The sequence below is a fragment of the Vagococcus sp. WN89Y genome, from assembly GCF_052220145.1.
In the GTDB taxonomy this organism is placed as follows: domain Bacteria; phylum Pseudomonadota; class Gammaproteobacteria; order Enterobacterales; family Enterobacteriaceae; genus Kosakonia.
This window is the reverse complement of sequence record NZ_JBQPOM010000063.1, coordinates 1-57,671: the sequence shown is the minus strand read 5'-3', so window position 1 is coordinate 57,671 and position 57,671 is coordinate 1. Positions and strand designations below refer to the sequence as shown.

The 57,671-nt window shown below is 53.0% G+C and carries 46 protein-coding genes and 1 tRNA gene (1 of these 47 running past the window's edge); 40 read left to right on the top strand and 7 right to left on the bottom strand.

From position 1 onward, the window contains the following. Together gudD and ACTU3N_RS17985 are read left to right on the top strand one after the other, a co-directional pair. A protein-coding gene (gudD, locus tag ACTU3N_RS17990) for a glucarate dehydratase (protein ID WP_443087496.1) crosses the window boundary here: on the top strand, positions 1 to 869 show its 3' portion. Its footprint begins 472 nt before the window's first position; 869 of the gene's 1,341 nt are visible here — the last part of the coding sequence; its start codon lies beyond the left edge, outside the window; the stop codon is at positions 867 to 869. A gap of 87 nt (positions 870 to 956) precedes the next feature. After that, positions 957 to 2,096 carry a glycerate kinase gene (locus tag ACTU3N_RS17985; protein WP_443087495.1) on the top strand — a complete coding sequence of 380 codons (1,140 nt, stop codon included), beginning with the start codon at positions 957 to 959 and terminating at the stop codon, positions 2,094 to 2,096. Positions 2,097 to 2,133: 37 nt separating this feature from the next. Here ACTU3N_RS17985 and barA read toward each other — a convergent pair whose 3' ends face one another. Further along, positions 2,134 to 4,902, bottom strand: coding sequence for a two-component sensor histidine kinase BarA (gene barA, locus ACTU3N_RS17980; RefSeq protein WP_443087494.1), 2,769 nt, complete (start codon positions 4,900 to 4,902; stop codon positions 2,134 to 2,136). Between the two features lie 56 nt (positions 4,903 to 4,958). Here barA and rlmD point away from each other — a divergent pair, with 56 nt between their 5' ends. From rlmD to ACTU3N_RS17935, 9 genes are all read left to right on the top strand, one after another. Further along, complete coding sequence (gene rlmD, locus ACTU3N_RS17975; RefSeq protein ID WP_443087493.1) at positions 4,959 to 6,263, top strand: 23S rRNA (uracil(1939)-C(5))-methyltransferase RlmD; 1,305 nt, start codon at positions 4,959 to 4,961, stop codon at positions 6,261 to 6,263. A gap of 48 nt (positions 6,264 to 6,311) precedes the next feature. Then, positions 6,312 to 8,549, top strand: a complete 2,238-nt coding sequence (relA, locus tag ACTU3N_RS17970; protein ID WP_443087492.1) for a GTP diphosphokinase — start codon at positions 6,312 to 6,314, stop codon at positions 8,547 to 8,549. A 77-nt stretch (positions 8,550 to 8,626) separates the two neighbouring features. Continuing rightward, positions 8,627 to 9,418, top strand: coding sequence for a nucleoside triphosphate pyrophosphohydrolase (gene mazG, locus ACTU3N_RS17965; protein ID WP_443087491.1), 792 nt, complete (start codon positions 8,627 to 8,629; stop codon positions 9,416 to 9,418). 352 nt (positions 9,419 to 9,770) lie between these two features. After that, the gene (gene pyrG / locus ACTU3N_RS17960; RefSeq protein WP_443087490.1) at positions 9,771 to 11,408 is read left to right on the top strand and encodes a glutamine hydrolyzing CTP synthase; all 1,638 of its coding nucleotides are present in this window, start codon (positions 9,771 to 9,773) and stop codon (positions 11,406 to 11,408) included. A gap of 186 nt (positions 11,409 to 11,594) precedes the next feature. Next, positions 11,595 to 12,893, top strand: a complete 1,299-nt coding sequence (gene eno, locus ACTU3N_RS17955; protein ID WP_443087489.1) for a phosphopyruvate hydratase — start codon at positions 11,595 to 11,597, stop codon at positions 12,891 to 12,893. A 123-nt stretch (positions 12,894 to 13,016) separates the two neighbouring features. After that, positions 13,017 to 13,697 (top strand): N-acetylmannosamine-6-phosphate 2-epimerase, encoded by a 681-nt coding sequence (locus tag ACTU3N_RS17950; protein ID WP_443087488.1) that lies wholly within the window; start codon positions 13,017 to 13,019, stop codon positions 13,695 to 13,697. Between the two features lie 219 nt (positions 13,698 to 13,916). Continuing rightward, on the top strand, positions 13,917 to 14,588 hold the full coding sequence (gene queE / locus ACTU3N_RS17945; RefSeq protein ID WP_443087487.1) for a 7-carboxy-7-deazaguanine synthase QueE: 672 nt from the start codon (positions 13,917 to 13,919) through the stop codon (positions 14,586 to 14,588). A gap of 190 nt (positions 14,589 to 14,778) precedes the next feature. Then, the gene (locus ACTU3N_RS17940) at positions 14,779 to 15,894 is read left to right on the top strand and encodes a hypothetical protein (protein WP_443087486.1); all 1,116 of its coding nucleotides are present in this window, start codon (positions 14,779 to 14,781) and stop codon (positions 15,892 to 15,894) included. A 252-nt stretch (positions 15,895 to 16,146) separates the two neighbouring features. Further along, complete coding sequence (locus ACTU3N_RS17935) at positions 16,147 to 16,932, top strand: SDR family NAD(P)-dependent oxidoreductase (protein WP_443087485.1); 786 nt, start codon at positions 16,147 to 16,149, stop codon at positions 16,930 to 16,932. Positions 16,933 to 16,960: 28 nt separating this feature from the next. On the opposite strand, the gene queD is transcribed toward ACTU3N_RS17935, so the two are convergent. Continuing rightward, on the bottom strand, positions 16,961 to 17,323 hold the full coding sequence (gene queD, locus ACTU3N_RS17930) for a 6-carboxytetrahydropterin synthase QueD (RefSeq protein ID WP_443087484.1): 363 nt from the start codon (positions 17,321 to 17,323) through the stop codon (positions 16,961 to 16,963). Positions 17,324 to 17,670: 347 nt separating this feature from the next. Between queD and cysJ the strand changes: the two genes are divergently transcribed. The 10 genes from cysJ to ACTU3N_RS17880 all read left to right on the top strand — a co-directional run bounded on the left by cysJ (position 17,671) and on the right by ACTU3N_RS17880 (position 30,296). Then, positions 17,671 to 19,464, top strand: coding sequence for an NADPH-dependent assimilatory sulfite reductase flavoprotein subunit (gene cysJ, locus ACTU3N_RS17925; protein ID WP_443087483.1), 1,794 nt, complete (start codon positions 17,671 to 17,673; stop codon positions 19,462 to 19,464). Further along, on the top strand, positions 19,464 to 21,176 hold the full coding sequence (cysI, locus tag ACTU3N_RS17920; protein WP_443087482.1) for an assimilatory sulfite reductase (NADPH) hemoprotein subunit: 1,713 nt from the start codon (positions 19,464 to 19,466) through the stop codon (positions 21,174 to 21,176). The genes cysJ and cysI overlap by 1 nt, the downstream gene beginning before the upstream one ends. A 53-nt stretch (positions 21,177 to 21,229) precedes the next feature. After that, positions 21,230 to 21,964 (top strand): phosphoadenosine phosphosulfate reductase, encoded by a 735-nt coding sequence (gene cysH, locus ACTU3N_RS17915; protein ID WP_443087481.1) that lies wholly within the window; start codon positions 21,230 to 21,232, stop codon positions 21,962 to 21,964. Between the two features lie 567 nt (positions 21,965 to 22,531). Further along, positions 22,532 to 23,263 (top strand): FadR/GntR family transcriptional regulator, encoded by a 732-nt coding sequence (locus ACTU3N_RS17910; protein ID WP_443087480.1) that lies wholly within the window; start codon positions 22,532 to 22,534, stop codon positions 23,261 to 23,263. Further along, positions 23,244 to 24,257, top strand: coding sequence for an ABC transporter ATP-binding protein (locus tag ACTU3N_RS17905; RefSeq protein ID WP_443087479.1), 1,014 nt, complete (start codon positions 23,244 to 23,246; stop codon positions 24,255 to 24,257). Before ACTU3N_RS17910 ends, ACTU3N_RS17905 begins: the two co-directional genes overlap by 20 nt. Further along, entirely contained in the window at positions 24,254 to 25,321 is a 1,068-nt protein-coding gene (locus ACTU3N_RS17900) for an ABC transporter ATP-binding protein (RefSeq protein ID WP_443087478.1), read from the top strand. The genes ACTU3N_RS17905 and ACTU3N_RS17900 overlap by 4 nt, the downstream gene beginning before the upstream one ends. Before the next feature lie 11 nt (positions 25,322 to 25,332). Next, complete coding sequence (locus tag ACTU3N_RS17895) at positions 25,333 to 26,847, top strand: ABC transporter substrate-binding protein (RefSeq protein ID WP_443087477.1); 1,515 nt, start codon at positions 25,333 to 25,335, stop codon at positions 26,845 to 26,847. Positions 26,848 to 26,865: 18 nt separating this feature from the next. Continuing rightward, on the top strand, positions 26,866 to 27,810 hold the full coding sequence (locus tag ACTU3N_RS17890) for an ABC transporter permease (RefSeq protein WP_443087476.1): 945 nt from the start codon (positions 26,866 to 26,868) through the stop codon (positions 27,808 to 27,810). Next, positions 27,810 to 28,685 carry an ABC transporter permease gene (locus ACTU3N_RS17885; protein ID WP_443087475.1) on the top strand — a complete coding sequence of 292 codons (876 nt, stop codon included), beginning with the start codon at positions 27,810 to 27,812 and terminating at the stop codon, positions 28,683 to 28,685. Before ACTU3N_RS17890 ends, ACTU3N_RS17885 begins: the two co-directional genes overlap by 1 nt. Before the next feature lie 9 nt (positions 28,686 to 28,694). Beyond that, entirely contained in the window at positions 28,695 to 30,296 is a 1,602-nt protein-coding gene (locus ACTU3N_RS17880; protein WP_443087474.1) for a gamma-glutamyltransferase family protein, read from the top strand. A 44-nt stretch (positions 30,297 to 30,340) separates the two neighbouring features. Here the strand turns inward: ACTU3N_RS17880 and ACTU3N_RS17875 are convergent, their stop codons facing one another. Further along, on the bottom strand, positions 30,341 to 31,111 hold the full coding sequence (locus tag ACTU3N_RS17875) for an amidohydrolase (protein WP_443087473.1): 771 nt from the start codon (positions 31,109 to 31,111) through the stop codon (positions 30,341 to 30,343). Between the two features lie 102 nt (positions 31,112 to 31,213). After that, on the bottom strand, positions 31,214 to 33,661 hold the full coding sequence (fadE, locus tag ACTU3N_RS17870) for an acyl-CoA dehydrogenase FadE (RefSeq protein ID WP_443087472.1): 2,448 nt from the start codon (positions 33,659 to 33,661) through the stop codon (positions 31,214 to 31,216). A 234-nt stretch (positions 33,662 to 33,895) separates the two neighbouring features. Between fadE and lpcA the strand changes: the two genes are divergently transcribed. After that, complete coding sequence (gene lpcA / locus ACTU3N_RS17865; protein ID WP_443087471.1) at positions 33,896 to 34,477, top strand: D-sedoheptulose 7-phosphate isomerase; 582 nt, start codon at positions 33,896 to 33,898, stop codon at positions 34,475 to 34,477. 72 nt (positions 34,478 to 34,549) lie between these two features. Beyond that, positions 34,550 to 35,317: a class II glutamine amidotransferase gene (locus ACTU3N_RS17860; protein WP_443087470.1), complete on the top strand. Its 768-nt coding sequence runs from the start codon at positions 34,550 to 34,552 to the stop codon at positions 35,315 to 35,317. Here ACTU3N_RS17860 and dpaA read toward each other — a convergent pair. Then, positions 35,288 to 36,025, bottom strand: coding sequence for a peptidoglycan meso-diaminopimelic acid protein amidase (gene dpaA, locus ACTU3N_RS17855; protein ID WP_443087469.1), 738 nt, complete (start codon positions 36,023 to 36,025; stop codon positions 35,288 to 35,290). The two genes, ACTU3N_RS17860 and dpaA, sit on opposite strands and share 30 nt — an antisense overlap. 315 nt (positions 36,026 to 36,340) lie before the next feature. Between dpaA and dinB the strand changes: the two genes are divergently transcribed. Further along, positions 36,341 to 37,396, top strand: coding sequence for a DNA polymerase IV (gene dinB, locus ACTU3N_RS17850; RefSeq protein ID WP_443087468.1), 1,056 nt, complete (start codon positions 36,341 to 36,343; stop codon positions 37,394 to 37,396). Between the two features lie 33 nt (positions 37,397 to 37,429). Here the strand turns inward: dinB and pepD are convergent, their stop codons facing one another. Next, on the bottom strand, positions 37,430 to 38,887 hold the full coding sequence (gene pepD, locus ACTU3N_RS17845; protein WP_443087467.1) for a cytosol nonspecific dipeptidase: 1,458 nt from the start codon (positions 38,885 to 38,887) through the stop codon (positions 37,430 to 37,432). A gap of 257 nt (positions 38,888 to 39,144) precedes the next feature. Here pepD and gpt point away from each other — a divergent pair, with 257 nt between their 5' ends. The 3 genes from gpt (at position 39,145) to crl (ending at position 41,412) form a co-directional block, all read left to right on the top strand. Continuing rightward, positions 39,145 to 39,603 (top strand): xanthine phosphoribosyltransferase, encoded by a 459-nt coding sequence (gpt, locus tag ACTU3N_RS17840; protein ID WP_443087466.1) that lies wholly within the window; start codon positions 39,145 to 39,147, stop codon positions 39,601 to 39,603. A gap of 105 nt (positions 39,604 to 39,708) precedes the next feature. Beyond that, positions 39,709 to 40,953, top strand: coding sequence for an esterase FrsA (frsA, locus tag ACTU3N_RS17835; protein WP_443087465.1), 1,245 nt, complete (start codon positions 39,709 to 39,711; stop codon positions 40,951 to 40,953). Between the two features lie 57 nt (positions 40,954 to 41,010). Beyond that, positions 41,011 to 41,412: a sigma factor-binding protein Crl gene (gene crl / locus ACTU3N_RS17830; RefSeq protein WP_443087464.1), complete on the top strand. Its 402-nt coding sequence runs from the start codon at positions 41,011 to 41,013 to the stop codon at positions 41,410 to 41,412. A gap of 130 nt (positions 41,413 to 41,542) precedes the next feature. Here crl and ACTU3N_RS17825 read toward each other — a convergent pair whose 3' ends face one another. Next, the gene (locus ACTU3N_RS17825; protein WP_443087463.1) at positions 41,543 to 42,658 is read right to left on the bottom strand and encodes a porin; all 1,116 of its coding nucleotides are present in this window, start codon (positions 42,656 to 42,658) and stop codon (positions 41,543 to 41,545) included. 291 nt (positions 42,659 to 42,949) lie between these two features. On the opposite strand from ACTU3N_RS17825, the gene proB reads away from it, so the two are divergent. The 13 genes from proB to ACTU3N_RS17760 all read left to right on the top strand — a co-directional run bounded on the left by proB (position 42,950) and on the right by ACTU3N_RS17760 (position 57,564). Beyond that, positions 42,950 to 44,053, top strand: coding sequence for a glutamate 5-kinase (proB, locus tag ACTU3N_RS17820; protein WP_443087462.1), 1,104 nt, complete (start codon positions 42,950 to 42,952; stop codon positions 44,051 to 44,053). An 11-nt stretch (positions 44,054 to 44,064) separates the two neighbouring features. Beyond that, positions 44,065 to 45,318 carry a glutamate-5-semialdehyde dehydrogenase gene (gene proA, locus ACTU3N_RS17815; protein WP_443087461.1) on the top strand — a complete coding sequence of 418 codons (1,254 nt, stop codon included), beginning with the start codon at positions 44,065 to 44,067 and terminating at the stop codon, positions 45,316 to 45,318. A gap of 111 nt (positions 45,319 to 45,429) precedes the next feature. Next, positions 45,430 to 45,505, top strand: a tRNA-Thr gene (locus tag ACTU3N_RS17810). Positions 45,506 to 45,670: 165 nt separating this feature from the next. Then, positions 45,671 to 46,852: a tyrosine-type recombinase/integrase gene (locus tag ACTU3N_RS17805; RefSeq protein ID WP_443087460.1), complete on the top strand. Its 1,182-nt coding sequence runs from the start codon at positions 45,671 to 45,673 to the stop codon at positions 46,850 to 46,852. Positions 46,853 to 46,859: 7 nt separating this feature from the next. Then, a complete protein-coding gene (locus ACTU3N_RS17800) occupies positions 46,860 to 47,654 on the top strand; it encodes a hypothetical protein (protein ID WP_443087459.1) in 795 nt (264 codons plus the stop codon). Between the two features lie 360 nt (positions 47,655 to 48,014). Beyond that, the gene (locus tag ACTU3N_RS17795; RefSeq protein ID WP_443087458.1) at positions 48,015 to 48,878 is read left to right on the top strand and encodes a hypothetical protein; all 864 of its coding nucleotides are present in this window, start codon (positions 48,015 to 48,017) and stop codon (positions 48,876 to 48,878) included. An 18-nt stretch (positions 48,879 to 48,896) separates the two neighbouring features. Next, a complete protein-coding gene (locus tag ACTU3N_RS17790) occupies positions 48,897 to 49,901 on the top strand; it encodes a P2 family phage major capsid protein (protein ID WP_443087457.1) in 1,005 nt (334 codons plus the stop codon). Positions 49,902 to 50,003: 102 nt separating this feature from the next. Beyond that, a complete protein-coding gene (locus tag ACTU3N_RS17785; RefSeq protein WP_443087456.1) occupies positions 50,004 to 50,594 on the top strand; it encodes a host cell division inhibitor Icd-like protein in 591 nt (196 codons plus the stop codon). After that, positions 50,591 to 50,830 (top strand): hypothetical protein, encoded by a 240-nt coding sequence (locus ACTU3N_RS17780; RefSeq protein WP_443087455.1) that lies wholly within the window; start codon positions 50,591 to 50,593, stop codon positions 50,828 to 50,830. Before ACTU3N_RS17785 ends, ACTU3N_RS17780 begins: the two co-directional genes overlap by 4 nt. Positions 50,831 to 50,932: 102 nt before the next feature. After that, on the top strand, positions 50,933 to 53,608 hold the full coding sequence (locus tag ACTU3N_RS17775) for a DUF927 domain-containing protein (protein WP_443087515.1): 2,676 nt from the start codon (positions 50,933 to 50,935) through the stop codon (positions 53,606 to 53,608). A gap of 280 nt (positions 53,609 to 53,888) precedes the next feature. Continuing rightward, positions 53,889 to 54,161 (top strand): ogr/Delta-like zinc finger family protein, encoded by a 273-nt coding sequence (locus ACTU3N_RS17770; protein WP_443087454.1) that lies wholly within the window; start codon positions 53,889 to 53,891, stop codon positions 54,159 to 54,161. A gap of 517 nt (positions 54,162 to 54,678) precedes the next feature. Continuing rightward, complete coding sequence (locus tag ACTU3N_RS17765) at positions 54,679 to 56,502, top strand: DUF4365 domain-containing protein (protein WP_443087453.1); 1,824 nt, start codon at positions 54,679 to 54,681, stop codon at positions 56,500 to 56,502. Positions 56,503 to 56,817: 315 nt separating this feature from the next. Next, positions 56,818 to 57,564: a tyrosine-type recombinase/integrase gene (locus ACTU3N_RS17760; protein ID WP_443087452.1), complete on the top strand. Its 747-nt coding sequence runs from the start codon at positions 56,818 to 56,820 to the stop codon at positions 57,562 to 57,564. Positions 57,565 to 57,671: the final 107 nt, after the last annotated feature.

The following is a 57,671-nucleotide window of genomic DNA, read 5'->3' as shown; positions in this document are numbered from 1 at the left end:
AAAAGACCCCGCTGCCATACCAGAGCCAGCCGGACGATCCTTGCGACTGGTATCGCGTGCGTCATGAAGAGGCGATGACGCCGGAGCGCGTGGTGCGTCTGGCGGAAGCGGCGTATGAAAAATATGGCTTTAATGACTTCAAACTTAAAGGCGGCGTGCTGGCGGGTGAAGAAGAGGCGGAATCTATCGTTGCGCTGGCGAAACGCTTCCCGCAGGCGCGCGTGACGCTGGACCCGAACGGTGCCTGGTCGCTCAATGAGGCTATCAATATCGGTAAATACCTCAAAGGCGTGCTGGCTTACGCCGAAGATCCGTGCGGTGCCGAGCAGGGCTTCTCCGGGCGCGAAGTCATGGCTGAGTTCCGCCGCGCGACCGGTCTGCCAACCGCCACTAATATGGTTGCTACCGACTGGCGTCAAATGGGCCATACCCTGTCGCTGCAATCCGTGGATATTCCGCTGGCTGACCCGCATTTCTGGACGATGCAAGGTTCCGTTCGCGTAGCGCAAATGTGCCACGAGTTTGGCCTGACGTGGGGGTCTCACTCCAATAACCATTTCGATATTTCTCTGGCGATGTTTACCCATGTCGCCGCCGCGGCACCCGGCCAGATAACCGCCATCGATACGCACTGGATCTGGCAGGAGGGTAATCAGCGCCTGACCAAACACCCGTTTGAAATCAAAGGCGGGATGGTGCAGGTTCCCGCCACGCCAGGCTTAGGTGTGGAACTGGATATGGACCGGGTCATGAAGGCGCATGAGCTGCATCAGAAACATGGCCTGGGCGCGCGTGACGATGCGATGGGGATGCAGTATCTGATCCCCGGCTGGACGTTTGATAACAAGCGCCCGTGCATGGTGCGCTAACCAATTTGCCAGTCCTTGCGTGGGCTGGCATTTCCCGCTCTTTCCAGAGTGTATGCTTAGCGTTGTGATGATGCGTAAGGATGGCTTATGAAGATTGTTATTGCACCTGACTCTTACAAAGAAAGCTTAAGTGCTCTGGATGTGGCGAATGCAATAGAACGCGGGTTTCGCGAGGTTTTTCCTCGCGCCGAATATGTAAAAATCCCGGTGGCGGACGGTGGTGAAGGGACAGTCGAAGCGATGGTCGCCGCCACCGAAGGCCGGGTCGTTAAGATGCCGGTCACCGGCCCGCTTGGCGAGCAGGTGGACGGCTTTTATGGCCTGTCCGGCGATGAACAATCAGCCTTTATCGAAATGGCGGCAGCCAGCGGGCTGGAACATCTGCCTGTGGAAAAGCGCGACCCGCTGTACACCACTTCATGGGGAACCGGCGAGCTGATTCGCCACGCGCTGGATGCGGGCGTACAGCATATCATTATTGGTCTTGGCGGCAGTGCGACCAACGACGGCGGCGCCGGGATGGTGCAGGCGCTGGGCGCGAAGCTTCTGGATAATCAGGGCGAGCAAATCGCCCCCGGCGGCGCGGCGCTGGAAACGCTGGCACGCATTGATATCAGCGAGCTGGACAAACGCCTGGCAGATTGCCGCATCGAGGTGGCCTGCGATGTCACCAACCCACTCACCGGGAAAGAGGGTGCCAGCGCTGTCTTTGGCCCGCAGAAAGGCGCGACGCCTGAGATGATAGCCCGGCTGGATAAGGCGCTTACCCACTATGCAGAGATAATCTCCCGCGATTTACAGTTCGATGTGCTGAATTTATCCGGCGGTGGTGCCGCAGGCGGCATGGGCGCGGCGCTGTATGCATTTTGCGGCGCGAAGCTGCGCCAGGGCATTGAAATTGTGACCGACGCGCTGGCGCTGGATAAACAGGTTGCCGATGCCGACCTGGTCATCACCGGGGAAGGGCGGATAGACAGCCAGACCGTGCATGGCAAGGTGCCGATCGGTGTGGCGAAGGTGGCTAAGCGTTACAATGTGCCGGTAATTGGTATCGCGGGCAGCCTGAGTGCGGACGTCGGCGTGGTGCACGATCACGGTATTGATGCCGTTTTCAGCGTGCTCTATAAGATATGTTCGCTGGATGAGGCGCTGGCGGGAGCCGGGGAGAATGTGCGTATGACGGCGCGCAATATCGCCGCCGTGCTTAAAGCGGGCAAGGGCCTGTGACCGTGGCCCGGTAGCATCGCGCTTACCGGGCAATCGCTTAATCAATCAAACGCCGCGCTTCACGCGCCACGTTATCCATCTCATCAAGCAGCTCCAGAAACTCCGGTTCCAGATCTTCAGGCGGCACACCGCTGCGTAGCTGCTGCTCCAGCAACTGGCAGAGCTTTTTCAGGCGCGGCACGCCGCTGTACCCACAGCTGCCGTGCAGTTTATGCACCGCTTCAAGCAGCCCTTGCGGCGCTTCGCCAACCAGCTGCTCTTCCACCATATTGCGGATCTCCGGCAGGAACTCCACCAACATGCGCAGCATATCGCGCGCCAGATCGGTTTTCCCTGCGGCCTGGCGCAGCGCAAGCGGCCAGTCCAGCGTGACATCTGTATTAACCGCCGGCGGTGTTGTGGTGCTTTCTGTTTCGCCGGGCGGCAGGCGGGTGCTGCTTTCCGGGCCTGGCATATAGCGCAGCAGCAGGTTATTGAGTTTTTCCTCCTCAATAGGCTTCGCCAGGTAATCATTCATCCCGGCATCGAGCAGTTTCTCTTTTTGCCCGGCCATAGCGTGCGCCGTCACGGCGATCACTGGCGTCTGCTGCTGGTGCGGTAGCTGGCGGATCAGCTCGCAAGCCCGAATACCGTCCATGTCCGGCATCTGGATATCCATCAGGATCAGATCGAACTGCATCTGTTTTGCCCGCTCAATGGCCTGAATTCCGCTATCGCATAACTCGACGTGCTGCACCAAATCGTCGAGCAGTGCGCCAATAAGTTTCAGGTTTGCCGGGTTATCGTCCACCGCCATGACGGTCATCGGCAGCTTGCTCTCATCCACCAGAAGCGTGGGGACGAAATGGGTTGAGCGGCAATATTCCGTCAGTACCGGCAACAGCCGCGCGGCGGTCAGCGGTTTTAACAGGCAGGCGGCCGCGCCATCCTGTTTGAGCTGCTCGGCGTTAACCTGCGCGTGGCAGGGCAGCGCCAGCACCAGATAGTCGGTCATCGACGCCGCCCTGGCCAGGCGCTCATGCTGCATGGTCAGCGGTTCACGAACCGTTACCGGAATAGCGAGCAGCAAGATATCGTAATGCCTGGCAGGGAGTGCCGAGAACGACGGGCTGTAAATCACCTCCAGCGGCGTATCGCTCAGCACATCCAGCGTACTTTGCGCAGCCGCCGCGTTTGGCTCTACATAAGCCACGCGTTTTCCGCGCAGATTATGCATCGCTGGCGCGTCGGTAACGGCGTTAGGATTGAGATCCAGATCGATATGAAACCAGAAAGTTGAACCCCGGTTCGGCTGGCTGTGAAACGAGATATCACCGCCCATTTCATTAACCAGTTTTTGGGTGATAACCAGCCCCAGGCCTGTACCGCCATGACGGCGTGAAATACTGGCGTCTGCCTGGCGAAACGCCTGAAACAGGCGCGACTGATCGCGCTCGGGAATACCAATGCCGGTATCGCGGATCTGCACCTCAATCTGCACTTTGTTATTACTGAGGGCGCGTTTTTCGACCACGATATCGATGTTGCCGTTTTCGGTAAACTTGATGGCATTCCCCACCAGGTTGGTTATCACCTGTTGCAAACGCAGCGGATCGCCAATGACATTATCCGGCACGTCGTGCTTGATGGTCAGCGTCAGTTCCAGTCCCTTATCATGGGCCGAGTGCGCCAGCAAAATAACCACTTCATCAAGCGTTGTTCGCAGCGGGAAAGGAATACTTTCGAGGATCAGTTTACCGGCCTCAAGCTTGGAAAAATCCAGAACATCATCAATGATTGCCAGCAGATTATTGGCCGAGCGCTCGATGGTCATCAGGTGGTCGCGCTGGGTCGGGTTTAGCTCCGACTTCAGCGTCAGGCGCGTAAAGCCAATCACGCCATTAAGCGGTGTGCGCAGCTCATGGGACATATTGGCGAGAAACTCGGACTTAATCCGCGCCGCTTCCTGCGCGCGTTTCTTCGCCAGATCCAGCTCCACGTTCTGGATCTCCATCTGTTCCAGCGTTTCACGCAGATCCGAGGTGGATTGATCGATATTGTGCTGCATCTCTTCGTGGTATGCCGCCAGCGACATGGCCATCGAATTGATACCGTTTTTCAGCATATCCAGCTCGCCGAGCATAAAGCCTTCGACGCGACTGTCGAGCTGCCCACGGCGAATGCGATCGACGGTATTGACCATGTTACGAATAGGGCTGGTGACATCGCGCATCAGACGCCAGCCAAAAATCAACGCAATACTGATACAGAACAAAATCATCAGGCTTGAGCTAAAAATTTCTTTGTACTGCTGAAGCCGCACGGATTTGAGATCCAGCTCCAGCGCGACATAGCCGGGCATATTGCCGGTGATTTTATCGGCAGGTAGTGCCCTTTTCAGTGCGGAATAATCGTCGGAAAGTATTGGCGTGCGCAGCATCATCGCATCGCCGCGGCGGGTAACGCTTAACGAGCGCGGAAAAGGTTGCCCCTCCGGCAGCTTTAGCGAATCCGCATCAAGCTGAAAATTAGACGAAACAAACAGGTTATTCTGCCCATCATAAATTGAAATAGCCCGCACAATGTCTGAATGGCGACGATGCAGTACGCTGATGAGTTGGCCAAGCGCCTCTCTGTCCTGCAGCGCCATGCTGTACTCGCTGGAGACGGCCAGAGGCTCGATAATGCTGGCGCCGGCATCTTCCAGCTGTTGCTGCAAATCGTTATAGCGGTGGACGACAAAAAAGATACTGAGTAAGACACCAATTAAGACAGTCGGTGCCAGGATCAGAATCATCATGCGTGCGCGCAAGCTGTAGTTGGTCATGGTGTTCCGTTATGGGAGAATCAGGCCATTAATTTGAGATTGAGAAATTCCCGGCAATGGCGCAATTCTACTCTGCAAAACGACGTGTGACGACACGTCAAAAAGTTACCGTAACAGTAAACGACCTTGACCCATTTGGGCAGGGGGTGGCACGACATAATGGTAAAGCGTTGTTTGTGCCGGGTCTGTTACCTGGAGAAACGGCGGAAATTACCCTCACCGAGGATAAGCGTCAGTATGCCCGTGGCGAGGTGCAACGCCGCCTGAACGACAGCCCTGAGCGCGTCACACCCCGCTGCCCGCATTTTGGCGTTTGCGGCGGTTGCCAGCAGCAACACGCCAGCATCGCGCTGCAACAACGCAGTAAAAGCGCGGCGCTGGCGCGTTTAATGAAGCACGATGTCAACGAGGTAATAGCCGGGCAACCGTGGGCGTATCGCCGCCGTGCGCGCCTGAGCCTGAACTGGCAGCCGAAAACCCAGCGTCTGGAGATGGGCTTTCGCAAATCGGGTGATAGCAGCATTGTTAATATCACCTGTTGCCCGGTTTTGGTGCCCCGTCTTGAGGCATTACTGCAACCGCTGCACGATTGTCTGGCATCGCTTAAAGCGGTGCGTACGCTTGGGCATGTTGAACTTGTGGAAGCGGACAATGGTCCGATGATTGTGTTGCGACATACAGCATCATTAAGTCAGGCCGATAAAGAAAAACTGGAATGCTTTTCGCATTCTCAAAACCTTGCGCTGTACCTCGCGCCACAAAGCGAGATACTTGAGCGCCTTAGCGGAGAAACGCCCCACTATAGCGTCGACGGGCTAAAGTTAATGTTCAGCCCGCGGGATTTCATCCAGGTTAACGACGGCGTGAATCAGCAAATGGTTGCCCGCGCGCTGGCATGGCTCGATGTTCAGCCAGGCGATCGCATACTGGACTTGTTCTGCGGTATGGGGAATTTCACCTTGCCGCTGGCAAAGCGGGTGGCAAGCGTGGTGGGTGTGGAAGGTGTGGCGGAGCTTGTCGCGAAGGCGCAGGATAACGCTCAGCGTAATGGCTTGCAGAATGTGACATTTTTTCATGAGAATCTGGAGGACGATGTCACAAAGCAGCCGTGGGCGCGGCAAGGTTTTGACAAGGTATTGCTTGACCCGGCGCGTGCAGGCGCGGGCGGGGTGATGCAACATATTATTAAATTGTCTGTGGGCCGGGTGGTGTATGTTTCCTGTAATCCCGCCACGCTGGCACGAGACAGTGAAGCACTATTAAATGCGGGTTACCAGATTCAGCGGCTGGCGATGCTGGACATGTTTCCGCACACTGGCCATCTGGAATCGATGGTGTTGTTTGTGAAAACAAATAATTAATTTCGGCTTGTCGAGTTCGACAGGCTCGGTCCCTGAAAGGAGAGGACAATGGTTGCGGTACGCAGTGCACATTTAAATAAAGCGGGTGAATTCGATCCAGGACAGTGGATCGCGAGTCTGGGTGTAACCAGTCAACCGTCGTGTGAGCGCTTAACCGAAACCTGGGAATATTGTCTGCGGCAAACCGAGGGGCATCCTCAGGCAGAGCAACTGCTTGGGCGCGGTATTGAGATGGTGGAGATCCTCTCAATGCTCAGTATGGATATCGACACGCTGCGCGCGGCGCTGCTGTTTCCGCTGGCAGATGCCGAAGTGGTCAGCGAAGAAGTGCTTCGTGAAAGCGTCGGCACGTCGGTGGTGAACCTTATCCACGGCGTGCGCGACATGGCGGCTATCCGCCAGCTCAAAGCCACCCATACGGACTCCGTCTCTTCAGAACAAGTCGATAACGTTCGCCGCATGCTGCTGGCGATGGTGGATGATTTCCGCTGCGTGGTTATCAAGCTGGCAGAGCGTATTGCGCACCTGCGCGAAGTAAAAGATGCGCCGGAAGATGAGCGCGTGCTGGCGGCGAAAGAGTGCACCAATATCTACGCTCCGCTGGCAAACCGCCTGGGCATCGGGCAAATGAAGTGGGAGCTGGAAGATTACTGCTTCCGCTACCTGCATCCTGCGGAATACAAACGTATCGCAAAACTGCTCCACGAGCGGCGTATCGATCGTGAACACTATATTGATGAGTTCGTCGGTCATTTGCGCGCCGAGATGAAAACCGAAGGCGTCAAAGCCGAGGTCTATGGCAGACCGAAGCATATTTACAGCATCTGGCGAAAAATGCAGAAAAAACACCTCGCGTTTGACGAGCTGTTTGATGTGCGCGCCGTGCGCATTGTCGCCGAGCGCTTGCAGGACTGCTACGCCGCACTGGGCATCGTGCACACCCATTATCGCCATCTGCCGGATGAGTTCGATGATTACGTCGCCAACCCTAAACCGAACGGTTATCAGTCTATCCATACGGTTGTCCTCGGTCCTGGCGGGAAAACGGTAGAAATTCAGATTCGCACCCGCCAGATGCATGAAGACGCAGAACTTGGCGTTGCGGCGCACTGGAAGTACAAAGAGGGCACCGCCACAGCAGGCAGCCCGCGCTCGGCGCACGAAGATCGTATTGCCTGGCTGCGTAAACTGATTGCCTGGCAGGAAGAGATGGCGGACTCCGGCGAAATGCTCGACGAGGTGCGCAGCCAGGTGTTTGACGACCGGGTGTATGTCTTTACGCCTAAAGGGGATGTGGTGGACTTACCGGCGGGCTCCACGCCGCTGGATTTCGCCTACCATATCCACAGCGATGTGGGCCACCGCTGCATCGGCGCAAAAATCGGCGGGCGCATTGTGCCCTTTACCTACCAGCTGCAAATGGGCGATCAGATAGAAATCATTACCCAGAAACAGCCGAACCCAAGTCGCGACTGGCTGAACCCAAACCTGGGTTACGTTACCACCAGTCGCGGGCGCTCGAAAATCCATGCCTGGTTCCGTAAGCAGGATCGCGATAAAAACATTCTGGCCGGGCGGCAGATTCTGGATGATGAGCTGGCGCATCTGGGCATCAGCCTGAAAGAGGCGGAGAAGCACCTGCTGCCGCGCTACAACTTTAACGAGCTGGATGAGCTGCTGGCGGCCATTGGCGGTGGCGATATTCGCCTCAACCAGATGGTCAACTTCCTGCAAGGGCAGTTCAATAAACCGAGTGCGGAAGAGCAGGATGCCGCCGCGCTAAAACAGTTGCAGCAGAAAACCTACAGCCCGCAAACCCGCAGCAAAGACAACGGGCGCGTGGTTGTGGAAGGCGTGGGCAACCTGATGCACCATATCGCGCGCTGCTGCCAGCCGATACCGGGCGATGAAATTGTTGGTTTTATCACCCAGGGGCGCGGTATCTCGATCCACCGCGCCGACTGCGATCAGCTGGAAGAGCTGCGTAACGTCGCGCCGGAGCGCATTGTCGATGCGGTGTGGGGCGAAAGCTACTCCGCCGGGTACTCGCTGGTGGTGCGGGTGACGGCCAACGATCGCAGCGGCCTTCTGCGCGATATCACCACGATACTCGCAAACGAAAAGGTCAACGTGCTTGGGGTTGCCAGTCGCAGCGACACCAAAGAACAGCTCGCCACCATTGATATGAATATCGAAATCTATAACCTTCAGGTGCTTGGCCGCGTGCTGGGCAAACTCAATCAGGTTCCGGACGTTATCGACGCTCGTCGCCTGCACGGTGGTTAATTTTCCCTCTGCCGTCCCGCCCCTCAGTTCTCGGGGGGCGGGTGAGGGCAAAACATTTCTCAATGCAAGGAATTCACATGACTCAAATCGACCGTTTGCTCGGGATTATGCAACGCCTGCGCGACCCACAAACTGGCTGCCCGTGGGACAAAGAGCAAACTTTTGCCACCATTGCGCCATATACCCTGGAGGAGACTTACGAAGTGCTGGACGCCATCAACCGGGAAGATTTTGACGATCTGCGCGGTGAGCTGGGCGATTTACTCTTCCAGGTGGTGTTTTATGCGCAAATGGCGCAGGAAGAGGGGCGCTTTGATTTTAACGATATCTGTGCAGCGATTAGCGACAAGCTGGAGCGCCGCCATCCGCACATCTTCGGCGATGCTAAGGCGGGTAACAGCCACGAAGTGCTGGAGCGCTGGGAGCAAATCAAAAGCCAGGAACGGGCGGAAAAAGCGCAGCACTCTGCGCTGGATGACATTCCCCACAGCCTGCCTGCGCTGATGCGCGCGCATAAAATCCAGAAGCGTTGCCAAACGGTAGGTTTTGACTGGGCCACTATCGGCCCGGTGCTGGATAAAGTCTATGAAGAGATAGACGAGGTGATGGATGAAGCGAAACAGGCGGTCGTTGACGAAGCGCGGCTCGAAGAGGAAGTGGGCGATCTGTTGTTCGCCACGGTGAATCTCTCCCGCCATCTCGGAGTGAAAGCAGAAGTTGCGCTGCAAAAAGCCAACCTGAAATTTGAGCGTCGTTTTCGCGAAGTGGAGCGCATTGTGCATGAACGTGGGCTGGAAATGACCTGTGTAGATCTGGAAACAATGGAAAAAGTCTGGCAGCAGGTAAAACGCCAGGAACATGATCTTTAAAGAGTTTGTGGCATCAGGCGCGATTTGTGTGATTTTTTAAATAACAAGCGATTGATTTGCGTCAAAAACATTTACCCGAAAGCGGCTATTTTCACACTCCTTATGTTTGTCAGAAAGCCTTGAGAAGCGCCTCTTCAGGTGATTCAGATTGCAACAAGGCAGCAACGGAGTAAATCCTCGCAAGCCGACATTTGCCAGCCTGAGGGGTATACGAGTGAAGCCTGTGCCGACGCGGCTTGAAGAAGGAAGGAGCGGGCGTAATGAAAGTTTGTGGCAAGAGCCTTGATCGGGTATACTGCTTTCCCGTCCTGGTTATTCCATCGTCTTTTAAACCTAACTTCTCAGGTTCAGCATGACAACGAACTATATTTTTGTGACCGGCGGGGTCGTATCCTCTCTGGGTAAAGGCATTGCCGCAGCCTCCCTAGCAGCCATTCTTGAAGCCCGTGGCCTCAACGTAACCATCATGAAACTGGACCCGTATATCAACGTCGATCCAGGCACAATGAGCCCAATTCAGCACGGGGAAGTGTTCGTTACCGAAGATGGCGCTGAAACCGACCTGGACCTGGGTCACTACGAGCGTTTTATTCGCACGAAAATGACGCGTCGTAATAACTTCACCACAGGTCGTATCTACTCTGAAGTTCTGCGTAAAGAGCGCCGCGGCGACTATCTTGGCGCGACTGTACAGGTTATCCCTCATATCACGAATGCCATCAAAGAGCGCATCATCGAAGGCGGCGAAGGCCACGACGTAGTGCTGGTTGAAATTGGCGGTACCGTTGGCGATATCGAATCGCTGCCGTTCCTTGAAGCTATCCGTCAGATGGCCGTAGAAGTGGGCCGCGAGCGCACCCTCTACATGCACCTGACGCTGGTGCCGTACATGGCGGCTTCGGGTGAAGTGAAAACGAAACCGACACAGCATTCTGTAAAAGAGCTGCTTTCGATTGGTATCCAGCCGGATGTTCTGATTTGCCGTTCCGATCGCGCCGTTCCTGCTAACGAACGGGCAAAAATTGCTTTGTTCTGCAACGTTCCGGAAAAAGCCGTTATTTCTCTGAAAGATGTCGATTCCATTTATAAAATTCCGGGCCTGTTGAAATCTCAGGGGCTGGACGATTATATTTGTAAACGATTCAGCTTGAACTGCCCGGAAGCAAACCTGGCCGAATGGGAGCAGGTGATTTACGAAGAAGCGAATCCGGCAGGGGAAGTCACTATTGGTATGGTCGGCAAGTATATTGAACTGCCGGACGCATACAAATCAGTTATCGAAGCACTGAAACACGGTGGGCTGAAAAACCGCGTAACCGTCAACATTAAGTTGATTGATTCGCAGGATGTTGAAACGCGCGGTGTTGAGATCCTTAAAAATCTTGACGCCATCCTTATCCCTGGCGGCTTTGGCTACCGTGGTGTGGAAGGTAAAATCGCCACCGCACGCTATGCGCGTGAAAATAATATTCCTTACCTGGGGATTTGCCTGGGTATGCAGGTTGCGTTGATTGAATTTGCTCGTAACGTCGTCGGAATGGCAGACGCCAACTCCACGGAATTTGTGCCAGACTGTAAATACCCGGTGGTGGCGCTGATTACCGAGTGGCGCGACGAAAATGGCAATGTCGAGCAGCGTTCTGAGAAGAGCGATCTCGGCGGCACCATGCGTCTTGGCGCACAGCAGTGCCAGCTGGACGACGAGAGCCTGGTTCGCAAGCTCTATGGCACGCCGACAATTGTTGAGCGCCATCGTCATCGTTACGAAGTCAACAACATGCTGTTGAAACAAATTGAAGCTGCAGGTCTGCGTGTTGCGGGCCGTTCCGGTGATGATCAGTTGGTCGAGATCATCGAGGTTCCGAATCATCCGTGGTTTGTTGCCTGCCAGTTCCATCCGGAGTTTACTTCTACGCCGCGTGACGGGCATCCGCTGTTTGCAGGCTTTGTAAAAGCCGCGAGCGAGTATCAAAAACGCCAGGCGAAGTAAAAAAGTTACAACGACAGCGCTGCTACAGCGCTCCGGCATTATGCGTTCTGTAACACAGCAGCCCGTGAGTGAGTCCTGGTAAGCGCCGGGGTAAGCAAGCGGGCTGGTGCGGTTCCAGGGCGAAGTATGAACAGAGCGGGCATCGTGTGTCTGGAGTTTTAGTTAACTTGTACTGAGGAAAACCTAATGTCCAAAATCGTTAAAGTCATCGGTCGTGAAATCATCGACTCTCGTGGTAACCCGACTGTTGAAGCCGAAGTACACCTGGAAGGTGGTTTCGTAGGTCTGGCCGCTGCGCCGTCAGGTGCCTCCACGGGTTCCCGCGAAGCGCTGGAACTGCGCGATGGCGACAAATCCCGTTTCCTGGGTAAAGGCGTAACCAAAGCTGTTGGCGCGGTTAATGGCCCGATCGCTCAGGCTATCATTGGCAAAGACGCCAAAGATCAGGCTGGCATCGATAAAATTATGATCGATCTGGATGGCACCGAAAACAAATCTAAATTCGGCGCTAACGCGATCCTGGCGGTTTCTCTGGCGGTTGCTAAAGCTGCTGCTGCTTCTAAAGGTCAGCCGCTGTATGAACACATCGCTGAACTGAACGGCACCCCGGGCAAATACTCTATGCCGGTTCCGATGATGAACATCATCAACGGTGGCGAGCACGCTGACAACAACGTCGACATTCAGGAATTTATGATCCAGCCGGTTGGCGCTTCCAGCGTGAAAGAAGCTATCCGTATGGGTTCTGAAGTCTTCCATCATCTGGCGAAAGTACTGAAAGCCAAAGGCATGAACACTGCTGTGGGTGACGAAGGTGGCTACGCGCCGAACCTGGGTTCTAACGCCGAAGCACTGGCAGTCATCGCAGAAGCGGTTAAAGCGGCTGGCTACAAACTGGGCGAAGACATCACCCTGGCGATGGACTGCGCAGCCTCTGAGTTCTACAAAGATGGCAAATACGTTCTGGCTGGCGAAGGCAACAAAGCGTTCACCTCTGAAGAGTTCACCCACTTCCTGGAAGATCTGACCAAACAGTATCCGATCGTTTCCATCGAAGATGGTCTGGATGAATCCGACTGGGATGGCTTTGCATACCAGACGAAAGTGCTGGGCGATAAAATCCAGCTGGTGGGTGACGACCTGTTCGTAACCAACACCAAAATCCTGAAAGAAGGTATCGAAAAAGGTATCGCTAACTCCATCCTGATCAAATTCAACCAGATCGGTTCTCTGACCGAAACCCTGGCTGCAATCAAGATGGCGAAAGATGCTGGCTACACCGCCGTTATCTCTCACCGTTCTGGCGAAACTGAAGATGCTACCATCGCGGATCTCGCGGTAGGTACTGCAGCAGGCCAGATCAAAACGGGTTCTATGAGCCGCTCCGATCGCGTTGCTAAATACAACCAGCTGATTCGTATCGAAGAAGCGCTGGGCGAAAAAGCACCGTACAACGGTCGTAAAGAGATCAAAGGCCAGGCATAACGCCGACGCTTTTGCAGAAAATGCCAGTCTGATGACTGGCATTTTTTTTGCTTCTCCTCACACGCAAGCCCCTGCGCAGCTATGTTATATAAACTCAATAGCCCTATCCGGTGAGGAGGAAAAATGTTAGAGCAAATCAAAGGAAAGCTGGTGGTTTCCTGCCAGGCGCTGGAAGATGAGCCGCTGCACAGCCCGCAAATTATGGCAAAAATGGCGCTTGCCGCGATGCAGGGCGGCGCGGCGGGCATTCGTGCCAATAGCGTGGTGGATATCACGGCCATCAAGCAGGAGGTGGCGCTGCCGGTGCTGGGGATCATTAAGCGCCATTACGCAGGCAGCGAAGTATTTATTACGCCAACGCTGAAAGAGGTGGATGAATTAATGCGCGCAGAACCGGAGATGATTGCGCTGGATGCCACTGACCGCGCGCGGCCAGACGGTGAAACGCTGGCGCATCTGGTGGCACAAATCCGCCGTCGCTATCCGCAACTGTTATTGATGGCGGACACCGCAAGCATTGAGCAGGCGCGCCACGCGGAAAAACTCGGCTTTGATTGCGTTGGCACCACGTTATACGGTTACACGCCGCAGACGAAAGGCCACAGCTTGCCGGAGAATGATTGTCGCTATTTGCAGGAGATGCTGGCTGCGGTGCGCATCCCGGTTATCGCCGAAGGGAATGTGGATACGCCGCAAACGGCTGCGCGCTGCCTGGCTCTGGGAGCGCACGCGGTGGTTGTCGGCGGGGCGATTACCCGCCCGCAACAAATCACCCGGCGTTTTGTTGATGCGCTTAGTGCGTAAAGTAACCACATATTGGCGGGGAAACTATCATCGCCGCCAATGTATGAGCCCGTTACACGTATCGTGCGCCGCTGGCCAGTTGCAGTCGTCAGTGTTTTCAGCACGGTAGCCCCGCATATTCAGGCAGAACCCTGCCCCAAAGTTGCGCAGCGCAAATGGCGCATGATCCCCGCTGGCTTATCTGCAATAATTACTGTTTACCCCATAACAGAGCTGATTATGCAGTACCCGATTAACGAGATGTTCCAGACCCTGCAAGGCGAGGGTTATTTTACCGGCGTTCCCGCCATTTTTATTCGTTTACAGGGATGCCCGGTTGGGTGCGCCTGGTGCGACACCAAACATACCTGGGATAAGCTTGCGGATCGGGAGGTGTCGCTTTATAGCATCCTCGCGAAGACGAAAGAGAGCGATAAATGGGGCGCGGCGAGCAGCGAAGATTTGCTGGCCATTATTCAACGGCAGGGCTGGACGGCGCGCCACGTGGTGATCACGGGTGGCGAGCCATGTATTCATGACCTGATTGAATTAACGGCGCTGCTGGAAAAAAATGGCTTTAGCTGCCAGATAGAAACCAGCGGTACGCATGAAGTTCGCGCGTCGCACACCACCTGGGTCACGGTGTCGCCGAAAGTAAATATGCGCGGCGGTTATGATGTGCTGCAATCGGCGCTGGAGCGCGCCGATGAAATCAAACACCCTGTCGGGCGTATGCGTGACGTTGAAGCGCTGGATGAGCTGCTGGGCAAGCTTGCGGATGATAAGCACCGGGTGATTGCCCTGCAACCCATTAGCCAGAAAGAGGATGCCACGCGGCTGTGTATTGAAACCTGCATTGCTCGCAACTGGCGTTTGTCGATGCAAACACATAAGTACCTCAATATTGCCTGATATAAAACCTGCCGTGTGCAGGTTTTTTTGCTTCTCTGGTTTTATATTGTCTGAATTTACGTCTGTTTATTCCCTGGGGCTTTTTTTGCAAGTATTCACGTTGCTGGTTAAATAAACTTGAATTGATTGCCTTGTGTTTTACGTCAACGCGAGGCTATTTATTAAAATACTATACCAAAGGGATATAAATATGATTGAACATACATCAGAAAAAAATAGAATATCCAGACAAGACCTTTCTCAAAGCAGTGTTTCTTCTTCATCATGTTTTTATCAACGTAACCATGCGAATTTTTTAAGTCATATAGAGGGCACCCGATCTTCAGCTGAAAATATTACCTTCAGTAAAAAAAGTGTTGATGCGTTAGCGAAGGCAGGAATTGGGTCTGAAGACATAACCGTTGTTAAATTATTGGCGCGAATTTTTGGGGGGAATAAAAATCACACAGCATTAAAAAAAGAGATGATACTAGATTTTATCAGGCAGGCTCTTTGGGGTAAAAACGAGGAAAATGATGCATGGGCAGCGCCGGTTGAACATCAGATATATAAAAGAAAGTTATCCGAAAATGATTCCGGCACTACAGTCGTACTCAAAAAATTGATGACCGCTAAAAACAATATAAAACTGAGGCCGCAAAATAATGATTTTAATAACGGTCAGGTTGCGGAGAATACGCCTGGTGAACCCTGTAATAAATTAGCAGCCAGGCGGGAAGCGGAGCGGCGCATCCAGTTAGGGTTCCCGTGGAAGGTTTATGCCTGTAAGGCTGGTCTGAAATCTGACGAAGTCTATCAGTTGATGCGATTTGCGACAACGCAATATGCAGCACAAGAAGTCATGCAGGGTAAACCGTACCATGAGGTTGCGGATAAATACCAGCTCACCGCGAAATACACGGATCTGCTGGAAATGATATCAGCACGGGCACTTACCGACCGCGCTTACACCAACAGCGATATCGCCAGGTTAAAAAACGACCCTTATTTTACGGTAATTACCGCACAGCTAATTGAAGAACTGCTTGGCGGCGGGGCTTCCGGGGACAATGAAAAGGTAGATCCCAATCAATACGCAGCTGAAGTACAGCGCGTTCGGGCGGGAGAAAGCTGCACGAAAATAGCCCACTCACTTAATCTTTCTGTTGAGGATCATAATGCGCTGGAGAAGCAGGTGGCGAAACAAATTATCGCGCCGCGTATTAAAAATGGCACACCATTTGCCAGCGCTGTCCTTGATGCGGATATTAATTTTAAAGGCGGCGCTATGATCTGGCTTGTGAAAAATATGCCGCTGACGCATTGAGCTTTGGCGTAAAGAGTTGATGCTGCGTCGGGTAAGCAGCGTGTCACCGCCCTGGTAACTATCCTTTTTTCGGCCCGTTAATGTTCGCAATCGCAGGCCGTGAATTATCTTAATTATCTTTTTATGGTGGGTTTTTAAAGCGCGTGTTCTTAAAGTGGCCTTAATTATACAGGCTGATTTTACCCGATGATAAGCCTATGATCGGGGCGAAAAAGGTTAATATTTTTTGCTAAAAAGGATTTTAAGCAAATTATGACAATAAGTTCAATGACTGCATTTTCAATGGATTTTTTCTCATTAACAGGGAAAACTGCTATCGTCACCGGGGGCAATACCGGTCTGGGCCAGGCATTTTCGATGGCGCTGGCAAAAGCCGGAGCCAATATTTATATTCCGAGCGTTTCTCAGGACGAAGGTGAAACCCGCGCGCTTATCGAACAGCAGGGTGTTGATGTCGAACTGGTGCATACAGATATTACCCGTCCTGGCGCGCCGCTGCAGGTTATTACTGGCTGCTGTGAGCGTTTCGGCACGGTTGATATTCTGGTGAATAATGCGGGTATTTACACATCCAATAAAGTGCAGGATTTTACGCGCAGCGACTGGGACCCGATGATTAATGTGAATCTCACCGCTGCCTTTGAATTAAGCTATGAAGCAACAAAGGTGATGATCCCGCGCCAGGCCGGCAAAATTATCAATGTCTGCTCCGTATTATCCTACCGTGGCGGGCAGTGGTCCCCCGCGTATTCCGCAACAAAGCATGCGCTGGCCGGCTTTACCAAAGCCTATTGTGATGAGTTAGCAAAATATAATATTCAGGTAAACGGTATTGCACCGGGATATTATGCAACAGCGACCACCCGCGTAACGCGCGCGAAAGCAAAAACCAACAAGTGGGTGCTGGATCATATTCCTGCGAACCGCTGGGGAGATACGCAGGACGTTATGGGCGCGATAATTTTTCTTGCCAGCCGGGCATCAGATTATGTCAACGGGCATCTGCTGGTGGTGGATGGCGGCTTTCTGGTGCGCTAAGGTAGCGCACCCGGCAAACACGCGGCGCTTATTCCCCGCGATAAACACAGCCTGCCGTGCAGGTTTCTTTGATCATCACCGCGCTCAGCAGCGGCACTACCGGTTTCATCTGATCCCAAATCCATTTTGCCAGCACTTCGCTGGTTGGATTCTCAAGGCCTGGGATCTCATTAAGGTAATAGTGATCGAGCCTGTCATAGAGCGGTTTAAACGCGGCTTTCAGCTCAGCAAAGTCCATAATCCAGCCGGTATGAGGGTCCACCTCGCCGGTTATCTCCAGGCGCACCATAAAAGAGTGGCCATGCAGGCGGCCGCACTTGTGCCCCTGCGGAACATGCGGCAGATGGTGAGCGGCTTCAAAGGTGAAATCTTTAAACAAGGTGGTAGACATAATGGACTCTCAGGCATTCATAAAACCGCCGCATGGTAGCGGATATGACCTTTTTTAGCATTAATTAAAACCGCTAAAAGCGCCTTTGATAGCGCCTGAACAAAAGGATAAGTGATTTTTCTTTTTGATTCATATGGTTATCTAATCGGTTTTAGTGTTAATAACTATAACTAAAACAGGTTAGTCCGTTTGGTTATTTATTATTTCCAACCTTTCTTTAATTGTTACTATCGCCGCCGTTAACCTTAGTTTACTGCATATTATTTTAAATTTTCCCAATGGACTTTGCGCTGCCCGGAAACGCGTTGCGCGAGTGAGCAAGGGCTTTTACTGGAACATAACGATCAATGACGACTCAGGCATTGCTTCCGCTAAATCCGGAGCAACTGGTGCGCCTTCAGGCGGCCACTAACGATTTGACTCCGACCCAGCTTGCCTGGGTTTCCGGTTACTTCTGGGGCGTGCTGAATCAGCAGCCAGGCAGTGGTGCTACAACCCAGGCAACGGCGGTGGAAGCACCGGCGATTACGCTGCTTTCAGCCTCGCAGACCGGGAACGCCAGGCGCGTAGCGGAAGCGCTGCGTGATGATCTTCTGGCCGCAAAGCTGAACGTTACCCTGGTCAACGCCGGGGATTACAAATTCAAGCAGATAGCGCAGGAAAAACTGCTGCTGGTGGTGGCGTCGACACAAGGTGAAGGTGACGCGCCGGAAGAAGCCGTCGCCCTGCACAAATTCCTGTTCTCCAAAAAAGCGCCGAAATTGACCGGCACCGCCTTTGCGGTGTTTGGCCTCGGCGATAACTCGTATGAATTCTTCTGCCAGGTCGGGAAGGATTTCGACAGCAAACTGGCCGAGCTGGGCGCAGAGCGTCTGCTGGACAGAGTGGATGCGGATGTAGAGTACCAGCCCGCCGCCGCCGAGTGGCGCGCACGCGTGGTGGAACTGCTGAAATCCCGCGTACCGGCTGAATCTCCGGCGCAGGCAGCGCAGACCGCAACCGGCACGGTGAATGAAATCTTCTCCAGCCCGTACAGTAAAGAAGCCCCGCTGAGCGCCACGCTGTCGGTAAACCAGAAAATCACCGGGCGCAACTCCGAAAAAGATGTGCGGCATATCGAAATCGATTTAGGCGACTCTGGCCTGCGCTATCAGCCAGGGGATGCATTGGGCGTCTGGTACCAGAACGCGCCGGAACTGGTTAAAGAGTTAGTCGAGCTGCTGTGGCTCAAAGGCGACGAGCCGGTGACGGTGGATGGCAAACAGTTGTCGCTTTCGCAAGCGCTGGAATGGCACTTTGAGCTGACGGTGAACACCGCCAATATTGTGGAAAATTACGCGACGCTTACCCGCAGCGAATCACTGCTGCTGCTGGTGGGCGATAAGGCGCAGTTGCAGCACTATGCCGCGACCACGCCAATCGTGGACATGGTGCGTTTCTCCCCGGCGCAACTTGATGCGCAGGCGTTGGTTGATTTACTGCGCCCGCTCACACCGCGCCTCTACTCCATTGCCTCTGCACAAGCGGAAGTGGAGAGCGAAGTGCACATCACCGTTGGCGTGGTGCGCTACGAGATAGAAGGCCGCGCGCGTGCAGGCGGTGCGTCCAGCTTCCTTGCCGATCGTGTGGAAGAAGACGGCGAAGTGCGGGTGTTTATTGAACATAACGATAACTTCCGCCTGCCGGTAAATCCGCAAACATCGGTCATTATGATTGGGCCGGGCACCGGCATCGCGCCATTTCGCGCCTTTATGCAACAGCGCGCCGCCGATGAGGCGCCGGGCAAAAACTGGCTGTTCTTTGGCAACCCGCACTTTACCGAGGATTTTCTCTACCAGGTGGAGTGGCAGCGTTATGTCAAAGAGGGTGTACTGAACCGTATCGATCTGGCGTGGTCCAGAGATCAACAAGAAAAAATTTACGTACAAGACAAACTGCGCCAACAGGGCGCGGAACTGTGGCGCTGGATTAATGACGGCGCGCACATTTATGTCTGCGGCGATGCCAATCGCATGGCGAAAGACGTCGAGCAGGCTTTACTGGACGTGATTGCCGAATTTGGTGGCATGGACACCGAAGCGGCAGATGAATTTTTAAGTGAGCTGCGCATTGAGCGCCGTTATCAGCGAGATGTCTACTAATGAGTGAAAAACATCCAGGCCCACTGGTGGTCGAAGGTAAACTGGCCGATGCCGAACGCATGAAGCTCGAAAGTAACTATCTGCGCGGCACCATTGCTGAAGATTTAAATGATGGGCTGACCGGCGGCTTCAACGGTGACAACTTTCTGCTGATCCGCTTTCACGGCATGTATCAGCAAGACGATCGCGATATTCGCGCCGAGCGCGCCGAGCAAAAACTCGAACCGCGCCATGCCATGATGCTGCGCTGCCGCTTGCCTGGCGGCGTGATCACCACTAAACAGTGGCAGGCGATTGATAAATTCGCCCACGATAATACGCTGTATGGCAGCATTCGCCTGACCAACCGCCAGACGTTTCAGTTCCACGGTATTTTGAAGAAAAACGTCAAACCGGCGCACCAGATGCTGCATTCCGTTGGGCTGGACGCGCTGGCGACCGCCAACGACATGAACCGTAACGTGCTGTGCACCGCTAATCCGTATGAGTCGCAGCTGCATGCACAGGCTTATGAGTGGGCGAAAAAGATCTCCGAACATCTGCTGCCGCGTACCCGTGCCTATGCAGAAATCTGGCTCGATCAGGAAAAAGTTGCCACCACCGATGAGGAGCCGATCCTCGGCCAGACGTATTTACCGCGTAAATTTAAAACCACGGTTGTTATCCCTCCGCAGAACGATATCGACCTGCACGCGAACGACATGAACTTCGTGGCGATTGCGGAAAATGGCAAGCTGGTCGGTTTTAACCTGCTGGTAGGCGGTGGCCTTTCCCTTGAGCACGGTAATAAGAAAACCTACGCGCGCACGGCAAGCGAGTTTGGGTATCTGCCGCTTGAGCACACGCTGGCGGTCGCCGAAGCCGTGGTCACCACGCAGCGCGACTGGGGCAACCGTACCGATCGTAAAAACGCCAAAACCAAATACACGCTGGAGCGTGTTGGCGTGGATACTTTCAAAGCGGAAGTGGAGCGCCGCGCGGGGATCAAATTTGCGCCTGTTCGCCCGTACGAGTTTACCGGTCGCGGCGATCGCATTGGCTGGGTGAAAGGTATCGATAATAAATGGCACCTGACGCTGTTTATCGAAAACGGTCGCATCCTGGACTACCCGGAGCGCCCACTGAAAACCGGTCTGCTGGAAATTGCTAAGATCCATAAAGGCGAGTTTCGCATCACCGCTAACCAGAACCTGATCATCGCGGGCGTGCCGGAAAGCCAGAAAGGGAAAATTGAGAAACTGGCGCGCAGCCACGGGTTAATGGATGCTGTGACGCCCCAGCGCGAAAACTCAATGGCCTGCGTTTCGTTTCCGACCTGTCCGCTGGCGATGGCGGAAGCCGAGCGTTTCCTGCCATCGTTTATCGATAACGTGGACGCGCTGATGGCAAAACACGGGCTGGCTGACGAGCACATCGTGCTGCGTGTCACTGGCTGCCCGAACGGCTGTGGCCGTGCGATGCTGGCGGAAGTGGGCCTGGTGGGTAAAGCGCCAGGGCGCTATAACCTGCATATTGGCGGTAATCGTATCGGTACGCGCATTCCACGCATGTACCGGGAGAATATTACCGAGGCGGAGATCCTCACCGTTTTAGATGAGCTGATTGCCCGCTGGGCGAATGAGCGTGCAGAGGGTGAAGGCTTCGGCGATTTCACTATCCGTACCGGTATTATTCGCCCGGTGCTCGATCCCGCGAGGGATTTCTGGGAGTAACGCTCCTCTCCTGCCGTTCTGCGGCAGGGGATGAGGCAACAAAAGAGGTCACTATGTCCGAACTCAATCTGCAAGTGCTTAACGAACTACCCAAAGTGGAGCGCGTGTTGCAGCTGGCTGAAACCAATGCACAGCTGGAAAAGCTCAGCGCTGAAGAGCGTGTTGCCTGGGCGCTGGAAAATTTGCCTGGTGAATATGTACTCTCCTCAAGCTTTGGTATCCAGGCGGCAGTGAGCCTGCATCTGGTGAATCAGGTGCAGCCAGGCATTCCGGTTATCCTGACCGATACCGGCTATCTGTTTGCAGAAACCTACCAGTTTATTGATGAGCTTACGGACAAGCTGAACCTGAACCTGCAAGTCTATCGCGCAGAGCAAAGCCCGGCATGGCAGGAAGCGCGTTACGGGAAGCTGTGGGAGCAGGGCGTTGAAGGGATTGAGAAGTACAACGAGATCAACAAAGTCGAGCCGATGAACCGCGCGCTTGCCGAGCTGAACGCGCAAACCTGGTTTGCCGGGCTGCGGCGTGAGCAGTCCGGCAGCCGTGCAAACCTGCCGGTGCTGGCGATTCAGCGCGGGGTATTCAAGGTGCTGCCGATCATCGACTGGGATAACCGCACCGTCTATCAGTACCTGCAAAAACACGGCCTGAAATATCATCCTCTCTGGGATCAGGGCTATCTTTCCGTAGGGGATACCCATACCACCCGCAAATGGGAGCCGGGCATGGCCGAAGAAGAGACGCGCTTCTTTGGCTTAAAACGCGAGTGCGGTCTGCACGAAGGTTAAATATCCATTCAGCCTGCGTATGCGCAGGCTGAGCATTGTCTCCCGCCAGGTTTTACATACCAGCCTCTCTTTTCCGCACTTTCACCATGCTTAATGAATCTTTTCAGGGCTGATTTTGCCGTTATAAATACATAGCCATTCCGTAGGGTTATTATTTTCCGCCATTGCCCGGCGGTAATAGGGCGTATGTATTCTGGAGAATAATAGTAAGCATTATTTTTATGCTTCTATTATTTCAATTACCAGAGAGTTTAATTAATTCTGCGTATTCACCCACTATTTCTTTCTGCGCTGCACTTATATTGTTTGTTTGCTCATATTGAGTGCGCTATTTGCACGGCGAAAGTGCGTTTCACGACCTGAATAACAGACGTGCTTAATTTTCAGAATTTTCATCTAAAAATAAAATCTATTAAATCAAAAGGTTGCTAAAAATTTCCAAAAATATGACGAACCAATGATTAATTGGTTCACAAGTTGCTATTGTTAATCGGCAGGACTCAGATATCGAAAAATACAACCGTCTGTTATTACATGAAAAAGTAACACGAATGCGGATGAACCAATATGGAAAAACCATCACGGTATCTGGCTAATTCCAGTACAGCGCTTGAACAATTACGTGGGCTCATACAACAACACGAGTCAACACCAGGGACTCCCCTGCCCACGGAACGTGAACTGGCGGAAACGTTAGGCGTTGGGCGGCGAGAAATTCGTCGTGCACTGGATGTTCTGGAAGAAGAGGGGCGCATCTGGCGCAAGCAGGGCAAAGGCACTTTTATCGGCCCTGCTGCGCCAGTTGCGTCGCTTACCCTGCAAGGACTTGTGCAACAAACAAACTTACTGGAGGTGATGGAAGCCCGCTTGCAAATCGAACCGGGACTCGCCCGGCTGGCGGCATTACGCGCAAGCCCCGAGAACCTGGCACTAATGCAACGCATGCTTGAACGCATTGATAACGTCAAAGCGGACGATCCGGATCTGAATGAGCTCTGGGACAGCGCTTTTCACCGGGCTATCGCTGAAGCGGCAGGAAACCGCTTGATGCTCGGCCTCTTTGATGCCGTTGATGCCGTACGCCGGGAACCCGGCTGGCACCATATCCGCGAACTTGCTCGCACCCCTGCACGCGTGGATCGCTACAACGATCACCACCACAGGATTATGTACGCAATACAGCAGCGCCAGCCGCAAATCGCGGCAGCGGCGATGCGGGAACATCTGCTCGACCTGCAACACGCCCTGATTCAGGCCATTCATCTTGAGGACGAAAGGTATGACGACAGTCCCTTTTAAAGACGCCGCGCCTGTTTTGCGTCTGCAAAACCTGAACGTGCAGTTTGCCGGTTCGCCAGTCAGTGTGCTGGACAGTATTTCTCTTACCGTAAAGCGTGGCGAAACGCTGGCGCTGGTGGGGGAGTCTGGCTGCGGTAAAAGCATTACTTCGCTGGCGCTGATGGGGCTTTTACCCGCCAGCGCGCAAATCCTCGGCGGCGAAATGCATTTTCGCCATCACAACCTGCGTAATCTTTCACCGCGTGAATATGCCGATCTGCGCGGCAACGAGCTGGCGATGATTTTTCAGGAGCCAATGACCTCGCTGAACCCGGCATTTACCCTGGGCGATCAGCTGAGCGAGGCGGTAATGCGCCACCAGCAACTCTCGCGTGAGAAAGCGATGGAAGCGGCGCTACGCATCCTTGAAAAGGTGCAAATCCCCGCGCCGGAAATGCGCCTGAAAGCCTGGCCGCATCAGTTATCCGGCGGTATGCGCCAGCGGGTGATGATTGCGATGGCTCTGATTAACCAGCCTCGTCTGCTGATTGCCGACGAACCGACCACCGCGCTGGATGTGACCATCCAGGCGCAAATCCTCGCCCTGCTCAATACGCTAAAAGCCGAAACCGGCACGGCGGTGCTGATGATAACCCACGATCTTGGCGTGGTGGCAGAAGTGGCCCAGCAGGTGGCGGTGATGTACGCAGGCCAGGTGGTTGAGCAGGGGAGCGTTGAGGCGATTTTTGCCGACCCGCAACACCCTTATACCATCGGGCTGATGGGATCTATCCCTTCGCTTGGCGCGCGTAAAGGCCAGCTCGCCACCATTCCGGGCGCCGTACCGCTGCCAGAAGCGATGCCGTCAGGCTGCCGCTTCGCCACCCGTTGCCCCTTTGCGCAAACGCGCTGCCATCAGGAAAAACCTGCGTTGTTACCACAAGGGCGCGACCACCACGTTGCCTGTTTCCGCGCCCCGCTGGAACAGCACATTGCGCTGGGAGAAACTGCATGACAAAACCCATTCTGGAGGCCCGCGATTTAAGCAAACGCTTTTCCGGGCCGACGCGGCTTTTTGCGCCTAAACGTTACGTAACTGCGGTCGATCGTGTCTCACTCAGCGTCTTTCCCGGCGAGACGCTGGCCATTGTTGGCGAGTCCGGCTCCGGTAAATCGACCCTTGGACGTCTGTTGCTGCGCCTGCTTTCTGCCACCGAAGGGCGCGTTTTTTACCAGGGCGAAGAGATAACCGACGCCCGCGGATCGCGGCTTAACCAGCTCAGGCGCGAGCTGCAAATCATTTTTCAGGACCCCTTTGCCTCGCTCAACCCGCGCATGACGGTGGAGCAAATCGTCGGTGAACCCTTGTGGCTGCACCAGCAGATGAGCAAAGCGGAGCGCCAGGGGCGTGTGGCGGAGCTGCTCGCCACCGTCGGCCTGCCTGCGGCGTGGGCGCGGCGCTATCCGCATGAATTCTCAGGCGGCCAGCGCCAGCGTATTGGCATCGCCCGCGCGCTGGCGTGTGGGCCAAAGCTGCTGCTCGGCGATGAACCGGTTTCGGCGCTGGACGTGTCGGTGCAGGCGCAGGTGGTGAACCTGCTGGAAAATCTTAAACATCAGTTTGGCCTGACGATGGTGGTGGTGGCGCATGGTCTGGCGGTTATTCGCCATATGAGCGACCGCGTGGCGGTGATGTATCTGGGTCAAATCGTTGAAATGGCTACCGTTGATGAAATCTTTGATGCGCCGCTACACCCCTATACGCAGGCGCTGATCGCCTCTGCGCCGCAGGCTCAGCCAGGCATTAACCGGCAAACGCCGCTGTTGCAGGGCGATTTACCCAATCCGGCAAGCCCGCCGCAGGGCTGCCGTTTCCATACCCGTTGTCCTTACGTCACCGAAGAGTGTCGGCTGTGCGAGCCCATTACCCAGGTGCTCGAAGGCGGTCGTCAGGTCTCGTGTCATCGCTGGCAGGAGATCAACCGCGATCGCAGCATTATCCAGATAGCTCCACCATCTGCCGCGTTTTTGCGCCGACGCGCGCTGTTCGAACACGCGGCCTCTCAAACATCTCTTTAAAGGAATAAGTAATGATAGTGCGAAATTCTCTTTTGACTGTTCTGGGAAGTGTTCTGTTGCTGGGCGCGGCGCTGCCCGCCCAGGCTGAAAGTGTGCTGCGCGTGGGACTGGGTGCGGACCCGGATATGCTCGATCCGCACCTGGCGCGGACTTACTATGGCCGGTTTGTGTTTGCTTCGCTGTGCGATCGGCTGGTGGATGTGGATGAAAACCTGAAAGTTGTGCCGGGGCTGGCCACGGCCTGGTCGTGGAGCGACGACGGCAAAACCCTGACCCTGGATTTGCGCGAAGGCGTGACGTTCCATGATGGCGAGAAGTTTGATGCGAACGCGGCAAAATTCAGCCTGGATCGTGCGCTCACGCTGCCCGGTTCCTTGCGCAAAAGCGAGCTATCTTCCGTGGAGTCCGTAGAAGTGACCGGGCCGATGCAGATAGCGCTGCATCTGAAAACGCCGGACTCTGCTCTGCTGATGCAGCTCACCGATCGCGCTGGCGCGATGCTGGCACCCACAGCGGCGAAAAAAGCCGATTTCGCCGCGCACCCGGTTTGCTCCGGGCCTTATAAATTTGACAGCCGTGTTTCCCAGGATCGCATCGTTTTAACGCGTTTTGAAAACTACTGGAATAAAAGCGCCTATCACTTCGATAAAGTTATCTATCTGCCCATCCCGGATGCTTCTGTGCGCCTGGCGAACCTGCGCGCAGGCGATCTGGATCTGACCGAAGGCATTGCCGCAAGCGATGTGAAAACCGTGCAGAACGACAGCAAATTGCAGTTGGCGAAGATTACCGGTCTTGGCTATCAGGGCATCACCTTTAACATCAACAACGGCAAAGTCCCGGCCAACGATCCGTTTAAAGATGCCCGCGTGCGCGAAGCGTTTTCTGCCGCTATCGACAGAGACGCACTCAATCAGGTGGTATTCGAAGGCATTTACACTCCGGCAAACCAGGCATTCTCCACCGTCAGCCCTTACCACGTGGCGCTGCCCGTTGCGCCACGCGACGTGGAAAAAGCCAAAGCGCTGCTGAAAGAAGCTGGAGTCAAGACGCCGCTCACCGCTTCGCTGCTGGTGCCGAATAACCCGATATCCCAGCAGGTGGGGCAAGTGTTGCAGGCGATGACGGGGGAAGCCGGTTTTAACCTCCAGTTGCAAATGACCGAGTTCGCTACGCTGCTTGACAGGCAGCAAAACGGCGACTACCAGCTGAGCTTCTCCGGCTGGTCAGGCCGCCCGGACCCGGACGGCAGCATCTACGGCTTTATTCACAGCAAAGGCACGCTTAACGATGGTCGTTACAGCAATGCGCAGGTTGATGAGTGGCTGACCCAGGCACGCCTGCAAAACGATCCGGCAACGCGCAAGGCGCTGTACGAGAAAGTGGTGAACCAGTTGCAGGTGGATATGCCGATTGCCTATCTCTACTTTGAGCCGCGCCTGTTTGGGCTGAATAAAAAGGTCCAGGGTTTTACCCCTTATCCCGACGGGATTGTGCGTCTGGCGGGCATTACGCTCGCAAAATAAACGGCTACAGGAGAAACCATGCTGGAATTGATTTGCAAACGTCTGCTGCTCGCCGTCCCGACGTTGTTGCTGGTCAGTATGATGGTGTTCGGGCTGCAAAAATTGCTGCCCGGCGACCCGCTGACCGCCATGCTTGGGGAGGAGCGCGATCCAGCTGTGATCGCCCAGTTACGCGCGGAATTAAACCTGGATGCACCGATCCCGGTGCAGTATTTCCACTGGCTGACCCGTGCCGTGCAGGGGGATTTAGGTGTCTCCTTACGCACCCAGGAGCCGGTAACCTCGCTTATCGCCACCAAATTACCGGTCACGCTTGAGCTGTCGCTGCTGGCGATGATCATCGCGCTGGTGTTTGGCATCAGCATGGGGGTGCTGGCGGCGGTGAATAAAAATAGCTGGATCGATCACGGGGCTAACTTTGTCGCTATCTCCGGGATCTCGGTGCCGCATTTCTGGCTGGGGATTTTGTTGATCCTGATTTTCTCCGTCAATTTGCAGTGGTTACCAGCCTCCGGGTTTGTGCCTTTTAGCGAAAACCCGCTGCAAAACCTGCGTACGCTGCTGTTGCCTGCGCTGGTGCTGGGCACGGGTCTGGCCGCGACCTTAATGCGCCATACCCGTGCGTCCATGATTGCGGTACTGAAAGCCGACTATATTCGCACCGCCCGCGCCAAAGGGTTGTTGCCAAAGGCAGTCATTATGAAGCACGCGTTTCGCAATGCATTAGTACCGGTGATAACCCTGACCACGCTGTTGTTCGGCGAATTACTGGGCGGGGCGGTGTTGACCGAACAGGTCTTCACCATTCCGGGCTTTGGCAAAATGATTGTTGATTCCGTATTTAACCGTGATTACGCGGTGGTGCAGGGCGTGGTGCTGGTGGTGGCTATCGGTTTTCTGCTGCTTAACCTGCTGGCGGATGTGTTGTATGTGCTGATTAACCCGAAAATGCGGAGCGAATAATGGCGGAACTGACCACTGCTGGCGTGGCGGCAACGCCGCTGCGCACAGAGAACCGGGTGCTGAAACGGTTTCTTGGCAACAAAAGCGCGGTGATTGGCGCGGTGATCGTGGGCGTGTTTGTGCTGCTGGCCCTGCTTGCCCCGTGGATTGCGCCCTTCGATCCGCTGAAAGCGAACTTTCTGGCGGTGCGTAAGCCTCCTTCGGAGCTGTACTGGTTCGGCACGGATGAGCTGGGGCGCGATATTTTGTCGCGCATGATTTGGGGCGCGCGTACGTCGCTGCTGGCAGGCTGCGTGTCGGTGGTGATAGCGGTGGTCATCGGCGTGCCGCTTGGCCTGCTGGCGGGCTACTTTCAGGGCATTTGGGATGGCGTGATTTCCCGCATTATCGAAGCGTTGCTGGCCTGCCCGTTTTTGATTATGGCTATCGCGCTGGGCGCATTTTTGGGGCCGAGCCTGACCAACGCGATGATCGCCATTGGTCTGTCGGCAATGCCCATCTTTGCCCGTCTGACGCGCGGGCAGGTCATCGCCATTCGTAACGAAGAGTATATCGAAGGCGCACGCGCGATTGGCCTGCCCGATCGCTGGATAATCGTGCGTTATGTGTTACCCAATGTGATGTCACCAATCCTTGTGCAGGCGACGCTTGCCGTTGCCTCGGCAATCATCACGGAAGCGAGCCTTTCCTTTCTTGGCCTCGGTCAACAGCCGCCAGGCCCTTCATGGGGCGCGATGCTCAATACTGCAAAAGGATTCCTGGAGCAGGCGCCCTGGATGTCCATTTTCCCCGGCGTGGCTATTTTTCTGACAGTGCAGGGTTTTAATTTACTGGGCGACGGGCTGCGTGATGCGCTCGATCCTCGCCACGACTAAGGAGTTTGAATGACCAAAGCGATAGATTTTAACGTCAGGTATGATTCACGCCGGGTGCCCATGATGGGGCGCAATGCGGTGGCCACCTCTCAACCTCTGGCGGCCCAGGCGGGGATGCGCATGCTACAGCAGGGCGGTAACGCGGTGGATGCGGCAATCGCGACGGCGATGGCCCTGACGGTGGTCGAACCGACAGGATGCGGCATTGGCAGCGACGCGTTTGCCATTGTCTGGGATGGTAAGGCGCTGCACGGGCTGAACGCCTCAGGGCGCTCTCCGGCGGCGTGGCACGGGGAAATGCACGCAGATCTCAAGACGATGCCGGAAATTGGCTGGCATACGGTGACGGTGCCCGGCGCGGTTTCCGGCTGGGTGGCGCTGGCGGAGCGTTTCGGCTCGCTGCCGTTAACCACGCTGGCGCAACCGGCTATCGAGTATGCCAGAGAGGGCTTCCCTGTCTCGCCGCTGATTGCCCATCTCTGGCAGCGTGGGTATCTAAAATTGAAAGACCAGCCTGGTTTCAGCGACTGTTTTGCCCCGCTTGGGCGAGCGCCAAAAGCCGGGGAAATTTTCCGTAATCCGGCGCAGGCTCACACGCTGGAACTTATCGCAAAGACCAAAGGCGAGGCGTTTTATCGTGGCGAGCTGGCGCAAAAAATCGCCGCTTTCGCCGGGCAGCATGGCGCGCATCTGAGCCTTGAGGATCTGGCGAATCATAAAGCGGACTGGGTCGGGCTGCTGTCGCGCGAGTTTGCCGGTGGCTCCGTGCAGGAACTGCCGCCGAACGGGCAGGGAATTGCCACGCTGATTGCGCTTGGCATTCTGGAGCAGTGCGGGATAGAACGCTACGATCCGGACTCGGTGCAGTCGCTGCATCTGTGCATCGAGGCGATGAAGCTGGCGCTTGCCGATCTCGATCGTTACGTGGCCGACGAAGATCATATGGAGTTTTCCGCCGATCTTCTGTTAAGCGATCTCTATCTGAAATCCCGCGCGGCGCTTATCGATCCTGACAAAGCATCGGATTTTGTGTTTGGCGCGCCGACGCAAAGCGGCACGGTTTATCTTTCGACCGCGGATGCCAGCGGCATGATGGTGTCATTTATTCAGTCTAACTTTATGGGTTTTGGCTCCGGCGTGGTGGTGCCGGAGACCGGTATCAGCCTGCAAAACCGCGGCTGTGGTTTTGTGCTCGACCCTGAGCACCCGAATCGGCTTGCGGGGGGTAAACGCCCCTTCCACACCATTATCCCCGGCTTTGCGATGGCGGCAGACGGCAAACCGCTGATGTCTTTCGGCGTGATGGGCGGGCCAATGCAGGCGCAAGGGCATATGCAGATGGCGCTGCGTATTATGCTGCACGGGCAAAACCCGCAGGCGGCGATCGATGCGCCGCGCTGGCGCGTGGTGAAAGGCCGGGAGGTGATTGTGGAGGCGACGTTTGACCGAAATATCATCGCGGGTCTGCGCGAGCGCGGACACCTGATTACGGTTGAAGATCCGCTAAGTGATTACAACTTTGGCGGGGCGCAGGCCATTTACCGCATGCCGGAAGGCCACTACGCGGCGGCGAGCGAGAGCCGCAAAGATGGGCAGGCGCTGGTCAGTTAAGGTGCATCATTTAACCCGCGCGCTGTACAGGCGCGGGTTGCGTACTAGCCCAGCGTAAACGGGTCGGCATCCTGCCAGGCAGGAAACTGCTTGCGATACTCTCTGAGCGCTTCCAGCGACAGTTGTGCATCAATACGTGTTGCCTGATGCGGGTCTGCGTCGGCCACGATTTCACCCTGCGGGCTGACCACCAGGCTGTCGCCACGGTAGTGATGCCCGTTACCGTCGGTGCCTACCCGGTTACACCCGGCGACCCAGGCCTGATTTTCGATCGCGCGCGCCACCAGCAGCGCCTGCCAGTGCAGGGAGCGAGGCGCGGGCCAGTTGGCAACATACAGCAACAGATCGTAATCATCGCGGTTGCGCGACCAGACCGGGAAGCGCAGGTCGTAGCAAACGAGCGGCAGGATGCGCCAGCCACGCCACGAAAACACGACGCGCTCGCGACCGGCTTCATAATGCTGGTGCTCGTTCGCCATGCGAAACAGATGCCGCTTATCGTAGCGGTGCACGTTGCCTTCCGGTTCGACCAGCAAAAAACGGTTTACCGCGCCCTGTTCCGTTTGCAGCGCGGCGCTTGCGGCAATTAACGCATTGTTCTGGCGTGCTTTATCGCGCATCCAGGCGATAACATCCTGCTCAGAAAGCGACTGTTTTGCCGCTTCCATCGCAAAGCCGGTGGTAAACATTTCAGGCAAAACAATGATGTCGCGCCCGCTCACCCCTTCAAGCTGCACATCGAAATGGCGCAAATTAGCCTGCCCGTCCATCCAGACCAGCGGCTGCTGTAACAGAGAAATTTTTAAGCCAGGCACAATGTCGACTCCCCCTAAGGCCACCTCTTCACACTGTAGCATGCGAAGATATAAAAAAACCCGCGAGTTCATTCGCGGGTTGGATTTCACATTGCTCTGGCATCAGGCGGCTTCGATTTTACGCACCTTTTCCGGCGTGTTGATGACCGGCTGCGTCGCCAGGGCCTGAGGCTCAAAGTCATCAACATTGATGCTGCGCAAGCGACTGGCCTCGGCTTTCACCAGCAGGTCGGCTTCTTCCTGATTGATAAGCCCGCCCGCCAGCGCCTGCTCAGCCAGCGCATCCAGGCGAGTAAACGGCAGGTGTTTGCCCAACGCTTTACAGATGCGCTGGTGGATCGGGTCGGCGGCAATCACATCCACAAGCGCTTCTTCCAGCAGGCCGACCGGGTTGTGCGCGCTTGGGGTCAGGTACTGACCACGGCCAATGCGTGAACGGGTGGCGCTGGGCGTTTGCAGGATCTTCGCCACTTTATGGTCAAGCACATCGGACGGGGCGCGATAGTGGCGACCGGTCGGGAAGATGACCAGGCTTAATGCGCCTGCCACGAAGCGGTTCGGGAAGTTTTCCAGCAAATCAGCCATCGCCTGTTCAGCCTGGTAAAGCGCATCCTGCACGCCCCAGTGTACCAGCGGGAGATCGGCGGTCTGGCGGCCTTCGTCGTCATAGCGTTTCAGTACGGCAGAGGCGAGGAAGATCTGGCTTAACACATCTCCTAAGCGTGCAGAGATGCGTTCACGACGCTTGAGGCTACCGCCGAGTACCGCCATCGAAATATCAGAAAGCAAGGCAAGGTTAGCGCTCAGGCGGTTCAGATGCTGGTAATAGCGTTTGGTGGCATCGCGGGTTGGCGTTGCGCTGGTTAACCCACGCGTCAGGCCGAGCCACAGGCTGCGCATCGTATTACTGCCGACATGGCCGATATGTTTAAACAGCAGTTTGTCGAATGCATTAAGGTCATTATTTTGCGCGGCAGCCATCTCCTCCAGCACATACGGATGGCAACGGATCGCGCCCTGGCCGAAGATCATCATGGTACGGGTAAGGATGTTCGCCCCTTCAACAGTGATGGCAATCGGCGCGCCCTGGTAGGTGCGGGCAAGGAAGTTGCCTTCGCCGAGCATAATGCCTTTACCGCCTGCAATATCCATCGCATCAATAACTGATTGCTGACCACGGTGTGTACAGTGATATTTGACGATGGCGGAGAGCACCGCCGGTTTTTCGCCAAGCATGATGCCGTAGGTGATAAGCGATGCTGCTGCATCCATGACATACGCATTGCCTGCGATACGCGCCAGCGGTTCTTCAATACCTTCCATCTTACCGATAGCCACTCTGAACTGGCGGCGGATGTGGGCGTAGGCACCAATCCCCATGGCAACGGATTTCAGACCGCCTGTGGAGTTAGAGGGCAGGGTGATCCCGCGACCCACCGACAAGCATTCCACCAGCATACGCCAGCCCTGTCCGGCCATTTTCGGCCCGCCGATGATGTAATCGATCGGCACAAAAATATCCTCGCCGCGCGTTGGCCCGTTCTGGAACGGGACGTTAAGCGGGAAGTGACGGCGGCCAATTTCCACGCCCGGCGTTGAGGTCGGGATCAGCGCACAGGTAATACCCAGCTCTTCTTCGCCGCCCAGCAGCTTGTCCGGGTCGGAGAGTTTGAATGCCAGGCCGAGCACTGTGGCGATTGGGGCCAGGGTGATATAGCGTTTGTTCCAGGTCAGGCGCATGCCGAGCACTTGCTCGCCTTGCCACTCGCCCATACAGACCACGCCGGTGTCCGGGATGGCGCCTGCGTCAGAGCCTGCTTCCGGGCTGGTCAGCGCGAAGCACGGAATTTCTAAACCGCGCGCCAGGCGTGGCAGGTAGTGATCTTTCTGATCTTCCGTACCGTAATGTTGCAGCAGCTCGCCTGGCCCTAACGAGTTCGGCACGCCCACGGTGATGGCCAGAATGCCGGACACGCCAGCCAGCTTTTGCAGCACGCGGGACTGCGCATAAGCAGAGAATTCCAGCCCGCCGTACTCTTTTTTGATGATCATCGCAAAAAAGCGATGCTCTTTTAAATACGCCCACAGTTCCGGCGGCAGATCGGCCATCTCGTGCGTTATCTGAAAGTCGTTTGCCATGCGGCAGGCTTCTTCTACCGGGCCATCGAGAAAAGCTTGCTCTTCGGCGCTCAGGCGCGGCTGCGGGTAGTTATGCAGCTTTTTCCAGTCCGGGTTGCCGCGAAACAGATCTCCCTCCCACCAGGTGGTCCCGGCATCGATAGCCTCTTTTTCCGTGCGCGACATCGGCGGCATCACTTTGCGAAATCCACGAAAAGCAGGCGCAGAAATCAGCGAGCGGCGCATGGAGGGCAAATTAAACGGCACCAGAATGATGGCCAGCGGCAGCAGTACCCAGATTGACCACAGGCCGGTAACGCCGAGCGCGGCGGTCCAGACCAGCAAAATTACGCTGCTTAGTTGCAGGTTCACCCGGTGATAAAACAGCGCACTGAGTAGAACGAGGGTTGCGACAATACTCAAAATCATCATAACGAATAGCTCCCTGGCTTGTAGGAGGTCTGACCACTTGTAATGATATGTTTTTAGTTGATGGCGCTTTTTTTAGCAATGTGTTTACAAAATAATTACAACCTGGTTCACATTGTTGAGGTGAATATGTGACCGCAAAGCGAATTCAGCTGCCGGGTCTTGCTTTAGCTTCTCGGCTTGACTGCTATCCGTTAAACTGCGCCTGTTATTTACAATTCTGTGAAGGAAATCCTCATGTACCAGGATCTGATTCGTAATGAACTGAATGAAGCAGCTGAAACGCTGGCTAATTTCTTGAAAGATGAAGCCAATATCCACGCGATTCAGCGCGCGGCGGTTTTACTGGCCGACAGTTTCAAAGCCGGGGGTAAGGTGCTCTCTTGCGGCAACGGCGGCTCGCATTGCGATGCCATGCACTTTGCCGAAGAGTTAACCGGTCGCTACCGTGAAAACCGCCCGGGTTACCCGGCGATTGCGATTTCTGATGTCAGCCATATCTCCTGTGTCAGTAACGACTTTGGTTATGATTACGTCTTTTCCCGCTATGTTGAGGCGGTAGGTCGCGAAGGTGACGTGCTGCTGGGGATTTCCACCTCCGGTAACTCTGCCAACGTGATTAAAGCGATTGAGGCTGCGCGTGAAAAAGGCATGAAGGTGATTACCCTGACCGGTAAAGACGGCGGTAAAATGGCCGGTACGGCTGATATTGAGATCCGCGTTCCGCACTTCGGTTACGCCGATCGTATTCAGGAAATCCATATCAAGGTTATCCATATTCTGATTCAACTGATCGAAAAAGAGATGGTTAAGGCGTAACGAAATCCAGGTGGCGCAGGCATTAACGCGCTGCCCGTGTTCACGCTTTTGCCAGGCGCTGTGGGGGTGTGTATGTGCGAACTGCTCGGTATGAGCGCGAATGTGCCAACGGATATTTGCTTTAGTTTTACCGGGCTGGTGCAGCGCGGTGGAGGCACCGGGCCGCATAAAGATGGCTGGGGGATCACCTTCTACGAAGGTAAGGGCTGTCGCACGTTTAAAGACCCGCAACCCAGCTTTAACTCACCGATTGCAAGACTGGTGCAGGATTACCCCATCAAGTCCTGCTCGGTAGTTGCCCATATTCGCCAGGCAAACCGTGGCGAAGTGGCGCTGGAAAACACCCATCCATTTACCCGAGAGTTGTGGGGGCGTCACTGGACTTACGCTCACAACGGCCAGCTTAGCGGCTATAAAACGCTGGCAACCGGCAACTTTCGCCCGGTTGGCGAGACGGACAGCGAAAAAGCTTTCTGCTGGCTGCTGCACAAACTGACCGAGCGCTATCCACGCACGCCGGGCAATATGCCAGCGGTGTTTAAGTATATTGCGTCGCTTGCCTGTGAACTGCGCGAGAAGGGCGTTTTCAATATGCTGTTGTCGGACGGGCGCTACGTGATGGCGTTCTGCTCGACCAATCTATTCTGGATAACCCGCCGTGCGCCGTTTGGCGTCGCTAAGCTTTTGGATCAGGATGTGGAAATTGATTTTCAGCGGGAAACCACACCGAACGATGTGGTTACCGTGATTGCCACGCAGCCGCTGACGGGTAATGAAACCTGGCACAAGATTATGCCAGGCGAGTGGGCGCTATTTTACCTCGGGGAGCGTGTAGTTTGACGCCAGCTGAGGCTGAACTGCGCTGCTCAGCGGCTTACTGACCACGTAACGCCCGTCCACGACGGAGACTACCGGCGGCTGGTGGGTGGCGGCGAAATAGTCATAGCCGGGTTTTAGCTGTTTCCAGAAATCCGCGAAATAAGAATACTTGTGACGCTGCATATTGGCATCCGTCATGCGGAACGGATAGATGCTCACCTGCACGTTCGGCTGCCCGAACACCAGGGCTGCGGTCACGAACTGGAAGATTTCATCGATACCGGAATCCGTCATGGCGTAGCAGCCGACAGAGACGCAGGCACCGTGGATCATCAGGTACTTACCTTCGTAGCCATGCGCGCGGTCAAACGCGTTCGGGAAGCCAATATTAATGGCTTTATAAAAGCGGCTGTCCGGCTTTAGCTGGTTACGCTGCACGGAATAAAAGCCTTCCGGGCTTTTAAAATCACCCTGGCGCTGTTTTGGGCCCAGGCCACCGGAGTAATTACAAATTTTATAACTGTCGAGGAGCTGATATTGCTCGCCCATCTTGACGTAAAGATCAAGGGTGCGCTCTTCTTTGAAGATCTGGATATAAACCGGCGAACCCATTAACTGCTGCTTATATTCTTTGCTCACCGGCGTAATAGAACTGTTGCTGCCAGTAAGGCCAGCAAAAGAGACGCACGGTATCAGAAGCATCGCAATAAATAATGCGATTTTGCGCATACTGCATGTTTCCTTGAAAAAGCTAATACCACATTGCCAGGACGGCAAAAGAAGCCCAAAATTCAGACGAATCTGTTTCGGAGCGCCCACATTAGCATCACAGTATATTTTCGCAAGCGTGGATCGTCAGGTTTACACTTTTGTTTTCTTATTGATTTATTACTCACCGTGCCTGAAAACACGCTTGCAAAGAAAAGTTCTGAATTAACAGTGAGATCGGGAAAATTCCAGCTTTTTATTCGTGGCGGGTAAGTTGGCTTCTAATTTTAATTAATTTTGCTGTATACTTATCCAGTGTTCTGTGAGGGTGTACGCATGCGCAAAATCATACATGTGGATATGGACTGTTTTTTCGCCGCAGTAGAGATGCGTGATAATCCGGCGCTGCGCGATATCCCGATAGCCATCGGCGGCAGCCGGATCCAGCGTGGCGTGATCAGTACCGCTAACTACCCGGCGCGTAAGTTTGGCGTCCGCAGCGCGATGCCCACGGCGATGGCGCTGAAACTCTGCCCGCACCTCACGCTTTTACGCGGTCGTTTTGATGCTTATAAAGAAGCCTCGAACCAGATCCGCGATATCTTTTCCCGCTATACCACGTTGATTGAACCGCTTTCGCTGGATGAAGCCTATCTTGATGTGACCGATAGCCCGCACTGCTACGGCTCGGCAACGCTGATGGCGCAAGAGATCCGCCAGACCATTTTTAATGAAACACAGCTAACTGCTTCGGCGGGTGTCGCGCCGGTGAAGTTTCTCGCCAAAATAGCGTCAGATTTAAATAAACCCAACGGGCAATATGTTATTACGCCTGCGGATGTGCCGGAGTTCTTACGTACTTTGCCCTTAAGTAAAATCCCAGGGGTAGGTAAAGTCTCAGCCGCAAAACTGGAAAGTATGGGGCTGCGAACTTGTGAAGATGTGCAAAAGAGCGATCTCGCCACATTATTAAAACGGTTTGGCAAATTTGGCCGCATATTATGGGAGCGAAGCCAGGGAATCGACGAGCGGCAAATTAGCAGCGAGCGTCTGCGTAAATCCGTGGGGGTTGAACGAACGCTGGCGGAAGATATATACCAGTGGGAAGAGTGTGAAGCGATTATTGAGCATTTATATCCCGAACTGGAGCGCAGGCTCGCGAAAGTGAAACCGGATCTGTTAATTGCCCGGCAAGGTGTAAAACTTAAATTTAATGATTTTCAGCTCACGACGCAGGAGCATGTCTGGCCGCAGTTAAATAAAGCGGATTTGCTGGCGACCGCGCGTAAAACCTGGGATGAGCGTCGCGGCGGGCGCGGCGTTCGGCTGGTGGGGCTACATGTAACGTTACTGGACCCGCAGCTGGAGCGCCAGCTGGTGCTGGGTTTGTGAAGACGTCCGCGCCAGGCGGCGCGGACGGCAGGCTTACTTCGCCGGGATCGCTTTTAGCAGCTCGGTCAGCAATGTCCAGTACTGGCCCACGCTTTCGATATGCACTTGCTCATCCGGGGAGTGAGGGCCGGTGATGGTTGGCCCAATCGAGACCATATCCATTTCCGGGTACGGTTTTTTGAACAGACCGCACTCCAGACCCGCATGGATCACCTGAATGTTTGGCGTTTTGTTAAACAGACGCTGATAGGTTTCGCGCACCAGCGCCATCACCGGGGAGTGCGCGTCCGGCTGCCAGCCAGGGTAGCCGCCTTTTGGCTCGGTTTTCGCACCCGCCAGCGCGCCGAGCGACTCCAGCATGCTGACCACGTAATCTTTACCGCTATCAACCAGCGAACGGATCAGGCAGACGATTTCTGCGCTCTCATTCTTCATGCTGACCACGCCCACGTTCAGGGACGTTTCCACCACGCCTTTGGCCACATCTGAGTTGCGGATCACGCCGTTCGGCATGGCATTCAACAGGCGAATAAACGCATCGCGCGAGGCGGTGGTCAGGGCGGCGTTGTCGCTGCTTGCGCTTTCGAGCAGAACGGTCAGGTTCTTCTCTTTCATCTCCAGCTCGTTTTTCAGCAGCGCCAGGTAATCGCTTGCCAGCGTTTTTAACTGTGCGGCTTTATCTGCCGGGACGGCAACGGTGGCAATCGCTTCGCGCGGGATAGCATTGCGCAAGGTGCCGCCGGTGAAATCCAGTAAACGAAGATCTAACTCGCTTGCGTGGCCTGCGAGAAAGCGCACCAGCAGTTTGTTGGCATTACCAAGACCCAAATGGATGTCGCCGCCGGAGTGACCGCCTTTCAGGCCTTTGAGGGTCAGTTTGAAGGTTTCAAAACCCGCCGGAACCGCTTCGCGTGAGAGCGGCAGGGTGGTGATAAAATCGATACCGCCCGCGCAGCCCATGTAGATTTCACCCTCTTCTTCAGAGTCGGTGTTAATCAGAATATCGGCCTGGAGCCAGCCTGGTTGCAGGCCGAATGCGCCGTCCATCCCGGCTTCTTCGGTCATGGTCAGCAGCACTTCCAGCGGGCCATGTTCCACTGTCTCATCAGCCAGTACTGCCAGGGCGGAAGCCATACCAATGCCGTTATCCGCGCCGAGCGTGGTGCCGCGCGCTTTAACCCATTCACCATCGATATACGGGCGAATAGGATCTTTGGTGAAATCGTGCTCAGTATCGTTGTTTTTTTGCGGCACCATATCCAGGTGCGCCTGCAGCACTACGGATTTGCGGTTTTCCATGCCGGCCGTCGCCGGTTTACGAATCAGTATATTGCCTACTTTGTCGCGCTCAGCGTGAAGACCTTTCTCTTTCGCCCAGCCTAAAATGTGCTCAGCAAGCTGTTCTTCATGATAGGAAGGGTGGGGAATAGAACAAATTTTGGCAAAAATATCCCACAGCGGCTGCGGAGATAGTTGAGACAGTTCAGACACGATGAGTCTCCTTACGATGAGCCTGCACAGCAAACCTCACAGGCCACAGGGTTAAATAAACATACATCGCAATTATGCTTGCGAGATGGCCCTGAGAATACCACTTTCCTGACCGTCTGCGAGCACCATGCGATGTAAAAAGCTTATGCGATGCCGGGTAACACTGGTTTTTAGTGCTTGAGATCTCTATAATCTCGCGCAACCTATTCCCCCTCGAATACAATTTAAGCCGTAAAAAACAGGCTGGGACACTTCACATGAGCGAAAAATACGTCGTCACCTGGGACATGTTGCAGATTCATGCACGCAAACTGGCAGCCCGATTGATGCCCTCAGAACAATGGAAAGGCATTATTGCCGTCAGCCGCGGCGGTCTGGTGCCCGGCGCATTACTGGCGCGTGAACTTGGCATTCGTCATGTTGATACCGTTTGCATCTCCAGCTATGACCACGATAACCAGCGTGAATTGAAAGTGCTCAAACGCGCGGAAGGCGACGGCGAAGGCTTTATCGTTATTGACGACCTGGTTGATACCGGCGGTACGGCAGTTGCTATTCGTGATATGTATCCGAAAGCACATTTTGTAACCATTTTTGCCAAACCGGCAGGTCGCCCGCTGGTTGACGATTATGTCATCGATATTCCGCAGGATACGTGGATTGAACAGCCGTGGGATATGGGCGTGGTATTCGTTCCGCCTATCAGCGGTCGCTAATTTAGCGTAAATTTCTGCATACGCCCGGCTTGCCGGGCGTTGTTCATTTTAGGCTGTGACAGGTTACAATAACTTCCAGTGATAGAAACCTGGAGTCTGAGCCTAATGCCACAGTCGAACCTCAGTGAAACGCTCTTCAAACCTCGCTTTAAACATCCTGAAACCTCCACGCTGGTGCGCCGGGTCAACCGGGGGGCGCCGCAATCTGTTCACTCGGCGCTGGAAGGCAGCACCGAGCCGCACTGGTACCGCATGCTGAATCGTCTGATGTGGATCTGGCGGGGCATTGATGCGCGTGAGATCCTCGATGTGCAGTCGCGCATCGTGATGAATAAGGCCGAGCGCACCGATGCTGAGCTGTACGACACGGTTATTGGTTATCGCGGCGGCAACTGGATCTATGAGTGGTCCACCCAGGCGATGAAATGGCAGCAACAGGCGTCGCAGGAGAACAACCCGGACCTTTGCGGTCGCCACTGGCTGCATGCTTCTACCTTATATAGCATCGCCGCATACCCCCATATTAAAGGCGATACGCTTGCTGAGCAGGCCCAGGTGCTGGCAAACCGGGCTTATGAAGAGGCTGCGAAATATCTGCCCGGCAGTATGAAAGAGATGGAGTTCGCGGTGCCTGGCGGCGCGCCGGTCACCGGCTTTTTGCATATGCCCGCGGGCGAAGGGCCGTTCCCGACGGTGCTGATGTGCGGGGGGCTGGATAGCCTGCAAAGTGATTATTACACCCTCTATGAGCGCTATTTCGCCCCTCAGGGCATCGCCATGCTGACGCTGGATATGCCTTCTGTTGGCTTCTCATCAAAATGGAAGCTGACGCAGGATTCCAGCCAGTTGCACCAGCATGTGCTGAAAGAGCTACCCAATGTTCCCTGGGTTGATCACACCCGTGTCGCGGCGTTTGGCTTTCGTTTTGGGGCGAACGTCGCCGTGCGCCTGGCTTACCTGGAAGCGTCGCGGTTAAAAGCGGTCGCCTGCCTGGGGCCGGTTGTCCATGCGCTGCTCAGCGATCCGCAGCGCCAGAGCCGCGTTCCCGGAATGTATCTGGATGTGCTGGCCAGCCGCTTAGGAATGTCTGATGCCTCTGATGAAGCATTACGCGTGGAGCTGAATCGCTATTCGCTGAAGACCCAGGGGTTATTAGGCCGACGCTGCCCGACGCCGATGCTTTCTGGCTTCTGGCAGAACGATCCATTTAGCCCGGAAGAGGAGTCGCGCCTGATAACCTCGTCATCGTCGGATGGCAAGCTGCTGGAGATTGCGTTCAATCCGGTGTATCGAAATTTTGACAATGCGTTGCGACAAATCACCCGCTGGATAAGTCATCATTTCTCTTAATAGATTGATAAATTCTATTGATTTGGTAAAACAGTTGCTTCACAAAAGGAGATCGCAATGACGTTACCGAGTGGACATCCGAAAAGCAGGCTGATTAAGAAGTTTACTGCGCTAGGGCCTTATATCCGCGAAGAGCAATGCGAAGATAACCGTTTTTTCTTCGACTGTCTGGCCGTATGCGTCAACGTAAAACCGGCACCGGAAAAACGTGAGTTCTGGGGCTGGTGGATGGAAATGGAAGCGCAGGAGTCGCGTTTCACCTACCGTTACCAGTTTGGCCTCTTTGATAAAGAAGGGCAGTGGCAACCGACGGCAATCAAAGACAAGGAAGTGACCGAGCGACTCGAACAGACGCTGCTTGAGTTCCATGAGCGCGCCCGCACCCTGCTGAAATCACTTGAGCTTAAGCTGGAACCCGCCGACAACTTCAACGAGCAACTCGTTAAACTCTCCGCGTAATTGCCTGATAAAAAAATACCCGGTGGCGCAGCGCCATCGGGTATCGCAGACCATCGCCTGCGGCTTAAATCAGAGAATAAATGCCCTCATGCGAGGGCATTTCAAATTACGAGGGTTCAGGCAGGCAAGCTTAGAACTGGTAAGTCACGCCAACGGCGACGACGTCGTCATCCGCAATGCCCAGCTTGTTGTTGCTGTCGATCTGGTTGATTTTGTAATCAACCATGGCCGAGAAGTTTTTGTTGAAGTAGTAAGTTGCACCCACATCGATGTAGTTAACCAGATCTTCGTCACCGATGCCGTTTTCCATGTCTTTGCCTTTGGTCAGGACATAACCCAGGGACGGACGCAGACCGAAATCGAACTGGTACTGAACCACGGCTTCAAAGTTTTCTGCTTTGTTCGCAAAACCACGTGAAGAAGAGATTGGCGTCATGTTGTATGACACTGCGTACATGGTCGCGATATAGAGATTATTTGCGTCAAATTTCGCGCCAGCTGCCCAGGCTTCAGCGTTCTCACCACGGCCATAGGCCAGCAGTTCGTTCTGCTGTTTGGTGCGATCGGAGTTGGCATAGGCACCGAGCAGGCTGAACGGGCTGCCGCCGAAATCATAAGCCAGTGACGCGCCGAAGCCATCACCGTTCTGCTTGATGATATTGCTCTGGCCGCTGGTGATAACGCCAGCACTGTCCACGGTTGCGCTACGGTTGTTCTCATTTTTGCCCTGGTATTGCAGGGTCATATCCAGACCGTCAATCATTCCGAAGAAATCGGTGTTGCGGTAGGTCAGCACGCCGGTGGTGCGCTTGGTCATAAAGTTATCGGTACGGGTCAGCGAGTCGCCGCCGAATTCCGGGAACATATCCGTTACGGAAGCCACGTCGTACAGCACGCCGAGGTTACGGCCGTAATCGATAGAACCAAAATCTTTGATTTTGATACCGGCAAAGGCCAGACGGGTTTTCATGGTTGAGGAGCTTTCGTCTTTGTCGCCCGCGAATTCTGCTTCCCAACGACCGTAACCGGTCAGGTAATCGTTAATCTGGGTTTCGCCTTTGAAACCGAAACGCACGTACGTCTTATCACCGTCGTTGCCGGTGTCATCACTCATATAGTGCTGGGCTTTAACTTTGCCATATACGTCCAGTTTGTTGCCGTTCTTGTTATAAACTTCGGCTGCGTGAGCGGAAGATGTGGAAGCGACAACGCCAATTACCATTAATGCCAGAGTGCTCTTTTTCATTTTGATTCCTGATTTATCATACGCGCTAATATTCGCTGGGCTTATGGCCCCGTGAAAACAGGAAGGGTTTTATCGTTCTGAAATTAAAGAAATATGACAATTTAAGAATATTTTTAAAAAAGTATGTTTTGGATTTTTTGTCATCAAAAAGTCATGTTTCGCCGTTACGCTCGCTGATCCTGCGCAACAAACTTGCACGCTTTCGGTACTGGCAGTTGGCAAGCGCAGCCAGTCCTGTTACAACGTCTGCTTACTATCGAAATTTCTTATTTTGTTGAATGGCAGAGAATCATGAGTGACAGCCAGACGCTGGTGGTAAAACTGGGAACCAGTGTTTTAACCGGTGGCTCCCGCCGCCTGAACCGTGCCCATATTGTTGAGCTGGTGCGCCAGTGCGCCCAGCTACATGCTGCCGGGCACCGTATTGTAATTGTGACGTCCGGGGCAATCGCCGCCGGGCGTGAGCATCTGGGTTACCCGGAACTGCCCGCGACTATCGCTTCAAAACAACTGTTAGCAGCCGTCGGGCAAAGTCGCCTGATTCAGCTGTGGGAGCAGCTCTTTTCTATTTACGGCATCCATATTGGCCAGATGTTATTAACCCGTGCGGATATGGAAGACCGCGAGCGTTTTCTCAACGCGCGCGACACGCTGCGTGCGCTGCTCGACAACAATATCGTGCCGGTGATTAATGAGAACGACGCCGTGGCAACCGCTGAAATTAAAGTGGGCGACAACGATAATCTTTCCGCGCTGGCGGCGATTCTTGCCGGGGCAGATAAACTGCTGCTATTGACCGATCAGCAGGGGCTGTTTACCGCCGATCCGCGCACCAGCCCGGATGCCGAGCTGATTAAAGATGTTCACGGTATTGACGATGCGCTGCGGGCAATTGCGGGTGACAGTGTTTCCGGGCTGGGTACCGGCGGCATGGGCACTAAATTGCAGGCGGCGGATGTGGCATGTCGCGCCGGTATCGACACCATTATTGCTGCAGGCAGTAAGCCTGGCGTGATTGGCGATGTGATGGCGGGCGTTGCGGTCGGTACGCGTTTTCATGCGCAGGCCTCACCGCTGGAAAACCGCAAGCGCTGGATCTTTGGCGCGCCGCCAGCGGGGGAAATCACCGTGGATGAAGGGGCAACGGCTGCTATTCTTGAGCGCGGCAGTTCGCTGCTGCCCAAAGGGATTAAAAGTGTGACGGGTAACTTCTCGCGTGGTGAAGTGATCCGTATTCTCACTCTGCAAGGGCGCGATATTGCGCATGGCGTGAGCCGTTATAATAGTGATGCGCTGCGCCGCATTGCGGGTCACCACTCACAACAGATTGACGCTATTCTTGGCTATGAATATGGCCCCGTTGCTGTTCATCGCGACGATATGATCACCCGTTAAGGAGCAGAAGTATGCTTGAGCAAATGGGCATCGCTGCGAAAGCAGCGTCGTACAAGCTGGCATTGCTCTCCAGCCACGAGAAAAACCGTGTGCTGGAAAAAATCGCCGATTATCTTCAGGCCCAGTCGGAAGAAATTTTGCTGGCGAATGAGCAGGATTTGCTGGAGGCACGCCGTAATGGTTTGAGCGATGCGATGCTCGATCGTCTGGCGCTGGATCCGGCGCGCTTAAAAAGTATTGCTGATGATGTGCGCCAGGTCTGCAATCTTGCCGATCCGGTGGGGCAGGTGATCGACGGTGGGCTGCTGGATAGCGGCCTGCGTATCGAGCGCCGCCGCGTGCCGTTGGGGGTGATTGGCGTGATTTACGAAGCGCGTCCCAACGTCACGGTGGATGTCGCCTCCCTGTGCCTGAAAACCGGTAATGCCGTGATTTTGCGCGGCGGCAAGGAAACCTGGCGAACCAATGCCGCGACGGTGAAGGTTATCCAGCAAGCGCTGCAAGAGTGCGGTTTACCGGCGGGCGCAGTGCAGGCTATTGAAAGCCCGGATCGTGCGCTGGTTAACGAGATGCTACGCATGGATAAGTATATCGATATGCTTATTCCGCGCGGGGGCGCAGGGCTGCATAAATTGTGCCGCGAGCAATCGACGATCCCGGTGATCACCGGCGGGATTGGTGTGTGCCATATTTTTGTCGATGATTCTGCTGAAATTGCACCTGCGCTGAATATCATCGTCAATGCGAAAACCCAGCGGCCAGGCACTTGTAATACGGTTGAGACGCTGCTGGTGCATCAAGGCATTGCCGGTGCTTTTCTGCCTGCACTGAGTAAAACGATGGCGGAACGTGGTGTGACGCTGCATGCGGATGCGCAGGCGTTCAAACTTTTGCAAAACGGCCCGGCGAAGGTCGAGCCGGTGAAGGAGGCGCAGTATGACGACGAGTTTTTATCGCTGGATTTAAACGTGAAAATCGTCAGCGGTCTTGATGACGCCATCAGCCATATTCGCCAGCACGGGACGCAGCACTCTGATGCTATTCTTACGCGAACCCTGAGCAATGCTAATCGTTTCGTTAACGAAGTGGATTCTTCGGCGGTGTATGTGAATGCATCCACACGCTTTACCGATGGCGGGCAGTTTGGTCTCGGTGCAGAAGTCGCCGTCAGCACGCAAAAACTGCATGCGCGCGGCCCGATGGGGCTGGAAGCGTTAACCACTTATAAATGGATTGGTTACGGCGACGATACGATTCGTGCTTAAATGAAACCGGGTGATGCAAAAGTAGCCGTTTGATTCGCAGGGGCATTGACGCATCACCCGCTTAGTTTTAACCTTTACCCCGTGTTTCACACTCGTGGACACGTCTGCAGGGCCGATATAGCTCAGTTGGTAGAGCAGCGCATTCGTAATGCGAAGGTCGTAGGTTCGACTCCTATTATCGGCACCACCCCCTAGTTTTCTCAAGTCAACTCACATCAATAAAACCCCTTCAAAAACATAGTATTTAGGCTGATTACAGTCATTTGAGGTCAACCCCAGTCACTTGAAATCAACATACAATTGGGGGCACAATCAGGGGCATGTTCTGTTCGGTCCAGGAAATGTGCCCCCAATGATGCTGAATGCCCGTAAGGTTGAAGCCGCCAAAGGAAAAGAGAAGAGCTATAAGCTCGCTGATGGCGGCGGCCTGTATCTTCAGGTAGAACCCAATGGTTCACGATATTGGCGAATGAAGTATCGCTACGCAGGTAAAGAAAAGCGCTTGGCTTTTGGCGTTTATCCGGCTGTCAGCCTTGCCGATGCCAGGCAAAAGCGCGACGATGCAAAGAAATTACTTGCAGCAGGTGACGATCCCGGCGAAATAAAGAAGGCAAAGAAGCAGGCTTTAACCGCTGCCATTGAGATAATCAACCCGTTTAGAGAGGTTGCATTAGAGTGGCACAAGATAAAGTCACCAAAATGGTCCGAGGGGTACGCTTCCGACATCCTTGAGGCATTCGAGAAGGATATCTTTCCTCATATTGGTCATCGCCCTATTGCTGATATTAAACCCCTCGAACTACTGGAAGTGTTAAGGCTCATAGAAGCCAGAGGGGCAATGGAAAAAGCGAAGAAAGTCCGCCAGCGATGTGGAGAAGTTTTCCGTTATGCCATCGTAACAGGGCGAGCAATCTACAATCCTGCACCGGATCTTGCCAGTGCAATGCAGGGCCATGAAGCCGTCCATTATCCTTTCCTTAAAGCTACCGAGTTACCCGAGTTCTTTACCGCCCTTAATGGCTATACAGGAAGCCCGATTGTTGTGCTGGGGGCACATTTACTTATCCTGACTGGACTGAGAACGGGCGAGCTACGCGCTGCTGAATGGCGTGAAGTGGACTTCGACAACGCTGTATGGGAGATCCCTAAAGAACGCATGAAAATGCGTCGTGCGCATCTTGTGCCACTATCAGAACAGGCTATCGCTTATCTTCAAAAGCTTAAAGAGCTAACCGGGAATTATCCCTTGATGTTCCCTGGACGTAACGATCCCAGTAAATGTATGAGTGAAGCCAGTATTAACCAAGTATTCAAGCGTATTGGTTACGCTGGCCGGGTTACCGGGCATGGCTTTAGACATACGATGAGTACGATTTTGCATGAGAAGGGATTTAATAGCGCCTGGATTGAGACCCAGCTTGCTCACCTGGATAAAAATTCAATTCGTGGAATATATAACCATGCACAATATCTTGATGGTCGCAGAGAGATGATGCAGTGGTATAGCAATTTTGTTAATGGCAAAGAGGCTTGATTGAAAAATGGCTAAGAATAATTCTCTCAAGCTCCATCGCACTCATTACAGCATTAGCGATGCAACAAAACTTTTAGGTTGCGATGAACAGGACATATTTCATATAGCTATTCAAAAAGATATTACGTTCTCATTAAGTGTGTGTGGCCGATGGTCTCATTCAAAGCATAAAGTAAGGGACGTTGATGCTTTTACCAAACATATCGATTCTTTAGAAAAAGATACTGAAGGGTTTAGTTATATTTCTGAGTTTAGTTTGATAAAAATTAACGAGATTAAAAGGGAGAAGAAATTAGTCCTGGCTAGCACTAAAGGCTTTTTCTCAATGCCTCCGAAAGTGAGGAATGATTTTATTTATTTTGAAGGTCAGTTCCCGGAATATCCTTCATTGCTTATTCCTGCTGGAGAAGCCTATTCGTACATGGTTAAATATATTCAGGTTGATTGGCAGCATGATATAGGCTTAAGTTTTGAAAGTGAAGGGTATATAGAGCGTGCTGATATAAAGAAATTACATTTTGCATTGAGTGAAACTGATGTTTCCGACAGTAAGTACGAAGCACTATCCGTAGCTCAGCAAGAAAGGCACGCAGTTAAAAGGAATGAAGTTCTTAGCGTGGCCTTATACTTATACAAAGAAAATTCGAGTTATAGAAAAGAGAATGCAACGTCAATAACTGACCTGATCTTTAACAGGGCAGCAGAGTTCTGGCCCGATGAAAAGCAACCCCCTTTATCACATTCAGTGATCAGTAAATTGGTGTCTTCGATTTTTAATAAGCCAATTTTTACAAAAAATTAACAAATGTGGCGGGTAAGTATTTTTTGCTTACTTGCCTTTTCTACTTGTTGGTATGGTGCTGTAATCCCCTCCGTTGACATAACCAGATAAATGGAGAGGAACATTCTATGAGATTGGTGGATACCCGACCCGCTGCCGATTCACTTATTGATATGAAGTTTATTACGTCAGATTGCTTATTCACAGATAAGTGGATCTACAAATTAATTTCATTAGGTAGGTTTCCAAAACCGATTAAGTTAGGACGTATGTCGCGCTGGCGAGCTGGTGATTATTATGCATGGCGAGATAGCCATTCCACTGATACTGAATGAAGTAATTAAAAGCTAATCCATTCAAACCAAAAAAATGAGACGAAAAATGAATAACCTTTTATTACAAAAGGGCGAGAGCCTGCACCTGTTTGCATTGAAAAGTAAAAGCGTTTCTACAATTTACAATTACAAAATTATTCCTTTTAAAGATACAAACAGCGATGCCGCCTGCATAGCACGCATTATTGAAATATTCAGGCTGAATAAATTACGCGCTGAAGGCGAGACTCTATTTTCACTGACGGGGTTGACCGTTCCTGATACTGAAGCCGTGGCAGAGGAAATTAATATGCTGCTTACCCGTTGCGTGAAACTATGTCGCCATGAGGAAGAGGAGCTGGGCTATCGCCAGCGTACCGCCAGCGAAGCGGAAAGTGCAATGAATCAGGTTCACAACGCCCGTTCAATCTCTGAAGTGAAAAGCCGTGGATCACGTACAGACCGAGCGGATGCGGAGCGGCGTTATGAGACGGCACTCGGTCGCGTGGCTGAGCAGCAAACACGGGTCAACCATTTCAGATCCCTTCCTGGTTTACTTGTCGGTGAGGCAAAACATATCGGAAAAGGGATTGATAAAGCGTTGCTGCATTCTTTTCCCCTTTCGACATATATTCCGTCGAATATTGTTTCGGCTTATCAGAACCCGGTTATAGCCGGTGCAGTCCGGTTTATTACTGATGCACTTGACGAAGTGACAAAAGCGGTAAGCGACATTATTAAATGTTGTACGCCACCGGTGGATAAATACGAATTAAATAATGGCGGCATGCTTCGGGCGCTGGCATATAAAGAATATTACAAAGCAGGTAATACATTACTGCGCGCAATCGTAACCGGTGAAGATTATGTGAATTACCTTATGGAAGGTAATAAATTTGCCGGGCGTAAAGAAAGAATCTTTTCCGTTTAATTTGTTCAGGGGTTATCTATGTTTGCTTTTAATAAAGAAAAGCCGGATGTTGCACGCCGCTATCATGAGAAATTTGTATCAACCGATCGTTCATTCCTGGGTGAGGGGCATCGTTTTTCATTATCCGGGAAAAAAGAAAACAGTTTACGGGCTTCCATTCTGGAATCCGGCTGGATGATGGAACAAATCACGCTTCGCGACGTGAGTGCAGTATCCGGGAACGCCATTAATATTGGTGCCAGTGAACTACATTCTGGCCGGGTCGCTGACGGTCGTTTCCGTAAAAAGATATCTGTAAACGGTACCGAGTTCTGGCTTTCCGAGACGGATACATGCGCCACTATCAGCTATGGCGAAATGTCAGATATCTATAATCTTGGCAATGCCGGTAATTTTGATGAAGTAATGGATGCGTTTTTTAGCCAGGCTTATTCACTGGATATGCTGCGGATTGGTTTTAATGGATCATCCATTGCAGAAACCACCGATCCTGAAACGAATAAGAAAGGTGAGGATGTCAATATTGGCTGGCACGCACTGGCAAAAGAGTTTGCACATGGCAAGCAAATCCTCTCTGAGCCGCTGACATTAGGTGAAACGGGGCAATGGAAAAATATCGATCTGCTGGCAAACCATCTCATCACTAATGTGATTGCCGAACCATTCCGGGAAGATCCGCGACTGGTGGTGTTGATTGGCACAGAGCTGGCGGCGCAGCAACGTCTGCGGTTATTTAATGCCGCTGATCGCCCGGCAAACGTAAGCGCGGCGCAGATGGCCACCAGTTCGATAGCCGGACGGTTTGCTTTTATCCCGCCTTTTATGCCCGGCAAACGCCTTGCCGTCACTACCCTGAGTAATCTGCATATTTATACGCAGGCTAATACACGTTATTTCCGGGCGGAGTTTGATGAAGATAACTGCGAATACGTGCATTCCTATCTGCGTAATGAAGGCTATGCGCTGGGAAATTCTGAGCTTTATGCCGCTGTTGATGAGAATGCAATAACCTTCGTTGAATAACTCACAGCAAATAAAAAGCCCGCTGGTTATTCAGCGGGCTTTGGAATTTAACAGGTAAAAAATGAACCTTACAGAGTGGCAGATACTGTAAGGACATTCAGAATGCCAGGATTTGCAGAAATGAACAATACAATAAATTCGGTTATAAATTTCTTGCCTCGCTGTGATCAGGCGGGCTATAGTTCGGGCGTTGCCGCAAAATCGGCAACCGGGCGTAGGAACCCGAGTAATCTAACGGCGACACAACACGCGCCAGGCGTGTTTTTTTATGTCGCAGCTTTGGCATACCTGTATTTTCTGGTGTGGTGTTTTCTGACAATTATTTGTCCTCAACATCGCATCATCAAAATTATGGTAGTCCGGGCGGGGCAGCCTTCGGGCTGGCCGGTATTCGTTAGAGCCGGTATTCCTACCCCCGTCCGGGCTACCACCCATGAGCGTAGGAACTCCGGTGGTGGCGTTAACCGCTATCTAACGGAGATTGCCATTATGGCTACCGTCCCTGCGTTATCACACCCTGAATATACCTTTCTGTTTCTGGCCGTTCGCCGTACCGACGGCAAAGCCCGCCCTGCTCCGGTTCGTATCACTGCGCCAAATGAGCGTGACGCACGCTTTAAGCTGCTTGCTGAGTTTGTTATTTGTTTTGCTGGTCGTCTGCCAACACATCGTGACGGGGAGGGACGGGTATGAAAACGCTTTCTGATATTCAGTCCGGCTGCACCCTGTCTGAAACCGGGGAAAATCGTCTCTTACGCGTCGCTCTCGCCAGTGAATTCCTTGCCGATGTGCTTTCCGTATGCAGCGCCTCCAGCCTGAAAACGGTCTCTTCTGATGGCGCAGCGGCCATCTTTGCCTGCCTTGCCGAACAGCTTGACGGCGTTGTCAGGGAAACCAGCACCATGAAGGGGAGTCGTCATGATAAATAACCGGACTCCTGTTTCCTCTGTACTTCGCGCGGCGATACTGCGCATTCACGGTATAACCGCCTGTGATAACAGCGGCAGAAAGGAGGTGTGCCAGTGAAACAAATGTCTGTTACATCCGTTGCGACTGCCGCGCGTGGCCGCTGGCCGCATATTCTTTCTGCGCTGGGGATTGACGTACCGGCAGGGCATCGCCACGGCGCATGCCCGAAATGCGGCGGTACGGATCGCTTTCGCCTGGATGATAAAGAAGGGCGCGGGACATGGTTCTGTAATCAGTGCGGTAATGGCGATGGTCTGGATCTTGTCCGTCTGGTGACAGGAAAAGGCGTGAAAGAGGTATCAGGCATGGTGGCCGGAACGTTGTCACTGGCGGAAGTGAGTCAGCAACCCATGAAGCCCGCCAGGAATGAAGCTGCACGGCAGGCAAATGGCCGGGCGCGTTTCCATCAACTGCTGAAACAAAGCAGGCAGGGGGAAAGCCGCTATCTGACTGAGCGTGGCCTTTATGGTCATGCGTTTGCCCTGCTTGAACAACCGACAACGGTTGCAGGGACGGTTTTTGCTGCCGGTTCCCTGCTGCTGCCGCTGACTGACATTGACGGCGATATCACCGGCGGTCAGCTTATCAGCCCGGAAGGGAATAAAAACCTGCTACCGGGTAGCCAGCTGAGCGGCAGTTTTATCGCGCTGGCTGACATACCGGCGACACCGCCGGAACAGGTCATTATCACCGAAGGCTTTGCCACTGCGCTCACTGTTTCCCTGATAGCTTCCGGCTGGGTGATTGCGGCGGTGGCCGCCACCAATCTTCCCCGAACTGCCGAAAAAATACGCCAGAAATGGCCGGACACCCGCATTGTTCTGGCCGGGGATAACGATTTACTGGACGGGAAAGAAAACACCGGGCGTATCTGGGCAGAGAAGGCCGCGAAGGCGGTAAACGGCTGGGTAACGTTGCCGCCGACCCGCCATAAAGCTGACTGGGATGATTTCCGTCAGGAAAATGGTCTGGAACGCACCCGCGAGGCGTTCCGGGACGAAATGACCTTACATGGCCGGGGGCAGACACGGCTGCCGGAGGGGTTCCGCCTTACAAAAGAATACCTGTGGTATGACAAGCTGGTGAATAAGTCGGACGGGGACACGGAAATCCGCAATATCAAGATTTCCAGCCCTATCCGTGTCACGGCCATTACCAGCGATGCCGATGGCAGCAATTACGGGCGACTGCTGGAGTGGGAGGACACCAACGGCAATCCCCGGAAGTGGGCGATGCCGATGGAAATGCTGGGCGGCAGTGGGGAAGAGCTGCGCCGCGTCCTGCTGGTTAACGGGCTTTCCTATATCAATGTTAACGGTGCGGCAAGGGCGCACCTGATGGAATACATCTCGCTTTGTAAGCCGGAGAACAAAGTCACCTGCGTGAACCGAACCGGCTGGCATGGCGGCGTGTACGTCTTACAGGATGAGGTGATTGGCCGCGATGCGCGGTCGGTCATTCTCCAGACCTCCAGCGTTCAGGGGCGGGATTTCCGGGTGAATGGCACATCGGAAGAGTGGCGGGAGCATATCGGGCGCTACTGCACCGGGAACGCCAGACTGGCTTTCAGCGTCAGCCTGGCCTTTGCTGCGCCACTACTGCAACTGGTCGGCATGAGCGGCGGAGGCTATCACCTGAAAGGGGAATCGACGGACGGCAAAACCACCACCATGAAAGTGGCGGCGTCCGTCTGCGGCGGAACGGATTTCTGGCATACGTGGCGTGCAACGGGTAACGCGCTGGAGGGAACGGCAAGCCGCCGCAATGACGCCACGCTGATGCTGGATGAAATCCGCGAGGTGGACGGACGCGAGGCGGGGAATATTGCTTACATGCTGGCTAATGGCCAGGGCAAGGCCAGAGCCAGAACAGATGGTTCCGTGCGGGAAACGAACCGCTGGAACCTGCTGTTTCTCTCCACCGGCGAATTATCCCTGGTGGAGCATGCGGCAAATGCAGGGGAACGGACTTATGCCGGTGTTGAAGTGCGGATGATCCAGATCCCCAGCGATTCCGGCAAATACGGGGTGTTTGAAGAACTGCATGGTTTCAGCGGCGGAAAGGCGCTGTCTGAACATCTTGAACAGGGTGTAGCGCAGTTCCACGGTGCGCCGTTCCGTGACTGGCTGCGTCACATTACGGCTTCGCCGCCGGAGGTGACCAGCCAGGCTAAGGCGATGCTGAAAGAGTTCACGCGCAGGCTGACGCCGCAGGATGCGGGGAATCAGGTCGGGCGGGCAGTGACCCGCTTTGCCCTGGTGGCGATGGCCGGGGAACTGGCCACCCGCGCCGGTATCACCGGCTGGTTGGAAGGTGAGGCTTACGCAGCGGCAGAACGTTGTCTGGCGTCGTGGATGATGGATCGTGGCCATTCAGCTAATCAGGAAGATCGCGCCGCGCTGGAACAGGTGCGCGACTTTATCACGCGTAACCAGTACAGCCGTTTTGCCGACTGGCACGACGACAGGAATCGTCCGGTAGCCATGATGGGCTTTCGCAAAGTGGATACGGGCAGTCAGACCACGGAAACGGTCACGACATTTTATGTCCTGCCGTCAGGCTGGAAGGAAATCTGTAAGGGCTTCAATGCCAGTAAAGTGGCAAAACTCTGCGTCAGTGCGGGCTGGCTGGAGCCGGGCAGGGATGGCCGAACCCAGACAAGCCTTCGCCTGCCAGAAATAGGCCTCAAACGAGTGTACCAGTTTAATACAAATGTGCTGGGCGACCCTGAAGAATAGCTTCGCACGAGTCTTATTTTTATGAGGTAACACAGGTAACAGAGGTAACAGCCAGACGCCGCAAGGGCTGTGGGCGTTACCAGTTAAAAAACAGGAGTGGTAACAGTGGTAACAAAAACCGGGTGTTACCACACGTTACCTCAAGGAAAAATGCAGAGGTAACGGTATTTATCTTTATAAATCAAAGGTGTTACCAGTGTTACCGCTGTTACACGTTCCGGCAGAAAGCAATCAACCGTGTCAGCCTTATTCCTGGCTGGCAATGAATTAAGGAAAACACATGCGTGTAATGAAAATGATCTGCACTGAATGTCTTGCCATTGCGACGATTCGCAAGACTAATCGTAAGCATCCCCAGCTGGCGGACGTTTATTGTAGCTGTACAAACGTTGAATGCGGACACTCCTTTGTGATGACCGTTTCCTTTTCGCATACCCTCAGTCCCAGCGCTCTGAAAGGGCAGGGCAGGGTGAAAGAACTGATTGACGCGATGCCGGAACAGGATCGGGAAAAAGCGCTGGAATTTCTGCTTCAGGCAAAAAAACGGGCTTAATGACGGCAGACCGGGATACGAAACGTGTGCCCGGTACTGCTGAAAGGTGATGAAGTTTTTTTCAGTTTTTCCCTGCGGTAATTTATTGAATTTAATAACGTTATTGTTTTCTAATTCAGCGTTATTTCTTATCGAACAGTGACGTAAAATTAAAAATCCCTTCTGAAACAATCACCTGAAAAAATTAGAGTCAGCCCTTAAAGAGCAGAAACTGAAAAAAAGTGAAATTCGTTTCAATTTTTTCAATGCGGTTTTCATGCCAGAGAGCCAGCACTGGCGCGGGCTGGCTTGCCGGTTTGTAGAAAAACAAAACTGAAAAATTTTACTGATATGAAACTGGCAGGCGGGTGCGGTGTAGTGCGATTTTGGTCGGTTACGTCTTTTTTTATGAATGTACCCCATGGGCGTGGAGCAATGAACTAAATCTAAATCTTGAAAAAATTTACAATCAGAATCACTGCATCTTATTATTACGTGGAGTAGAATTTGATGGTTTTTCCTAAAAGGAATGAAGAAAATGGCCTTAACTCCTAAGCAAATTGGTAGAGCAGCAGGAAGAATATTCCAATCTAACATCCCAATTAACTGGGCATATCGTTGCCAGGAAGATCAAGAGGACTACGGAGTTGATGCAGAGATTGAAATAATTGCTGATGATGAAAAGGCAACCGGGTTTATATTCAAAGCTCAAATTAAAGGACAGGAGAATGTTTCCATAATTAATGATGGAAATATTGCATCCTTTAACCTTTCAACCGAAAGATTAAATTATTACATGAATCAATTGGATGTCCCAATCATCCTTGTTGTTGTTGATGTAACTAAAAAGAAGGTTTATTGGTGTAGTTTGCAGGATGATCAAAGCTTGAGTAGTAGATTAGCAATATCTAATAGTGAAGGGAAAAAAAGCATTGCAATCCATATCCCATGCTCAAATACTTTACCGGATGAAAGTGATAAATTAATACAAGCTGTTATGGATAATATGACATGGATGAAAATAAACGCGTTAAATAAAATAAACACACCAATTAACCAAATGTTAAAAAATAGCCCAAGTAAGCTTATTGATGACTTAATTCAAAGAAATAAGGAGTTTAATTTTTATCTATATATAGAACAATATGATAGATTGTTAAAGTCTAGAAGCTATAATGAGCTTTTTAATAAGGCAAAAATTACTTTCGAGTCAACTTCAGAATTGTTTGATACAAGATTTAACTCTGCTATATATATAGAGCAGGTTTATATACAGGCATTGCAGGACGAAGAGGAAAAAAACAAATATTTATTCAGTCTTTACAATGCATTAATTGGATTAGTCCGTAGTGAAAGGAAAAATGAATATTACAGGATGTATGTTATTTTCTTAATGAGGTCTTTTATTATAGATAAATTGATTGAGTCGGATTATCATGCTGTTCTTACCAAGAGAAATACTTCACATGATGAGTTGACATCATGGATGCTGAATCATGAGAACGATAGAATTGTTACCGCTACTGCAAGTCATGTACAAAAAACAATATATTCAATAAATAAAATGATATTACAGGGTAATGATAGCTTTTTCACTGATGCTATATCACGCGTTGCTATTAAATTAGGTGTATATGCACACAGATTAAAAATAGATGAACGGCTTGAATCTTCGGAATATTTATTTAATTGGATTGATTATTGCTTAGATCTAGCAATGGAAATATGTAAGGTGCAAGAGAATGAACCATTATATGGGAAGTTTGTATTAATATATGCTACCGTTAGTACAAATCGTGAAGATTATGAGAAATGTTTTGAACAAGCAAAGAGTAAGTTAGAGTTTATTAAGAGTGAGGAAATAAAGTCAAGTTTAAATATAGCGCTTGAAAAAATCGCTAAGCACAAAACTACGTTTCAAGAACGGAGTGATCCTGATAGCGAAATTGATTTTTTCACAAGCCGCGCAAGGCAGATGGGATTCAAGATTGATGATCCTGAAGATGAGATGGGTAGGATTATCAAACAAGGGTTACTGGATTACAATCCTGAACGTGTAGTAAAAAATTGCGAGCATTTACTTATGGTTGCATCTCGTTCTGTTGGAATTCCTGCCATGATGGTTGGTTTATACTCTGCTTCTATGAAATATCTTGTTTGTTTGAAAAAAAATCATGTGATGGGTGGTTGGAGGCTGGATGATATATATAATTCAAAGCCAGTAGGGGGGTTCCGGAGTGAATTTTGTAAAGATTGTAAAGACTGCAAACCAAGAAATCCTGAATGGAAATGGACGAGTGCTTGGCAAGAAGAACAAAGTGAACTTCATAAAGACCTCATTAGTCGCTTAGAGCGCTGGTAGCAACATCTTTGTGTTAAAAATTCTCCTTCAAAGATCCCTCAATACAGTAGTCGAGATGGGGGTATTTTTGGGGGCATTTCCATATTGATTTTAATTTTTATTGTTATTAATCAATGCTATATGTTTTTATTTTATTCCTATTATCGGCACCATTTCAACTTCCCCAGACGTCCGTATTCATCCATAAATACCCTGATTTATAACGATTTTATCGCCTTTTAGTCCGTCGCTGTCCGTAATCATCCAGTAGAATCCGATACGGAATGTGTATAGGATTGTGTATATGTTCCTGTTCGGTCTTGGATTCCTATACACATGCCTTTAAACGATATGCAGATTCGCCGCGCTAAGCCTGAAGCTAAAGCCTATACACTTGGAGATGGGCAAGGGCTGTCATTGCTTATAGAACCTAATGGAAGCAAGAGCTGGCGGTTCCGCTATCGTTTTGCCGGTAAACCCAAGTTGATCTCGCTTGGCGTTTACCCAACGATCACCCTTGCCGATGCTCGTTCCCGTCGTGATGAAGCTCGAAAACTTGTGGCAGAAGGAAAGAACCCTAGTGAGGTTCGAAAAGAGCAAAAGCTGGCTTTGCAAACAGAGTCAGAGAACGCCTTCGAAAAGATAGCCAGAGAGTGGCATCAACTTAAATCTGCTAAATGGTCGGCAGGATATGCTTCAGACATCATAGAAGCGTTTAAGAACGATATTTTTCCTTATGTCGGAACAAGGCCAGTGGGAGAGATTAAACCCCTAGAGCTGCTGAACATGCTGCGTAAAATTGAGAAACGTGGAGCGTTGGAGAAAATGCGGAAAGTGCGTCAGCGTTGCTCCGAAGTGTTTCGCTACGCAATCGCAACAGGCAGGGCGGAGTACAATCCTGCGGCGGATCTTTCCAGCGCTCTCGAAGTACACCAATCCAATCATTTCCCGTTCCTAAAAGCTGATGAGATACCTGATTTTCTGCGTGCCTTAGAGGGTTATACCGGGAGTAAGCTTGTCCAGATAGCGACGAAATTACTGATGATTACGGGCGTGAGAACCATTGAATCGCCACGGGTTTAACAGACACCTCAGAGTCATTTAAAATGGCTTAATGAGAGGTGCACATGAGCAGTAAGCGTTATCCTGAAGAGTTTAAAATTGAAGCTGTCAAACAGGTTGTTGATCGT

Excerpts from the sequence above, each read along its gene's own strand:
- pyrG (WP_443087490.1), top strand. The coding sequence starts at position 9,771 with ATGACAACGAACTATATTTTTGTGACCGGCGGGGTCGTATCCTCTCTG.
- ACTU3N_RS17800 (WP_443087459.1), top strand. The coding sequence starts at position 46,860 with ATGGCTAAGAATAATTCTCTCAAGCTCCATCGCACTCATTACAGCATT.
- barA (WP_443087494.1), bottom strand. The coding sequence starts at position 4,902 with ATGACCAACTACAGCTTGCGCGCACGCATGATGATTCTGATCCTGGCA.
- ACTU3N_RS17780 (WP_443087455.1), top strand. The coding sequence starts at position 50,591 with ATGAAAACGCTTTCTGATATTCAGTCCGGCTGCACCCTGTCTGAAACC.
- cysJ (WP_443087483.1), top strand. The coding sequence starts at position 17,671 with ATGACGACTCAGGCATTGCTTCCGCTAAATCCGGAGCAACTGGTGCGC.
- ACTU3N_RS17890 (WP_443087476.1), top strand. The coding sequence starts at position 26,866 with ATGCTGGAATTGATTTGCAAACGTCTGCTGCTCGCCGTCCCGACGTTG.
- relA (WP_443087492.1), top strand. The coding sequence starts at position 6,312 with ATGGTTGCGGTACGCAGTGCACATTTAAATAAAGCGGGTGAATTCGAT.
- ACTU3N_RS17950 (WP_443087488.1), top strand. The coding sequence starts at position 13,017 with ATGTTAGAGCAAATCAAAGGAAAGCTGGTGGTTTCCTGCCAGGCGCTG.
- queE (WP_443087487.1), top strand. The coding sequence starts at position 13,917 with ATGCAGTACCCGATTAACGAGATGTTCCAGACCCTGCAAGGCGAGGGT.
- ACTU3N_RS17860 (WP_443087470.1), top strand. The coding sequence starts at position 34,550 with ATGTGCGAACTGCTCGGTATGAGCGCGAATGTGCCAACGGATATTTGC.
- cysH (WP_443087481.1), top strand. The coding sequence starts at position 21,230 with ATGTCCGAACTCAATCTGCAAGTGCTTAACGAACTACCCAAAGTGGAG.
- ACTU3N_RS17900 (WP_443087478.1), top strand. The coding sequence starts at position 24,254 with ATGACAAAACCCATTCTGGAGGCCCGCGATTTAAGCAAACGCTTTTCC.
- ACTU3N_RS17770 (WP_443087454.1), top strand. The coding sequence starts at position 53,889 with ATGCGTGTAATGAAAATGATCTGCACTGAATGTCTTGCCATTGCGACG.
- queD (WP_443087484.1), bottom strand. The coding sequence starts at position 17,323 with ATGTCTACCACCTTGTTTAAAGATTTCACCTTTGAAGCCGCTCACCAT.
- ACTU3N_RS17940 (WP_443087486.1), top strand. The coding sequence starts at position 14,779 with ATGATTGAACATACATCAGAAAAAAATAGAATATCCAGACAAGACCTT.
- ACTU3N_RS17880 (WP_443087474.1), top strand. The coding sequence starts at position 28,695 with ATGACCAAAGCGATAGATTTTAACGTCAGGTATGATTCACGCCGGGTG.
- ACTU3N_RS17985 (WP_443087495.1), top strand. The coding sequence starts at position 957 with ATGAAGATTGTTATTGCACCTGACTCTTACAAAGAAAGCTTAAGTGCT.
- eno (WP_443087489.1), top strand. The coding sequence starts at position 11,595 with ATGTCCAAAATCGTTAAAGTCATCGGTCGTGAAATCATCGACTCTCGT.
- gpt (WP_443087466.1), top strand. The coding sequence starts at position 39,145 with ATGAGCGAAAAATACGTCGTCACCTGGGACATGTTGCAGATTCATGCA.
- proA (WP_443087461.1), top strand. The coding sequence starts at position 44,065 with ATGCTTGAGCAAATGGGCATCGCTGCGAAAGCAGCGTCGTACAAGCTG.
- cysI (WP_443087482.1), top strand. The coding sequence starts at position 19,464 with ATGAGTGAAAAACATCCAGGCCCACTGGTGGTCGAAGGTAAACTGGCC.
- proB (WP_443087462.1), top strand. The coding sequence starts at position 42,950 with ATGAGTGACAGCCAGACGCTGGTGGTAAAACTGGGAACCAGTGTTTTA.
- ACTU3N_RS17805 (WP_443087460.1), top strand. The coding sequence starts at position 45,671 with ATGATGCTGAATGCCCGTAAGGTTGAAGCCGCCAAAGGAAAAGAGAAG.
- fadE (WP_443087472.1), bottom strand. The coding sequence starts at position 33,661 with ATGATGATTTTGAGTATTGTCGCAACCCTCGTTCTACTCAGTGCGCTG.
- rlmD (WP_443087493.1), top strand. The coding sequence starts at position 4,959 with ATGGCGCAATTCTACTCTGCAAAACGACGTGTGACGACACGTCAAAAA.
- ACTU3N_RS17885 (WP_443087475.1), top strand. The coding sequence starts at position 27,810 with ATGGCGGAACTGACCACTGCTGGCGTGGCGGCAACGCCGCTGCGCACA.
- ACTU3N_RS17905 (WP_443087479.1), top strand. The coding sequence starts at position 23,244 with ATGACGACAGTCCCTTTTAAAGACGCCGCGCCTGTTTTGCGTCTGCAA.
- lpcA (WP_443087471.1), top strand. The coding sequence starts at position 33,896 with ATGTACCAGGATCTGATTCGTAATGAACTGAATGAAGCAGCTGAAACG.
- crl (WP_443087464.1), top strand. The coding sequence starts at position 41,011 with ATGACGTTACCGAGTGGACATCCGAAAAGCAGGCTGATTAAGAAGTTT.
- ACTU3N_RS17785 (WP_443087456.1), top strand. The coding sequence starts at position 50,004 with ATGCCAGGATTTGCAGAAATGAACAATACAATAAATTCGGTTATAAAT.
- ACTU3N_RS17795 (WP_443087458.1), top strand. The coding sequence starts at position 48,015 with ATGAATAACCTTTTATTACAAAAGGGCGAGAGCCTGCACCTGTTTGCA.
- dpaA (WP_443087469.1), bottom strand. The coding sequence starts at position 36,025 with ATGCGCAAAATCGCATTATTTATTGCGATGCTTCTGATACCGTGCGTC.
- mazG (WP_443087491.1), top strand. The coding sequence starts at position 8,627 with ATGACTCAAATCGACCGTTTGCTCGGGATTATGCAACGCCTGCGCGAC.
- frsA (WP_443087465.1), top strand. The coding sequence starts at position 39,709 with ATGCCACAGTCGAACCTCAGTGAAACGCTCTTCAAACCTCGCTTTAAA.
- ACTU3N_RS17765 (WP_443087453.1), top strand. The coding sequence starts at position 54,679 with ATGGCCTTAACTCCTAAGCAAATTGGTAGAGCAGCAGGAAGAATATTC.
- ACTU3N_RS17825 (WP_443087463.1), bottom strand. The coding sequence starts at position 42,658 with ATGAAAAAGAGCACTCTGGCATTAATGGTAATTGGCGTTGTCGCTTCC.
- ACTU3N_RS17790 (WP_443087457.1), top strand. The coding sequence starts at position 48,897 with ATGTTTGCTTTTAATAAAGAAAAGCCGGATGTTGCACGCCGCTATCAT.
- ACTU3N_RS17760 (WP_443087452.1), top strand. The coding sequence starts at position 56,818 with ATGCCTTTAAACGATATGCAGATTCGCCGCGCTAAGCCTGAAGCTAAA.
- dinB (WP_443087468.1), top strand. The coding sequence starts at position 36,341 with ATGCGCAAAATCATACATGTGGATATGGACTGTTTTTTCGCCGCAGTA.
- ACTU3N_RS17895 (WP_443087477.1), top strand. The coding sequence starts at position 25,333 with ATGATAGTGCGAAATTCTCTTTTGACTGTTCTGGGAAGTGTTCTGTTG.
- ACTU3N_RS17910 (WP_443087480.1), top strand. The coding sequence starts at position 22,532 with ATGGAAAAACCATCACGGTATCTGGCTAATTCCAGTACAGCGCTTGAA.
- ACTU3N_RS17935 (WP_443087485.1), top strand. The coding sequence starts at position 16,147 with ATGACAATAAGTTCAATGACTGCATTTTCAATGGATTTTTTCTCATTA.
- ACTU3N_RS17775 (WP_443087515.1), top strand. The coding sequence starts at position 50,933 with ATGTCTGTTACATCCGTTGCGACTGCCGCGCGTGGCCGCTGGCCGCAT.